This is a genomic window from Denitrobacterium sp. (genome assembly GCF_056180635.1).
Genome location: NZ_JAZZJS010000083.1, coordinates 1 through 57671 on the forward strand (window position 1 = coordinate 1; position 57671 = coordinate 57671).

A 57671-nucleotide genomic window follows, 5' to 3' on the forward strand; every position below is an offset into this window, starting at 1 on the left:
CCCTCTCTGACTACATTCCCTCATTGAGCACCGAGCAATGCACTCTATTGTTCTGCGTTATCGCGCAGTTCCAGAGGGCGACGGAGCTTGATAGCTCGTCGCTTAGTTCGGCGGAACCAATTACACGATAGCAGATTTTAGAACATTCGTTCGATGCTTTTTTATGCGTAAGATGAATTTGGTTTTGGGTGTAACAGTCTCGTTTGCATTCCTCTTCGAATCTGTTGCAGACGAGTGGCAGGATGGTTTTGAGGCCTCTATTGCATGCGAGGTATTTATTTACTTGTCCATTGAGCATTTGGGGCGTCCAGCGCCTGCCTGCGCCATTGGGTGATGTAACGTCGGATAAAAAGAGCACTCCGCTTGGCTTCAGTAATCCCGTGAATGCCTCGCAAAAGTCTAGGTAGGGCGTTTTGGATACGCCGGCGCTATCAAGCTCGTTGAGCATCTTCGAGCTGATGATGAAATCGAATGAGCGCAAGGTGGTGGGGATGAGTGACTTGACATTCTCAAATGGCTTTGGCGCCGAAAAGACTTGGTCAATTGAGTGTATGGTTAGGTTTAATTCGATATGTGTATTCGCTTGAGCGAGCAGCTCTGCCATGAGTTCGTGAGCAATTTTGTTGCCTTCGATGGATGCGATTTCGACGGTGCCTGCCGAAGGGACATGTTTGCGTAGTGCAAGGATGAGACCGAGGAGGTCCCCGCCCGTGCCTGTCCCCACCGAGCAAATCGTGATGGAGCTTTGTTTGGTGAGTTTGCTTTGCAGCGTTCGGTCTGATAGAAGGCTGTCGAATATAACGAACGACTCGGCGAGGCTTCGTGGAAAATACGTTCCTAGATAGACAAGGACCTGGTCTTTGGTCGAATTGAGATTGCTATTGAAGGTCTCTTTTCGCCCTGCCGGTTGATGCGTTGCACCGAATTGCTCAAAGAGTAGCTTGTTGAGCCATTCGGGAAGTGAAACTCTGATTGCATCGTCCTGGCACGAAACCGTTGGGAATAGCGAGGAGCTTGAGTTGTGCGTGGTAATCATGCGCCACGTCCGATGCATGACGTCATGCGAAAATACGGGAGAGGCTTGAAGGCGAGTTTTCGGGCCCAGCAAGAGAGCCGGCACTCCCTTAGGCGCATACTGGCTGCAAAAACGGTAAAACTCAGAATGAAGAAGCAGTTCACGCGTCATCGTCTCCCTGAACGATAGGGCAGACGCCACGCGCGCTGGAAACAGAGGAGGACATCCACCCAAGTCGCCAGACAACCTAAAACGCGCAACCACGCATTAGAGGACGGGCAGATGCCCTCCTCTGCTGTGGTTAACGCGAATTAGATATAAGGTTGTCTGGCGTTAGCCAGTATATCACCATCTGCGCAAATGAGCGTAGTGCTATTGAATTGTTTCGGTGGTGTGGGTCGCTTAGCGGTATTGTTTGCTGTCGAATTCGGTGCGGTTTTGATAAGCCCGTATTGACGTAGTGACATCCAAAAGATCGGTTTGCTAGATTCGAATACGTGAAGAGGCGCGAAAGATGGGTAAGTCCCGCTGCGTTCGCAGGGGTCGCCTATGGCGGCTCTTTTGCGTTGGGGGGGTGGCGCGGAGGGTGCATATGCCTGATGGGCAAGATGGGCTTCAACCTGGAAGACGTCGCCTAATTCGCAATCTCGCTCCCAACATGAAAATCCCCGACCGGCTGCAGCGGTCGGGGATTTTCTCTCGTGCCTGCGTCTGCCCGTGCCGCGTTGAGCATGGGCTGCGAATGTAGGAGACCGAGCGATGCGGCGGCGCCTGTAGAGAGGGGGGTGCACGGCGCCGGGGAGGATTGCATCGCTGGCAGCGGCAGGGGCAGAGCGAAGGCTAATGGCACCGCCCCGCGAACCGGAGAAAGAATACGTGGGCCCGCGGGGCGAATAGGGAGGGGGCTTACCTTTCGGCCGAGTTACTTAATCTCGCCCAGGATATAGCGAACGGCGTGACGGCCGAAGGTAACGGTGCGGCAGTTGGCGTTGCCAATGAGCAGTTCGGGGTACGAACCGGCATACAGGCTGCCCGAGCAGTTGCCCACGGCGAACAGGCCTTCGATGGGGTTCTGCTCGGCATCCAGCACGCGCATGTTCTCGTCGATTTTCAGACCGTCGAGCGTGCACAGCACGTGGCCGCCGAAGTAGCAACCGGTGAACGGGGGCGTGGTCAGCGCGAACAGGTCCTTGCTTTCCTTGCCGAAGTCGGTGTCGACGCCGGATTCGCAAATCTTGTTGTAGCGCTCGACCGTGGCCTTCAGGGCATCGGCGGGCATGAGCAGCTTCTCGGCCAGCTCCTCGATGGTGTCGGCCTGCTGGATGATGCCGGCTTCCATGCCAGCCATGATCATGCCGTCGTTAGCCTCGAGGGTCAGGCCCTCGCCGTTCGACTCGCCGTCCAGGCGCGTGGTGGTGGAGGGGATGATACGCGAGCAACCAATGGTGTGGAACGCTTCGATCTGCTCCTTGTAGTTGGCATCCCAGATGGTGGCGATCTTGTTGTTGGGGTGGTACGTTGCCACGTTCAGCGGGTAGTCGTACGGGGAGCTCTCGCAGCACACGCGCTCGCCGCGCATGTTCACGCGCAGGAACGGCTGGTCGCCCATCCAGCAGCTCTGGCCCTGGTAGGGGTAGCCCAGCGATGCGTCGGGGGCAACGGCCGCGCGAGAGAAGGTCATGAGCGTGGGGTACTCGTCCATCACGCCGCCAGCCCACAGGCCCGCCTTGATGCCCGTGCCGATGTTACCGGCCTGGGCCATGGAAACGCCGCCGATGCTCGCGGCCTTCGGGTTCAGCTTCGCCAGCAGCTCGGGGTCGGCTTCGTAGCCGCCCGTGGCCAGGATGACGCCCTTGGAGGCGGTGATCTTGATGTAGCCGTCGCTGTTCTTCGCGATGGCGCCGGTCACCTTGCCGGAGGAGTCCTGCGTCAGCTGTACGAGCTCGGTCATGTAGCGAATTTCGGCGCCCCACTTCTCGGCGGCGTCGGCCAGGTAGTCGCTCACGCCGGGCAGTGCGCTCATCTTGGCGGAGGGGTCAGAGGTCTTGGCAGCCTTTTCCTCGGCCTTTGCCAGCTCTTCCTCGGTGTACTTGCAGTTGAAGCCGTGCTGGATGGGCGGAACGGGCCAGATGCCGTGGAAGTCGCCGCCCGTGTCGGTCTCGAAGAACGGCACGGCGTTGTAGTCGGCCACCACGTCGGTGATCCAGTCGAAGGTCTCGCCGCTTTCCTCGATCCACGTGCGGGCAACGCGCGGGTTGCACCAGCCGTTGGTGTAGCGCGTGAGCTCGTTCATGACTTCCATCTTGTCGACGTGCACGCCGTACTTCTCGTCGTCGCGCGAACCCACAACGCCGAAGTAGGTCTTCAGCGTGCCGTGCGACTGGCCCTTCTCGATGGTGAGAACCTTCGCGCCGGCCTGCGCTGCCACGGCGGTGGCTACGATGCCGCCCGAGCCGAAGCCGCATACCAGGATTTCGCAGCTGGCTTCCTCGGCGATGGTGAACGAGGACTCGTCAGCCGGCGAGCCGTACCAATTCTCGGTGGCGGCTTCGGCGGTTGCCTCCTTGTCCTTGCTCTTGGAAGACGCCGGCGCGCAGCCCGCTACGGCTCCCAGCGTGGCGATGGCGCCCGATGCCAGGCCTCCCTTGATGAATGATCTGCGGTCCAAATTCATAATCTACCCTTCCTCTCTCTCCTTGCGTCAGAGTGAACATGTCGCGGAATTAACTGCGTGACTCTGCGGTCTCGCGACCTCCCTCCGCGTTGACCTAAAGGTATTCGCCGCTCGCGAAAATCGGTATCGCTAAAAGGCGCCAAACATGTCACCAAAAAGTAGTAAAATCACTATTCACGAAGCGAAACGAGGGGTTTTCGCGGTATCGTTCTTCTTTGTTATTCGGCAATGGGCGTAGGGAAGGGACCACGGTCGAATTCATGGCATGGAGCCGCTTCAAAGAGTTTCTCGGTCAGAAAATGGTCTTGCTGGCTAGCTTTGCGCTTGCCGGCCCCCTTGCCTTCCTGCAAACGCTTCTATTCCGTCCTAAAATGCTCACTCCGTATCTGTCGGGGGCCGAAGGCGTCATGCCCGTCGAGCTGCAGACCATCGCCACGGTGGTGGTGTTCGCGCTGTCGTGCATCGCTTGCCGCGCGCTGGGCCGTAGGCTCAACCGCGCCGCGGTTGTTCTTGCGGGCGTCGTGGCGCCGCTCGCGTGCGCCTTCGTGGTCGCGCTCGTGCGCGATGTGTCGGTGGCGCCGGTTGTTTCCGCCGTGCTCGCCATGTCATGCGGCGTCATTCTGTATGACGTGCTCGATTCCGACCCGTTCAGCTTCACGGGCGAGCTTTCCTGGTACGCTTCAAGCGCGGTTATCAGCATCGGCGTTTCGGCGGTGCTTTCGCACGTGTGCTACGCGGCGTTTCCCACCGACGCCGATGCCACGGTGGCCCTGTGCGCCGTGGTTGCCACCGCGGGTGCCGTGGGGCTGTTCTTGCGTACGTCGCCGAGCGATGCCGAAGGCGAAAAGCCAGCTGAGCCCGTGCGTGCCGAAGCCAATACGAATGTGGCGAAAGTCGTGTTCGACGTGGTGCTTCCCATCGTTCCCGCCGTGTGCATCTGCTCGTTCAGCCTGGGCAGCGCGCTGAACGAGGAGTTCATCGAAACCACCATGCGCATGTGGGTCCCGTTCCTGGTGGGCTTGCTGGCAACGCTCGTGGTGCTGGTAGGGCTCGTCATTCGCTGGAGCCGCAGCGCCGACGAGCGCGGCACGGAAATCGCCTTGTTTGCCAGCGTGCCCTGCGCGCTGGGCATCGTGGCGGTGTTCTCGTCGGGGGTCGTTCTTCCCGAAGACGCGTTTCCGCTGCTCATCTGCTCGAACCTGCTTTTCATTGCGCTCGTGTGGATTGACGTCATCTACCTCACGGGTCGTAGCGTGTTTTCGTCGCCCACGGCGCCCATCGTGTCACTCGCGATGCTTCTGCTGGTGTTCTGCATCGGCGTGTATGCTGGCTCGAGCCTTCCACGCATTGTGCTGCTCAATATCGTCCTCGTCGCCATGGTGGCCTACATGGTCTACCTCACGTTCTATGCGCAGCGTTCGAATCCCACGCGCGCCATCGAGGAAGCCGTGCGATCGTCGCATAGCGAGCCCAAACTGTCCTTCGACGAGATGCGCGAGGAAGCTTGCGCGCGCATGGCAGCCGATTTCGGGCTGTCCTCGAAGGAGTCCGAAATCCTTCCGCTGCTGGTCACGGGCATTTCCGCATCGGCCATCGGGCGCAAGATGTACATTTCGTACGAGACGGTGAAGACGCACAAGTACCGCATCTACCGCAAGTTGGGCGTGCATAACTTCGAAGAGGTGCTCGAGTTGTTCGAGGAGTACGTTCGTTCCGCAGCGCGTCAGTAGCGCTGGTTTCCCTTACCCAAACGCTCCGCGCGTGCTTGCGATGGCGGCGCGAATGTCGGCGGGCGTGCGCAGCCTGCGTGCCGGCGGGATGCCGCATGCCTCTTCCACTAGGTCGGTTACGGGCGTGCGGTAGTTGAACAGGTACCAGTTCTGCTGTAGGTGCATCCCCTCCATGTGCAGGAGCGCGTCGGCCATGTTCGCGGCGTTGTATTGCCAGTTCGTGCGCCAGCGCAGGAGTCGCAGCGCCATGAATGCCGCGTAGCAGATGAGGAAGTGCGCGCGTACGTGGTCGTCGTGCGCGACGGGGTAGGGCATGGGGCTGAAGTCGGCTTCCATGACCTGGAAGGGCTCGGTGAGACGCCAGAGCTCGCGGAACAGGTTGAATATGCGCGCCGCCCCCAGCTTTGTTTCGCTCGTGATGGCGCACGCGTAGCCGCGGCTGCGCAGCACCACTTCTTTCACGTCGAGCGTGGCTGGCGTGTTTGAGTCGCTCTCGCACACTTCCAGCTCGATCGTGCGCGTGCGCGACTTCACCTGATACGTGCCCTTTTCGCTGCGGACGTAGCCGCGTGTGGCGCTTGCCCAGGTGGCGAGTTCGCTTTGCGCGGGGATGGGCTCGTAGAACACGAAGCCGTCGCCTTGCTGGGAAAGCGAGTTCATCGCCGCCGGTAGGTTCGAAAGGCGCCCGGCGATAACTACGGCGCGTTCCATGCGATGCTCCTGCCGTGCCCAGTGGGCCAGCTCGGCGAGTTCGCGTGCGCTCGGTTCGCCCGGCAGCAGGCGATAGTCGAGCGGAATGCCCTCGGCATCGGCGAGCATGCACATCCAGTGCGTTTCCCGCGTTGGCTCGCGCTGTTCGTTTTCGGGGCCTTCGCCTGCGCTTGCCTGCGCGCTGCCGTGCGGGTCGACGTCATTCGTGGGTGCGAACGAGAAGGGCGCGCACACCAGGTAGCCGCACGAGCGGTCGTAGGGGCGCACGGCTTCGCAGGCGTTGCGCATGGCACGCACGAGCTTTTCGTCGTTCTTCGCGAAGCACACTAGAGCGGCGTAGACGTTTTCGTACGAGAATGCGCAGGTACGCGGGAAGGCGCCGCGACGTTCCCACGATTCGCGCTTCGAAGCTACGTGCATCATGCGTTCCGTGGCGAGCATCTCGAAGATGCGGCCGGCGGCGTGCGGGAAGTGCTCGTGGCTGCAGCGCGCGTTGAAGAACTGCTTCACGCCCAGCGCGTCCAGGCAGCCCAGGGCCACGGCCGACCCCAGGCGCAGGGCGGGGGCGTCGGTGTCGTCGATTTGCGCATCGCGCCCGAACCGCAGTTCAACGGGCGCATCTTTCTGCGCTTCCCGTTCGTTCAGCTGGGAAACGTAGTCGCGGAAATGCGCGACGGGGTCGTCGTAGTGGTCGAGGTAGGAATCGGCGTAGCCAAGCGTTTCCACCGTTCGCGTTTTGGTGGTTCCCCCTTCGCGGTAGTTCTGCACCACGGAAAGGTACTGGCGCCCCTTGCGCTTCTGGATCTTCAGATGCACGCTTGCTCCTTCGTGTTACCCGCATGATTTCAAAACAATGGTAGCCAATGTGGCAACCCGATACAATCACCACGTTCAATCCCGCGCGGGGTATATGGGGCGCGGGCAAAGGTTGGAGAGGATTGTATGACCTATCGGGAAAAACTACTTCAGGCTAATAGGGAGGCGAAGGCCACGGTCGTCGCGCTCGCTGCCACTATCGTGGTGTGGATCGTGCTCGGGTTCGGGCTTTCGGGGCTCGACGTGCAACTCTTCCATACGCCTATCTGGATTATCGGTGGCACGGTGGGCACGTGGCTGTTTGCCATTGCCGTGGCTGTCGTGCTTGGGAAGAAGGTCTTCGCCGACTTCCCGCTCGACGACGTAGAGGGCGAGGTGCGCAATGACTAACGACGTCTTGGCTGGTCTGCTGCCTATCTCCCTCTTCCTGCTCGTGGCGCTTGCCGCGGCAGTCTATGCGCGTCGCGCGGCACGCGCATCCGCTTCGGGCGGTTTCGTTTCGGAATACTTCATCGGCAACCGTAGCCTGGGTGGCTTCGTGCTCGCCATGACTACCATCGCCACGTACGGCTCGGTAAGCTCCTTCGTGGGTGGCCCGGGTCAGGCCTGGAGCATTGGCTTCGGCTGGGTGTACATGGCGGGCGTGCAGGTAACGACGCTGTTCATCCTCTATGGCATCATGGGCAAGAAGATGGCGCTCATCAGCCGCCGCCTGGGCGCGGTCACGGTGGTCGACGTCATTCGCGAGCGCTATCAGTCGAACGTGCTCGCCGGCATTTCCGCGCTCATCATCGTGGTGTTCTTCGCGGCCACCATGGTTGCCCAGTTCGTGGGCGGCGCGAAGCTATTCGAGGCCGTTACGGGCTATTCGTACAACATTGGCCTGTGCATCTTCGGCATCGCGGTCATCCTGTTCACCACCGTGGGCGGCTTCCGCGGCGTGGCCATCACCGATGCGCTATGCGGCATCGCCATGCTCGTGGGCATCGTGGTGCTTGCGGGCGGCATCCTTTCCGCTGGCGGCGGCTACGAGAACATCATGGATGCCATCGCATCGAACCATCCCGAGATGCTGGAGCCCACGTCGGGTGGCAACATGCCCATCTCGCTGTACTTCACGCAGTGGCTGCTGGTGGGCATCTTCACGTTCTGCCTGCCGCAGTCGGTGGTGCGCTGCATGGGCTTCAAGGACACGAAGTCGCTGCGTCGCGCAATGATTCTTGGCACGGTAATCATCGGTGCCATGATGATTGGCGTCACCGCGCTTGGCGTGCTGGCTGCTGGCATTCTGCCTGGTAGCCTGGCCGATTACGGCGGAAGCGTCGACAACATCATTCCGCAGGCCATCGTCGACAGCCTGCCGCCCTGGCTTGCGGGCATCGCCATCGTAGGCCCCATCGCGGCTAGCATTTCCACGGTATCGAGCCTGCTCATCGCCAGCTCGTCGGCTATCGTGAAAGACTTGTGGCTCCATCGTGGCGCCCGCTCGGGCAAGCAGCTTGGCGACCGCACGATTGCCCGTGCGAGCCAGGTCGTTACGCTCGCGATAGGCGTGATCGTGTTCGTGCTTTCCATCGTGCCGCCCAGCGTCATCTGGAAGATCAACATGTTCGCGTTCGGTGGCCTGGAAACGGCGTTCTGCTGGGTGTTCGTGGGCGCGTTGTTCTGGAAGCGCGCGAACAAGGCGGGCGCAATCGCCAGTATGGCGGGCGGCACGTTCGCGTACTGCCTCTGCATGGCCATTGGCTTCAAGCCGTTCGGCCTGCATCAAATCGTCATTGGCATCACCGTGGCGTTCCTGCTCATGGTAATTGGTTCCTACCTGGGCAAACCTTCCGATGGCAAGCGTCTGCGGGCGTTCTTCCCGGAAGCCTAGATTGCGGCTTGGTGGCGGTACGGTAGCGTGCCGCCACCTTCTGGTATCCTTCTACCGAAACACGTAACGAAGGAGCATACATGGCCGAAACCCGGGCGAATCCGCCCTTTCATAGCTTTACTTTCACGATGGTGCAGGCGGGCCGGGGGCGTTCCCTGTTCCGCATGACGCGCACCGAAGCCGGCACGTACGAACTGCAGGTTGAGCAGGGCGTTGGCAATCCGCCTGCCGTGCGCTTCACGCGCGAGATGCCGCAGGAGTCGGCTCAGCAATTCAAGGACGAGCTCGATGCAGCCGGCGTGTTTGGCTGGGACGAGGAATATGCCGACAGTTCCATCGACTACGGCATGAAGTGGAACCTGTCGGTCGTCTTCAAGGAAGGCGTGTTCAGCATGCGTTCGCGCGGCGGCTCCATTACGCCTCCGCACTTCGATGACCTGCTGGAATCCATGTACAAGCTCGATTTGCCGCGTCCGCAGCAAGAAGAGCGGCCCGCCCAGGCGGATGCGTCCGATTTGTCCGCTCTGCTGGGTGGCGGCGGCATGCCCGAAGGTGGATTCGATCCCGAAGCGCTTCGCCAGGTGCAGGAAATGATGTACGATGCCCAGGCGAACCCTGCTGAATTCCAGCGCAACATGCAGCGCGAATTCCGTTCGCTCCCCGCCGATCAGCAGAATCAGCTGCTCGATATGTTGGGGAATTTCGGTATGGCATCCCGTTCGTGGTGGGAAAACTTCCTGCGCGGAGGAATGTAGGAGAGGTTATGGCTATCAACTACCAGCTCGCTAAGTTTGTCACGTCGAACGCGAAGGCAAGTCAGGTCGCGCCGTCAGTGCGTCCCGAAATCTCGTTCGTGGGTCGTTCCAACGTGGGCAAGAGCTCTCTCATGAACAAGATCTTCCGCAGGAAAGACCTGGTGAAAGTGGGCGGTACGCCTGGCAAGACGCGCCAGATCAACTTCTTCAACGTGGGCGACGTCGACTTTGTCGACCTGCCAGGCTATGGCTACGCGAAGGTCTCGAAAGCCGAAATGGATGCATGGCGCCCGCTCATCGAGGGGTACTTCACGCAGGATCGCAAGTACGCCCTCTGCGTGCTGCTGGTGGACATCCGCCACGATGCGAGCCCGCTCGACGTGCAGATGATCGAATTCCTGCAGGCGCACGAGATCCCGTTTATGATTGCCTTCACGAAGGCCGACAAGCTGGGCACGAACAAGAAGCGCCAGCAGGTTGCGTCGTTGTGCCGTCAGCTGGCCGTGGCGGGTGATGTGGTGGTTGTGCCGTGCAGCTCGCATTCGGGCGAGGGTGTCGACGACATCCGCACGCTCATCGAGGACGCGGTGCAGCAGGCGCTGTAGCCTGCGCTGCGCGCTGCCCTAGGAAAGCTTCTTGCCAATCTTTTCGCCCAGGTCGATGAGTTCCTGGCGACTATGAACCCCCGTTTTGCCGTAGATGCGCCGCAGGTGCGTGTCTACGGTGCTTTTTGATATGCCCAGTTCGCTGGCGATGCGCTCGCTTGTGCGCCCGTGCAGCGCGTAGGGCAGGATTTCCGCTTCGCGCTTCGAGAGCTTTGACTGGTCGGTGATGTAAGTGCACACGAGGTCGAACTCGTCGCGGTCGGTAACGATTTCCGAGAGGTCGGAAAAGTCGCGTTCGCCGAATAGGAACACATACGATAGAAGCACCAGGGTACCTGCGATGACGATGACGACGTAGGGCGTGGATTCCGTGTTCCATGCAGCGTCGATGCCGTTCGCCAGCAGCACGCCTGCAAGCTCGCCCGTGAACAGAGCGGTGAAGCCCACCGAAAACGACGCGAATGCGTCGATGCCCGCGATGCTTGCCATGACTAGGAACAACGAGATGAGAACGGCCTCGAGGCCCAGGTAGCCTGCCAGCACCACGGCGTCGCCCGGGAGGGGCATGGCGCCCGATTCCGCTAGCGGCATCATGAGCGTGCCGAAGAGCATGACGAATACCGCCAGGCGGTACGTCTTGTTCAGCGCTGCGCCCTTGCCGAAGCCATCGGAGGTGAGCAGCGAGATGGAGCCGATGAGGAAGGCGCCGAACAGCACCATAGAAAGCTGGTAGTTGGGGCTTGCGGCCGAGCCGGGGTTGGTGCCGAACGTTTCCATGAGGCCTGCAGCCATGCCGAAGAGCAGCGTGCCGCTGAGAATCTTCAGAGTGAGGTTGCCCGCCTGCTCGCGCACCGATTCGGTGGCGGCGAGGGGTGCGCGATCGCCTGGGTCGGACGCATAGATGTACAGCGCGCTGATGATGGGCAGCAGGCGGATGGCGATGAGCATTTCGCTCGTTTCCACGAACGAGAAGACCACGCACAGGAACGCTCCCAGAAGCGAACCGGTGAATACCTCGGGGACCGACGTGCGCGTGGAAACGCGCCCGAATGAGCGGCCCCATCCGGTAAGGAGCAGCGAATTGGGTATGCCAATGAGGGCGCCTTCGGCGATGACGAGCGCCTGGGGCGCGTCGGGGAAGAACGTGGGTAGAAGCGAAGCGAGTGCCATGATGGCCGCGTACACGAACATGAAGGGCCGTGCGAGTACGGTTTCGCGTGCCTTTGCGGGCAGCGAACGCGGTACGCCGAAGCCCACCACCATGAAGAGAAGGATGAACGCCAAATCGGCGCGCTCGAGCGAAAACGCCCCGAAATCGAGGGCGCGATTCATGCCCATATAGAAAAGGAAGAAGACGAATCCTTGGTTGCATGCGAAGCCGACGATGCGGCGCGAAGAGAGCTCGTTTGCGGGCTTTTGCGTTTGAGCCATAGCCGTGATCCTCTCTTCTCCTAGGGTGCTGCGCGGGCGCGCGCGGCGCTTCGTTCCATTTCCTTGGCTCCGATGATACCAGATGCGCGATTCGGGCGAAAATCAGGCCGCTACTCACTTTGCATGACAAGAAAATGACCCATTTTCCGAATTTCCTTATTTTGCATGATAGATAAACATGCAGGTCATGGGGCATACTGCTAAACGTGCCGAGCGCAGAGGGCGGCAAGCCCCAAAATCGGCGCATGACAGCGAAATCGACCGTCATGCGTAGTAGATCGCCGGTGCGGGCCCTGTTTTCGGGCCATGAACAGAGAAGCAATGCATGGCTGCATGCGAAGAAGAAGCCATAGGAGGCACTCATGAAATTTGGCGGTATTGGCGTTCCCGAGCTCGTTATCATCCTCGTTGTCGTTCTGCTCATCTTTGGGCCCAAGAACCTTCCAAAGCTCGGTAGCTCCATTGGTCGTACCATCAAGAACCTGCGTTCCGGCATGAAGGAAGGCGAGGAGGAGACCGAGACCGAGGCAGTAGAGGCTGAGGAAGAGTCCGAGCCCGAGAAGATCGAGGCCGAAGCTCCCAAGAAGAAGGTCGTTAAGAAGAAGGTTGTGAAGAAGGAAAGCGCCGCCGAAGAGGCGTAAGCCATCCATCTTCTGAAGTCGCCCGCCGGCCCCTCCCTCCCACAGCTGGTGTGTGCATGTATCGGGCCAGATGCGTACCGCGCATCTGGCCCGTTTTGTTTTTCCCGACGGAAAGGTTTCAATCGGAAAACTGTCTGAAGTGGATGACGTGAATCGTGCTCGGGTGCGTATAATGCTGCAAGACGAGAATGCCCGCCCGTTCGGGCCCCTTGCCCGCGGCTCGCGCTGCGGCGCATGACGAGGAGAAGCTATGCCCAATATCGCAGATACCGTCGAACTCCTTCAGAAGCTTGAGGGTTCGGCTATTCGCGTTCACGAGCGCAAGTGCGCGGTAGTGCGTAATCGCAACGTGCGTTGCCGCAGGTGCGCCGAGGTGTGCACGACAGGTGCCATCTCCGTCGACCCCAACACGAACAGCCTCTCGGTGGAGCCCAGTGCCTGCATCGGGTGCGGAACGTGCGCCACGGCATGCCCCACGGGCGCGCTCGAGCCGCGCGATCCCTCCGATGCCGAGTTCCTGCAGAAGTGCGCAGCTGCCATGGCTGCAGTCGATGCGGAAGCGGAATCCGCCGGCGAAGAGGCGCCCCATCTGGCGATTATTGCCTGCGAGCGCATGCTCAAGAAGGCCGAGGGCCTGTTCGACCCCGCGAAGGTTGTGGCGGTTCCCTGCGTGGGCCATGTGGACGAAAGCGCCGTGCTGGCACTGTCTGCCGCGGGCGCGCATCGCGTGCGCGTGGTGCATGGCGAGTGCGAGGAGTGCCCGCATCGAACGGGCTTCCTGATGGCGCAGGCCGTCGAGGCGAATGCGAATCTGCTGCTCGAAACCTGGAAGAGCGATGCGCGCATGAAGCTTTCCGCGAAGCTGCCGCGTGCCGCCCGCAAGGGCGCCGATGCCGAGTTCGACGCTGCTCGCCGCGATTTCTTCCGCGGTATGCGTGGAAGCGCGCGAGAGGCCGCCGTAGTTACCGCCGACTTCGCGCTCGAGAGCACGCTGGGCGTGAAGCCCCCCGAAGAACCGAAGTACAGCCGCGTTACGGAAGACGGCACCCTGCCGCATAGCGTGCCCGCACGCCGCGAGCGCCTGCTGGGTGCCTTGGCCGATATGGGCGAACCGGAAGACTATCTCATTGAGTCACGCCTGTTCGGCCAGGTGGTTATCGACAAAGATGCGTGCAATGGCTGCCGCATGTGCGCGGTGTTCTGCCCCACGGGCGCCATTCGCATGTGGAATGGCGATAGCGAGGACGACGAGCGTTTTGGCATCGAGCATTACCCCGGGTATTGCGTGCAGTGCCGCACTTGCGAAGATGTGTGCCTGCGTCATGCGCTTACGCTTTCCACCGAGGTGTTTGCCGAAGACGTGGCGTCGGGGCGCACCGAGCGTACTGAAATGGAGCTTCCCGAGTTGGAAAACAACTTCGGCCTCAATAATTACCGACGCGCCATGAGGTTCCAGAAGAATAAGAAGTAAGCGCAAGTCAATCAGTCAAATCCGGTTGCAAATGCCGAGGGTCGTCATAGCCGCCATGGCTATAATGGCGAATTGTGCTATGCATGTGGGAGGTAGCGATGGATTCAACACGTATGATGCTTCAGAGCCCGGCGATTGCCATCGTCGGACGCCATAACTCCGGCAAGACCACGCTGGTAGAGCGCGTCATTGCCCAGCTCACCGAGCGCGGCTTGGACGTGGGCAGCGTGAAGCATCATGGCCATCGCGGCTTCGAAATCGACATTCCCGGGAAGGATTCCTGGCGCCATCGCCAGGCGGGCGCCACGGAAGTGGTCATTTCCGCCCCAGGGCAGATCGCGACCATCCGCACGTTCGATGGCGAAGCGGAATGCGACGAAATCGTGGGGCGCATGCCTGGTCACGACTTGGTAGTGGTAGAGGGGTACCGCAAGAGCGGCCTGTCCACCATCGAGGTCATGCGCTCGGGCAATCCGCACGACGAGCAGGTGGCAGAAGCGTTCCTGGCCGCAGCGCGCGCCGGGGAGCCCCTCACGGAAGACTTCATCCAGGCCGCACGCGCCGCACGCATGGCCGCCCCCGAAGAGGCACCCGCCCCCGGTACTGCGGTCGAAGCGGGGAAGATGCCCACGAGCGCGACCGTTGCCGTGGCCACCGATATTCCCGCTGCACGCGAAGCAGCCGATCTGTACGGCGTTCCCGCCTTCGGCCTCGACGATATCGAGCCTATCTGCGACTTCCTGCAGGAACGTTTCACGCGTCACCGCGTGAGCGTCGTCATTCAGGCCGGTGGCGAGAGCCGTCGCATGGGACGCAGCAAGGCGACCGTGCCCTTCTGCGGGCGCCCGCTCATCATGCGCCTTGTCGAGCGTCTATCGCCCGTGGCCGACGAGCTCATCATCACCACGAACGAGCCCGAAAACCTCTCGTTCCTGCATAGCGTGTACCCGGAACGCGACATTCGCCTGGTGCGTGACGTACGCGACGAGCGAGGCGCGCTTCCCGGCATGCTCACCGCCTTCAAGGCCGCGAAGTTCCCGTTCGTGGCAGTTGTCGCGTGCGACATGGTGTTTGCGTCTCCGCGCCTGGTGAGCGCCGAGGCATTCGAGCTTTGCCAGACGCGCGCCGACGTGGTGGTGCCCGTGAACAAGCATGGTTTCGAGCCCATGCACGCCGTGTACCGCCGCAAGACCTGCCTTGAGGCCGTCGAGCGCATGCTTGATGCGGGCGAAAAGCGCGTGCAGAGCTTCTATCCGCTGGTGAAAGTGCAGGAATTTCCCCAGAAGCGCGTACTCGACGCAGAGCCGCGTGGCCGCTGCTTCGTGAACGTGAATACGCCCGAGGAATTGCGTGCCATGGAGCATGCGATTATGTACGGCACCGACGACTAATCGCCCGAATCACGCGCTTCTGCACCCTAAAAATCGCCCTCTACCACGGCGTATGTTCGTCTGCCGTATCGATGCTTGCGCAAGCTGTTTGTATGTTAGAATATTCGGGTGCTTTAGCGTGCTAAAGTGAAGTTTGTGCGTATACATGACAGGAACCGAAGGGTGCTTCGAGCCCGGGGAGGGGACTCATGAACAAAAGGATCGCGGCCATCGCCGCATGCGCTCTGGCTGCTTGCGTGGCCGTATTTGGCCTGGTAGGGTGTTCGAATTCCAATTCGAGCGACGGCAAGACGCTCGTGGTTGGCTTCGATAGCGCCTACCCGCCGTACGGCTTCATCGCCGACGATGGCAGCTACACGGGCTTCGACCTCGACCTTGCCAAGGAAGTGTGCAATCGCAACGGCTGGACGTTCCAGGCCGAGCCTATCGATTGGAACGCGAAAGACGCCCTGCTTGGCAGCGGCGCCATCAACTGCATCTGGAACGGCTTCACCGTGGAAGGCCGCGAGGGCAACTACGCGTTCAGCGATTCCTATATGCTGAACGAGCAGGTCATCGTCGTGCGCTCCGATAGCGGCATCAACAGCCTGTCCGACCTGGCCGGCAAGACGGTCCTCACGCAGGTCGACTCCGCTGCGCTCGACGTGCTCGAGGGCGATCAGGCCGAGCTGGCCGCTACCTTCAAGGGCGGCGCCCCGCAAACCATCGGCGATTACAACAACGCCTTCCTGCAGCTCGAGTCCGGTGCGGTCGACGCCGTGGCATGCGACCTGTCCATCGCGCAGTACCAGATGGCTGCCAAGTCTAATGTATATACCCAGCTCAGCGAGTCTCTTTCCAGCGAGCACTATGCCGTTGGCTTCGCTGTGGGCGACGAGGAAACCGCTGCTCAGGTAACGGCTACCCTCAAGGCCATGTACGAAGACGGCACCGTGAAGACGCTGTGCGAGAAATATGCGGAATATGGCCTGGACTATTCCAACTGGATTTTGAAATAGGCGATAATCTGGAACCCGTCTGCCGTGGCAGGCGGGTTCTTTGCGTTTACGCGTGGTTATCCCCAATGGCTTTCGGAATGCTGAACGCCGGAAGATGCGCACCTGCTGGCGCCCATCTTCCGTTGCTCAGACGAGTTCAATAAGAGGTGTGTAATGGATTTTTCAACGATGATGGGTCTGCTCGGCAGTGGCTTGCTGCTCACGGGGCAGATTTTCCTCGTCACGCTGGTGGGCGCCCTTCCGCTGGGCGTGCTGGTGGCACTTGCGCGCATGAGTCGCTTCAAGCCGCTGGCCTGGCTCGCGCGCTTCTATATCTCCATCCTGCGCGGCACGCCGCTCATGCTGCAGCTCATGGCGCTCATGTTCGGCCCGTATTACCTGTTCGGCCTGCAGATGGGTGGCGACTGGAAGTTCTGGGCCTGCGACATCGGCTTCATCCTGAACTATGCCGCCTACTTCGCGGAAATCTACCGCAGTGGCATCCAGTCCATTCCGCGCGGCCAGTACGAGGCCGCCGAGGTCTTGGGCTATTCGCGCACGCAGACCTTCATGAAGATCGTCTTCCCGCAGGTCATTAAGCGCATTCTGCCTGCCATGGGCAACGAGATCATCACCCTGGTGAAAGACACGTCGCTAGCGTTCGTGCTGGGTCTCATGGAAATGTTCACGCGCGCTCAGGCCATCGCGGCGAGCCAGGTGTCCATGATGCCCTACCTCATCGCGGCGCTCATTTACTGGGCATGCTGCCTCATCATCGAATTCCTCATGAATCGAGCCGAAAAGAAGCTCGACTACTACCACGACTAGAAAGGACGCGCGATGAAAACGAATACCGATACGGTCGTGCGCCTTTCGCACGTGCGCAAGAGCTTCGGCTCCAATGAAGTACTGAAGGACATTTCCCTCGACGTGCGCAATGGCCATGTCGTGAGCATCATTGGCCCTTCCGGCAGTGGCAAGTCGACGCTCCTGCGTTGCGCCACGCTGCTGGAGCGCTTCGACGACGGCTGCCTGTCGTTCGGCGACCTGCAGGTTGCCCATAGCGAAAACGGCTCCGCCGTGTATGCGAGCAAGGAGCGCCTGCACGAGGCGCGCCAGCATTTCGGCCTGGTGTTCCAGAACTTCAACCTGTTCCCGCACTACACGGTGCTGAAGAACATCATGGACGCGCCCATCTGCGTGCAGAAGCGCGACCCGGAGGAAGTGGAAGAGGAAGCGCGCGAGCTCATCAAGCGCATGGGCCTGGCGGGCAACGAGAACAAGGTTCCCTGCGAGCTTTCCGGCGGCCAGCAGCAGCGCGTGGGCATTGCGCGTGCGCTGTGCATGAATCCCGAAGTGCTCTTTTTCGACGAGCCCACCAGCGCGCTCGACCCCGAACTCACGCAGGAAGTGCTGCGCGTCATTCGCGACCTTGCGGCGCGTCACATGACGATGGTCATCGTCACGCACGAGATGGGTTTCGCGCGCGACGTAGCCGACCATATTGTCTTCATGGACGGCGGCGTAATCGTGGAACAGGGCCGTCCCGAAGAGGTTATCGAGAATCCCCAGCACAATCGCACGAAGGCGTTTCTCAGCAAGATTGCGGACTAGCCTTCGGGCGTGCGACGCGGTAAAAGGTCGCTTTCCCGTTACTTGTCTGGGTGCGGGGGAGCGGTATAATTCAGCGGAACATGCGGCAATAGGGAGGAACGCGTGTCTCTGCAACGAGCAGGAAAACTCATACGTGGTATGAGCTGGTATCACCTTGGCTTTGCATTCTTCTGGGCGATCTATTCCACAGGTCCCTTCGGCAATGCGGCTGTAGCCTTCGCGGCAGCCGAAACGTTTGGTCAGGCGGATCCGGCTTCTATATTTATATGTAACATGCTTCAGCAGGCATGTCTTATCGTCGTGCTCATCGTGCTGGCCATTTTGGGCCGGCATCGCGAGAAGACAGACAGGCGCCTGGTGTGGGCGCTTGGCATTGCCATGTGCTTGGGCCTGGTGCTTCGCTGGGTTGCCCCGTACACGGGCACTGCGCAGTTCACCGTGGCCATCATTGGCGCATGCATGCTCGGCTGCGCGTCGGGCGTGTTCATGGTGGCATGGCAGGAATTCTTCGCGAACGCGGGAACGGCACGTGCCGTGGTGTGCATCCCCCTTTCCGCGGCTCTTTCCGTAGTGCTTTCGGAAGTAATTCTCGTCTTGCCCGCGCTGGCTGCGGTAGTGGCCCTGGCGCTCGTACTTCCTCTGGCTGCTTCGGCGTCCCTGGCGCTGTGTCTTCGCGAAACCGAACCGTATCAGGCGGAACCGCTTACGCCGTCTCGTGCGCGCATCCTTGCGTCCGATATGGTACGGCCCGTCATCTGCGTATGCGTGGTTGGGTTCGTGTGGAAGGCCGTGAGCCATCTGAATGCCAGCGCAGCCGAGGCAAGCGCGGCGGCCGCCACCGTTGGCATGGTGTTCGCCGCCCTGCTGGTTGCCGGGCTCGAGCTGTTCTGGGGCCGGGGCTTCGACATCATGCGCCTTTACCAGTTCATCTTCCCCGTGGTTACGGGCGTGCTTTTGCTGCCCGTGCTGCTGGGCATCGAATGGCTGCCGTTCATCTCGGGCTTCCTGATGTTCGGCTTCGAAATACTCAATCTCATGCTCATCATCACGTGCGCGGCCTATGCGGGGAAGAACCGCCTGAAACCCGTGCAAGTATATGTGCCATGCGTGGGCCTATCGCTCGTTGCGCTTATCGCCGGCGATCTGGTGGGATACGCGGCTGAAGCGCATGCGCTGTACGACATGACCATTCTTGCGGGCGCCCTGTTCGTGTGTGCGTACCTTCTTTCGGTGGCCATGTCGCTCGTCACGTTCTCGCCTAGCAAGCGCGCCCGTGCCGCTGCCGCGGCAGAAGCCGCACTGGTTGCCGGCGGTCCCGTTCAGGGCGTCGCTCAGTCAATGGATGCGACTGAAGGCGCAACTCCTGATGCCGCGGAAGCCGCCTCGGCCGATTCTTTGTCGGCTGCCGAAGCGGCTGAATCCGAAGAGCCCGCGCCCAGCGAACGCGAATTGCTGGAAAGCGCCATCGCGCAATTGGCTCCCGCCGAAGCGGTGAGCAAGCGCGAGATCGACGTGCTGGAGCTGTATCTGCATGGCTGCAATGTGCCCACCGCCGCGCAGAAGCTCTATATCTCGGAAAACACGGTGCGCAGTCATACGAAGAGCCTGTACAGGAAATTCGGCGTGCATAGCCGTCAAGAACTCATCGGGCTCTTTTCCTCATAAATCCAAGCTTTCTACCTGGGGTTATGTTAATTCACCTAGTTTGAGGGGTGCAGGTTACCCTCGCTAAACCTATCTTTTCTGCAGGCGGCGTCCGTGGGAGGGACGCCAGAATCCTGTAGGAGGGAACATGACTGAAATGAATATTTCTCGTCGCAGCCTGCTCCGCGGAGCGGGTCTTTCCGCTGCCGGCGTGGCAGCTCTGGGCATGTTCGGTTGCTCGAGCCCCAGCAGCGCTTCTTCCAAGAAGGCTGACACCGCGGTGGCCGACGGCCAGCACACCTGGGAGGTCAAGCCCGATCCCATCACCGATATCGCCAAGACCGTCGACACCGAGGTCCTGGTTATCGGTGGCGGTTACTCCGGCACCTGCTGCGCTCTTTCCGCTGCGGAAAACGGCGCCAAGGTCATCCTGGTCGAAAAGGATGCCATGCTGAACGGCCATGGCGTTGGCGGCACCGGTGCCGTGGGCTCCAAGGTTCTCGACCAGATGGGCATCAGCTTCGACAAGCCCGTCGAGATGGAGCGCTGGGTTTCCACGTGCGGCAACCGCTGCCGCGAGTCCCTGGTTGGCAAGTGGTTCCGCGAGTCCGAGCGCTGCATGAACTGGTTCCTCGACCTGGCCGAGAAGAACGGCGCCAAGTGCATGGTCACCGTTGGCTCCCGCAGCGAGGTTCACCCCGAGATTGACTGCTACCACATGATCATGGGCGGCCCCATCTTCGAGCAGCACACCATGGCCGACTTCGTCGAGTACATGTTCGAGAGCGAAGCTCTTGCCACTGGCAACTGCGAGTTCGTGTACGAAAGCCCCGCCGTCCAGCTGGTGCAGGACGACTCCGGCAAGGTAACGGGCGCCATCTGCAAGACCAAGGAAGGCTACATCCAGTACAACGCCAGCGAAGGCGTGGTTCTGGCAACGGGCGACGTGAGCTACAACGACGAGTACCTCGACGAATTCGCTCCCATCGCCAAGAAGGTCATGACGCGCCTCTGCTCCGACAAGGGCAACGTGGGCGATGGCCACAACATGGCTGCTTGGGCTGGCGGCGCATTCCAGGACGGCCCCTGGCCTCTGATGATGCATCCCCAGGCTGCTGCCATGTACTCCGGCCCCTTCCTGTTCGTGAACCCCAAGGGCAAGCGCTTCATGAACGAGGCCACCTGGGTTCAGGGCAAGTGCGTTGGCACCATGGTCAATGGTGGCGACGACCACTGCTGGTCCATCTTCGACAGCAACTTCGAGGCCGACAACACCGATTCGCTGCAGTACGGCGGCGGCATGTTCTGGGATAGCTTCCGCGCGGTGGGCACCACCTACGCCGACGCTTCCGCCAAGAACGCCGAGACGGTGAAGAATGGCGTTACGCAGACGCCCGACTACTACAAGATGGCCGACACCATCGACGAGCTGCTCGCTCAGCTCGACGTAGACGCTGCCGAGGCCAAGAAGACCATCGAGCGCTACAACAAGATGTGCGAAGCCGGTGCCGACACCGACTTCTACAAGGAATCTCACTTCCTGTATCCCATCAAGCAGGGCCCCTTCTACGCCACCAAGCTGGGCGTTGGCCTGCTGGCCGTTGTTGGCGGTATCCACATCTCCGACGACTTCGAGGTTCTGAACTCCGACGACGAGCCCATCCCCGGTCTGTACGCCATCGGCAACTGCGCAGGCGACATCTACGCCTACGACTACCCGATCAACGTGCAGGGCAACAGCCACGGCCGCTGCCTGGTCGAGGGCAAGTGCCTTGGCGAGCAGCTCGCCGGCGTGTACGATTCGGTGAAGGCGTAATCGCTAGCTGAACGTGGGGAGGCGGGGTTTGCGCCCCGCCTCCCTTTTCTTTTGCCTGCGGAAGGAGTTAATGCATGGAAGAATCCGATGCGGTGTTTGCCCATCTTGAAGAGCTGATGGGCCAGATTTCCGTCATGGAGGCGCTCGGGGCGCGCTTGGACGCTGCCCGCGCTGCGCAGGCGGTGCTTGATGCCGACGCGCACCTTGCGGGGCAGGTGAACCAGGAAGCCCAGGTGAAGTCCTACGTCGATGGCTATATGGCCGATCGCGATGACGCGCTTGCCCGGGGCGATGCGGAAGCCGAGCTCGCCGCGCGCGAGGCGGCGCTGCAGTGCGGCAATATGCTTGCCATTTGCAAGGGGGCGCGCGAAGATGCCGAGCGCAAGCTCGCTTCGGCGCTTGAAGCCGGTGGGTTCGCATCTGTCGAGGCTGCGCGCGAGGCGATCCTTCCCGCAGAGGAGCTCGAGCGCTCAACGGAGCGCTTGCGCACGTTCCAGAAAGACTATGCGGAAACGTATCAGCGCGCCCGCGAACTGGAGCCTGATCCCGAATAGCGTTTCATTGAGAAGTTGGCGTATAGGGCCGCGAGCATGCGCACGCAGGAATGCGCGCATGCTCGCGGCTCTTTTCGTATGTAACGTTGGCGTACGGGGTAGTCGGTCCCTTCGTTGTAGAAACGACGCGGGATTTCGCGGCTGTCTTTCCTCGGACTTCGTCCGCTTGAGTGGCGTGCGTCTTCGCGGCACTTGAGCGCGTGAGCGTGACCAGGCATAAGTGTAGTCTCAAACTGTCCTGGAAAATGAGTCGCGAAGTGTCCCTTTAGGTTAAATTTTCCCCTCGATACAATCGAGTCAAATTGCAGTATGAGGGGAAGGTTAGGCTATGAAACCTGACGTGAAGAACGTCACGGCGCCCGCAGAAGGCGCCGAAGCGCACGAGACCGCGAAGCCCACGGCCGAAGGTCAGGTTGAAGAGGCTGCGGTACCTTGCAGCAAGCGCAGAAGAAGCAAGAAGGCCACGATCGTGGCCGTAGTCATTATTGCCGTACTCGCCTTGAGCGGTGGGTTTTGGCTCTGGCACGAAACGCCTGAGTTCTGCGTTTCCGTATGCCATACGCCGATGGATGACAGGTATCTCCAAACGCTCTATGCGAATCCATACGAACCCGCGGTCGACAAGTGGGGCAACGAGGTGTCCAAGGCCGATGCCATGCTTGCGAGCAAGCATGGCGCCATGGGCAAGCGCTGCATGTCGTGTCATGTTCCCTCGCTGCAGGAACAGGTAACCGAGGGCTTGGAGTGGGTGAGCGGCAACTACTACAATCCGCTCTCCGAACGTGACTTCGCGCGCCTCGTGTACTATCGCGGCGCCGGCGAGACCGAGCTCTGCCTGAATTCGAACTGCCACGATATCTTGAAGTCCGACCTTACCAACGAAACCGCCAACATGGCGCGCAATCCGCATTCGTGGCATCACGAGGAGTATGCGTGCGGCGACTGCCATAAGGGCCATCGTGCATCGATCATGGTGTGCACGCAGTGCCACGAAGACTCCGAAGTGCCCGATGGGTGGCTGACGTACGAGGAATCCAAGAATCTCGAAACGCAGTACATGTCCTGGAACGACGAGCAGTTCCTCTACGGGCATTCGAACGGATAACCAGGTAGATGGCCGATTTTGCAAGGCGTGAATCGAGTTCGGAAGGTCCTATGGGAGCGGGGAAGATCATAGCGGGCTTTGCTGCCGCCGCAGTTGCAGCAGAGGGAGTCGCGGCCGTTGGAGCCGGCTCGGGCTCGAAGCTGCTCAGACCTCCGGGAATCCAGAGCGAGCGGGACTTCATGGCGCGCTGCGTTAAATGCGGCAAATGCATCGAGGCCTGCCCCTACGCGGCACTGCATGTGGCCGATGCGTTGCAGGGCTCTGCTGCGGGAACGCCGTGTATCGACGCCCGCGAGCAGGCGTGCCGGTTGTGCGCCGATTTCCCGTGCGTGGAAGCGTGTCCTACGGGGGCGTTGCGAGACGTCGCCGAGAAGCACGACCCGCATATGGGGTATGCGCGCATCGAGGAAAGTGCGTGCATAGCCTTCAAGGGCTACCGCTGCGAAGTGTGCTATCGCGTCTGCCCGCTTATTGACGAGGCCATCACCATCGATTTTCAGAGTCGCGAAAACGATGCGATTCACGCGAAGTTCATCCCGGTTGTGCACAAGGACGTTTGCACGGGTTGCGGGCTATGCGTCGAGCGTTGCGCCGTAAGCGAACCGTATGTGCCCATACGCATCGTGACGCGCGCCGAGGACGACGCGTAGCTGACGCGAAAGCGTTGAGCCGTTGAAATGGCTAGGCGCCAACAGGACGAATTCAATTTACGGGGTTAAACCAAGGACGGGGAATAGAGGAGAACGAGAATGGATTTCACCAGGCGAAATTTTGTGAAGAGTACCGCCATCGCCATGGCGACTGCTGTCGCAGCTGGAGTGACTGGCTGTGCGCCCAAGGTCAACGAGCCTATTGGCGATAGCTCCGTAACGCGGACGCTTGCGGTGTGCCGCTTCTGCGGCTGTGGCTGCGGCGTAATCGTCGAGGTGCGCAACGGTAAGGTCATCAGCGTGTATGGTGACCCCGAGAACGATTCGAACCGCGGCTTGAACTGCGTGAAGGGCTATTACCTTAGCAAGATTCTGTATGCCGACGACCGCCTGACCAAGCCGCTCATTCGCGAGGACAACTCGAAGAAGGGCGCCATGGATGGCTTCCGCGAGGCCACGTGGGAAGAGGCACTCGACCTGGTGGCTGAAAAGCTCCGCGTCACGTGGAAAGCCGATAAGAGCCGCCTGGCATTCTGGGGTTCGGGCCAGCAGCCCATCGTCGAGGGGTACGCCCAGGCGAAATTCTGGAAGGCCGGCCTGCGCTCGAACAATATCGACCCAAATGCCCGCCTGTGCATGGCAAGCGCCGTTGTGGGCTTCATGAACGTGTTCCAGACCGACGAGCCCGCTGGCTGCTATGCCGACATCGACCACGCGGACGTGTTCATCACGTGGGGTGCGAACATGGCGGAAGCCCACCCGATGCTCTACTCGCGCATCGTGGCGCGCCGCATTGCGAATCCGCACGTTAGGCACTATGACGTAACCACGCTCGGCACGCGTACGTCAGCCAAGGCCGACAAGGTCATGATGTTCGGGAACAACGGCGACTTGGCCATCACGAACTGCATCGCGCATTACCTCATCGAGAACGGCACGTACAACCACGATTGGGTGCGCGACCACCTGCAGTTCAAGCAGGGTACGGAAAACATCGGCAACGCCGATTACGATGGCTACGACAAGTCGGAAATCGGCAGCAAGGTCGATGCGGTGGAATCGATTTCCTTCGAGGAGTACGCTGCGCGCCTCGCGCCCTACACCTGGGAATACACGAGCGAAATCTCCGGCGTGCCGGTGGAGGACCTGCAGGAGCTCTACGGCCTGTTCGCCGATCCGAACATCAAGATCACGTCGTTCTGGACGATGGGCGTGAACCAGCACAACCGTGGCACGTGGATGAACCACAACCTGCACAACATTCATCTGCTGTCGGGCCACTACTGCAAGCCCGGCGACGGCGGCTTCAGCCTCACGGGGCAGCCGTCGGCATGCGGCACGGCGCGCGAGGTGGGCACGTTCTGCCATCGTCTGCCTGCCGACCTCGTGGTGGCAAACGAATCGCATCGTCGCTTCTCCGAAGCGGTGTGGAACCTTCCCGAGGGGTATCTCGACGAAATCAAGACCCCTGGGTTCCATACCACAAAGATGTTCCGCGAGCTTTCGAATGGCAACATCGACTTCCTCTGGACGGCGCACAACAACTGGGCGCAGTCGATGACCAACCTCACGCGCTTCCTTGGCCGCGGCGCGGAAGACAAGCGGGGCATTTTCGACTCGTTCATCGTGGTGAGCGAGGTGTACCCCACCATTTCGGCGAAGTACGCGAATGTGGTGCTGCCCGCCGCCATGTGGGTCGAGCGCGAGGGTGCGTTTGGCAACGGCGAGCGCCGCACTGCCGTGTTCGAGAAGGCCGTTAACCCTCCCGGAGACGCGCGCTGGGACCTGTGGATGCTCATGGAAATCGCCAAGCGCGTGCTCGAAGGCGAAAAAATCGACGGCGAAGATGCGTTCGATAGGCTGTTCGGCCAGTGGTACGACAAGGACGCCGCGGACTTCAAATTCGCGACGCAGCGCGAAGTGTGCGCGAGCATGTGGGAAGAGTATCGTACGTTCAGCAACCCCTCCCTCAACCCGCGCGCTCAGGCGATTAACGAGTCGGCCAAGCTGAAGATGGAGGGCAAGCAGCTCGCGCCCTACGAGGAGTACATCCATAACCACGGTATGACCTGGCCTGTTCGCGAAGTTAATGGCGAATGGCTCCCGACGAAATGGCGCTTCTCCTATGGAGCGCAGGAAGAGGGATACGACCAGGTGGGCATCGAGCGGTACGGCGATTTGGGTCTGGCGAGCGACGTGAGCTTCTACAAGTCGGCGGATCACAAGCCCTCGGTCGTCTTTCGCCCGTGGGAGCCGCCCGCGGAGGTTCCCGATAGCGAGTACCCGTTCGTGTTCTGCACGGGCCGCCTGCTCGAGCATTGGCACACCGGCTCGATGACTCGTCGCGTGCCCGCGCTCGACAACGCGCTGCCCGAGGCCCTGCTCGACATGAATCCGTCTGACATGGAAGAGCTGGGCGTGAAGGACGGCGATCGCGTGAAGGTCGTTAGTCGCTGGGGCGAGGTGGAAATCACCGTCTCGAGTGCTGGTCGCACTCAGCCTCCCCAAAAGTACCTGTTCGCGCCCTTCTTTGCCGAAGAGACGCTGATCAACCTCGTTCAGCAGGAGATGTACTGCCCGCTGTCGAAGGAGCCGGACTTCAAGAAGACGTGCGTGCGCGTCGAGAAGATCTAGCCGCATAGCCGTGCGTGCGGCCCAACATGCGCGTTGGGCCGCCTGATTCCGAAGGATGAATGCTCGTGGTCATTTCGAGTCTGATTGTCGAGACCGTGCCCGATAGCACGCAGGCGGTGGCGGAGCAGCTGCCGAGCTATGCGGGCGTGGAGGTGCATGGCATCGAGGAATACAAGGTCGTCATCACGATCGAGGCCGAAACGGTCGACGCATCTCATGATATAGCGTCTGAACTGGCCCTGCTCGACGGGGTTTTGAATGTGAACCTGGTCTACGTGAACTTCGAGGACGACAAGACGATCTATCCCGATGGCGTATAGGTCGCCCGAAGGCTTTGCTTGGCATATGAGGAGAGACGTGAACAAACAGAGGGAAAGAAGGGGCTCGTTCCCGTTTACGGCCGTGCGTCGCACGGTTCAGGTCGTCATGCTGCTCGTGTTCTTGGCTCCGCTCTTCGTGGCTGGCTGGGGCTTGTTCGGCGGCATGGTGGGCGGCGATGAATCCATCGCAACGCCGGCGAGCAGCTTCCCGCTATACGGAACGCTCTCGTCGAGCGAGGTCTTTGGCGTGAGCTTGCTCGATCCCTTTGCCGCGCTTCAGGTGATGGTAGCCGCGAAAGCGGTTCCCCTAAGCGCGTTAGCAGGCGTTCTGCTTCCCCTGGCGGTGTACGCCCTCATCCGCGGCCGCGCGTTCTGCGGGTGGGTGTGCCCGGTTAACCTCGTTCTCGAAGGCGTGGATTGGCTGCGCGCGAAGCTGCACCTCACGGTGGAGGAGCGCGTGCTGCCTCGTCATGCGAAGCTCTATGTCGCGCTTGGCGTGCTCGTGCTGTCGGCGATTCTAGGCTTTCCCGTATTCGAAGCGCTATCTCCCATTAGCTTCATCAACAAGGGGCTCGTGCTCGGCAGCATGGTTGGCGGCGTAACGCTGGTGGCCATCATCGTCGTCGAGCTCTTTTGGGGCCATCGCGTCTGGTGCCGCGCGCTGTGCCCGCTTGGGGGCTTTTACGAGGCGCTGGGCAAGGTCGGCATCGTGAACGTGCATATCAATCACGAAGCCTGCATCCAGTGCGACGCGTGCAAGCATGCCTGCCTGTGCGATCCTGCGATTCTCGACGCAGCAGTGGCGGGGGAGAGCTCGATGGTACGTGCTGGCGACTGCATGGCATGCGGGAAGTGCGTCGAGGCGTGTCCCACGGGAGCCCTCGCTCTGAAACCCGGTCGCAGCGGTCGAGATAAGGCCCAATGAGCCTTCGCCGTCTATGCTGCGCCGCCACTCGCTATCGATGCGCATAGAATACGCTTCTACCTCGATAAACGCATCCATCTCTTCAAGGCCGTCGTACGCGTTATTTCAGGCGAACTGCGATAGAATAAACGTACTGAAACGGTTTTCCGGAGAGAGGGGTTGCCATGGGAATCGAGCAGGCTAATTGCATGAGGCGCTTCGTGCGTATGTGCGACGACGGCTGGGTGGAAGGCTGGCACGAAAGCAATGGCGGCAACCTTTCCTATCGCCTCGACGAGGAAGACGTCCGCGTCGTCATGCCGTACCTGAACATCTCGGGCGAAGGCCACGATTGGGTGGGCCTGGGGCGCAAGGAACCCGAACTCGCCAACGCGTTCTTCCTGGTTACTGCTGCGGGCTCCCCGATGCGCAAGGTCAGCATCGACCCCACCATCAATTGCGGCATCGTGGAAATCGATCCGTCTGGTTCTGCCTGGCGCAGGGTGTGGGGCTTGCGCGGCACGCGTCCCACGAGCGAGTTCCTGGGGCATCTTCTCGTGCATGCCGCGCTCATGCGCGACAACGATGGCGACAGCCGCGTGGTCTATCACGCGCATTGTCAGAACGTCATCGCCCTCAGCCTCATCCTGAACGCCAGCGAGGCGGAATGGAATCGCGCGCTGTGGGGTTCCATGACGGAAGTCGTCATGCTCACGCCGCAGGGCGTGGGCGTGCTTCCGTGGATGCTCCCCGGAAGCATCGAGCTGGGCGAGCAGAGTGCGCAGAAGGTTGCGAAGCATTCCGCGGTGGTATGGACGCAGCATGGCCTTCTTGCCACGGGTCCCGATTTCGACGAGACGTTCGGCCTGGCGCATACCATCGAAAAGGCCGCGAGCATTTACCTGAAGGCCCGCGCCGCCAACGGCGGGGTGGCTCCCGCGCATCTTGTCACGCCCGAGCAGCTGCAGGCCGTCTGCGACAATTTGGGGGCCGGTTTCAACGCCGAAATCCTTCGGTAAGGGCCGCGAAAGCACCCGTCGCAGCGCGCTTTGGACGCTGCAAATGGCTCTTAAGCCAAAAGCCGCGCTGGATTCCGCATCCGGCGCGGCTTTGCTATAACCCACGATTTAGCTGCGTAAACGCGGTTTTCACCAATAGTTGGTGAGTGGATTCTCACCAAGAAAAACCCGTTGGTGATTGCGCATTTCACGAACAATTGAAGTTGTTGCCCTTCCAGGCGCTCCCATATCTTCATATGCGTTCGCTGACGGCAGAGGAGGCCGTCTCGACGTGAATTTGGAGGAGCAATGGATAACCAGGACCAGACTATGGCCCCGGCCGAGAGCGTGCTGCGCGAAGAGCGCGATGCCGCCATGGAGGCTGCGGGATATGACGTGGAAAGCACGCAGGCTTCGGCAGAGGATGCCGAGCGGACGTTCGAGGGCATTTGCGCCCATCTTTCCCTGAATCGCTCTAACACGTTGCCCATGTGCGCGTGCCTGAAGGCGTGCTGCACGCCCGTTTCCCGCCGCGCTGTGGAAGAGCGGCTGGCCGGTGAGGCCGTGATGGGCATGAGCATGCAGGAGCCTCACACGCTGATTTCCATTCTCATCGACGCGGGCGCCATCGGCGCGATTCCGCTGTACGACGACGTTACCGAGGGCGCTGACGAAGAGCGCCCGTTCGACTACGAGCTCGAAACGACCGGCCTTGGCCGTCGCGCGCTCGATATGTACGAGCCGCGCATGCGTTTCGCGCAGATGCTCGAGGAAGAGCCCGAAGGCTATGCCGACGCCTATCGCATCGTGCTCGACGCGTGCCGCGATTCCGCGGGCCTTCCGGCAATCGAAAAATCCCTCGCGGGGCATCCGGCCCTGCATACCCCCAAGACCGTCTACGCCGGCTACTTCGTCTCGAAGCTCGAAACGGTGGGCGGCATCGTGTGGGATGGCGCTTGGCGCACCACCGAAGAGGGTGCCAAAATGGCCGATTCCATCCCGGTATGCGCATAGGCGCGACCTGGGATTGATGAGGAAAGTCAGTACTTAGGGAGAAGGAAGGAATATGGGAGAAACCAAAATCACCCGTCGGGGATTCTGCAAATCCGCCGCCGCGCTTGGCGCCGTGGCTGGTTTGGGAATCAGCCTGAAGGACAGCCTGGTTGAAGCCGATCCCGCCAAAGCTGCGACGAGCTCGGAGGAGAAGATCTACAAGACTTCTTGCCGTGCTTGCATCGCTTCCTGCGCGGTCCTCGCGCATGTGCGCGACGGGCGCGTGGTGCGTATCGAGGGAAACCCCGAGAGCCCCATGAGCCAGGGCGGCGTATGCGCCAAGGGTATGGCTGGCATTCAGGCCCTGTACCATCCGAATCGCAACAAGTACCCGATGCGTCGTGTGGGCGAGCGCGGGAAGAATACTTGGGAGCGTATTTCGTGGGACGAAGCCCTCACCGAGGTAGCCACGAAGATCAACGAGGTTTCCGATAAGTATGGTAGCGAAGCTATCAGCGTTTCCACCGGCGGTGGCGGAAATCCGCACTTTTCGAATATCAAGCGTTTCGGCGAAGCCATCAACACGCCGAACGTTTGGGAGCCCGGCTGCTCGCAGTGCTACCTGCCCCGCATGGGTGCATCGCTTCTGGCCTATGGCGCTGGCAAGCCGAACAACCTGTCGTTCTCCGACTCGAATGGCTGGGACTACTACTTCACCGACAGCAAGGTGACGTCGCTGGTCCTGTGGGGCACCGACCCCAGCAACTCCTCGGCCGCCACGGGTGGTCGCGCTCTCGCCGAGCTGCGCAACCGCCCCGAGGGCCTGAAGACGGTCGTCGTCGACCCCCGTTACACGCTCGACGCCGCCAAGGCCGACGTGTGGCTGCCCATCCGCCCCGGCACGGACATCGCCCTGTTCCTGGCCTGGACGCGCTGGATTCTGGAGAACGAGAAGTTCGACGCTGAATTCTGCCGCACCTGGACCAACATGCCCTACCTCATCAACCCGAACACGCGCCTCACGCTGAAGGCGAGCGAAGCGGGCCTTGCGGGCAGCGACAAGGACTACGTCATCTGGAACCCGGCCACCAACGCACCCGAAGTCGTGCAGTTCCCCATGGCCGAAGGCGTGGAGCCCGCGCTGTTCGGCACCTACGAGGTGAACGGCATGAAGTGCAGCACCGCTGGCCAGCTCCTGAAGGAGAACTGCGACGAGTGGACGCTCGAGAAGGCTGCCGAGATCTGCTGGCTTGACGCTGACCAGATCGAGAAGGCCCTGAAGATCTACACCGATCCGAACGGCCAGTCGAGCATGATGCAGGGCGTGTACGCCGACCAGACCGGCCAGACCCAGGCGAACGCCCTGGCTGCCCTGACGCTGGAATTCCTGATGGGCAACGTCGAGAAGCCTGGCACCATGCTCCAGAAGTTCCCCAACGCTCCCGTGAAGGATCAGCTTGGCAACACCCCGCGCCTGCTTTCGCAGGAAAAGGTCATGAAGCGCTGCGGCTACACCGAGTACAAGGGCCTCATCTGCTGGGACATGGCTCACATTCCCTCGGTCTTCAAGGCCATGAAGGATGGCGACCCCTACCAGATCCATATGTGGATCGAGCGTTCGGGCAACAAGCACGTCGTGCTGGGCAACTCCACGTGCCTCGACGACATCGTGCCGAACCTGGACTACATCGTTCACGTGTACATGTATCCCACTGCGTTCTCCGTGCTGTGCGCCGACCTCATTCTGCCCTGCACCGAATGGCTCGAGACGAACCTCCCCATTCCGCAGCTGAACACGGTCGTCATGCGCCAGGCCGTCACGCACCTGTACGAGACGGTGGAAGAGGGCATCATCTGGACGCAGATCGTCCAGAAGTGCGCCGAACTGGGCAACACGCACTGCGCCAAGGCCTTCGATGCCAACGAGTGCATGACCACGCCGTTCTACAAGAACGAGTACGAGAAGCAGAAGCAGCACCTCTTCAAGCTGGCTGACAAGATGACCTGGGAAGAGGCTTGCGAAAAGGGCGTTTTCGAGTGGTGCTCCGAGCAGGAATACCGCACGTACAACACCTACCTGAAGATTGACGACACCACCGGCAAGCCCAAGGGCTTCGGCACGCCGTCGAAGAAGCTGGAAGTGTACTGCGAGTCGAACACCATCCTGGGCCGCACGGGCTTCCCCTGGGCGCACTGCAAGGAGTACGAGCACCTGGAGCTTCCCGCGGCTTCCGCCGACTACGAGCCCATGCCCGTCTACCACGAGCCCGCTGAGTCGCCGCTCACGGACAACGAGTACCCGCTGGTGCTCACCGAGGGCCGTCTGCCCATGTACCACCATGGCACGCTGCGCAACATTCCGTACCTGCGCGAGATCTATCCCGTCCCCGAGATGTGGATCAACCCCGCGGATGCGGAAAAATACGGCATCACCGACAACGAATGGGTGAACATCGAGAGCCGCCGCGGCAAGACCCACGGCAAGGCCCGCGTTACCACCGCCATCCCCGAGGGCGTTATCTACCAGGAGCGTTTCTGGCTTCCCGAGCTGCTCGACTCCGACGATCCCGCTCAGGCGTATCGCGCGTGCAACATCAACGTGCTCACGAAGAACGATCCGCCGTACGACCCCGTATATGGTTCGTATATTCTGCGCGGCTTCCAGGTGAAGGTTTCGCCCAGCAACGACGAGATTCTGAAATCCATTTGGACCGAACCCGAGCAGTTCGAGCCGTGGATGCCCGAGCCCACCGAAGCTACCGAGGATGTGTTTGACTATGGCGCATAACTGCATTGTTGTTAACCTTGACCGTTGCACGGGCTGCTTCAGCTGCGAAATGGCCTGCAAGATGGAGAATGGCGTAGCCCTGGGCGAGCGCTGGTCGCGCGTGCTCACCGTGGGCCCCGTTGGCGAGTATCCCAACATGACCCGCTACGCTCTGCCCACCATGTGCCAGCAGTGCGAAGACGCCCCCTGCGTGAACGTGTGCCCCACGGGCGCAAGCTACCGCGACCCCAAGACGAACGTCGTGCTGGTAAACAAAGAGCAGTGCATCGGCTGCAAGTACTGCATGATGGCCTGCCCCTACGGCGTGCGCGCTTGGAACGTCGAAGAGAAGTGCGTCGAGAAGTGCACCCTGTGCGGCCAGCTCACCAGCCAGGGCGAACTGCCCGCGTGCGTGAAGAGCTGCGCGGCTGGCGCTCGCTTCTACGGCGATCTGGACGACCCGAATTCCGATGTCTCCAAGGAGCTCGCGAAGTACTCCGAGGACCAGATCCACACGCTGCAGGACGTGGGCAACCATCCTGCCACCCATTACATCATGACCGACATGCTCGGCACGTGGTATCCGCGCATCAAGGCGCCCGAGTACCCGCGCACCGACGCATACCCGGTAGACGGCGAATAAAGGAAGGAGAGCGCAATGGAAATCCAATGGTCCCTCGTTCTGTTCACCGCCATCGCTGGTGCCGGTTCTTGGCTTTTGGGCTGCGCGTGCGTTGACGAGTTCAAGGGCCTGGCGAAGAAGACCGACTCCCTCGCCGCCATCGTCGCGATCGTGCTCCTGGTGGTAGGTGGCATCGCCTCCGCAACCCACCTGTCTCATGTCGATAGGATCTTCGGCGTACTGGCCCATCCCGCGCCCGGCATCTTCCTCGAGGCTCTGCTTCTGGGCATCGATGCGGTCATCGGCCTGATCCTGTTGCTGCTGTGGAAGCGCGAGGCTTCCGCTTCCGCCCGCAAGCTGTTTGCCGGCCTGGGCATCGTCATGGCTCCCGTGTTCTCGTTCTCGTGCGGCTTCTCTTACATGATGTCCTCCCAGCTCGCATGGAACAACATCGGCCTGCCCCTGGGTTACCTGGGCACGGCTGCCGCAGCAGGCTGCGCTCTCTGGGCTCTGCTTTGCGCTAACTGCGGCGAATCGGAAGAGGCCCTGACCTTCGCCGGTTGGGAAACCGTTCTGGGCGGTGCGCTCGCCGCGGTGTGCGCGCTGGTATTCGGCATGGCTTCCGGCGTTGCCGGTGGCGCCCAGGCCCCGCTGTTCTGGGGTGCGGTCGTGCTGGTTGGCGGCGTTGCCCCGCTGGCGGCTGGCGTTGCCATCACCCGCAAGCCTGCCCAGGCTATGGGCATGGCCGCCCTGGCCCTGGCATGCGGCTGCGTGGGCGCCATCGCCTTCCGCTGCCTCATGTGGCTTGGCAGCGATGTGCTCATGGCCCTGTTCGGCGTGACGCTCTAAGCGATTTGTCGGAGCCCGTGGGTTTCCCTCCCTCCTCCCGCGGGCTCATGTGTTGAAGGCTTCGGACGCCGAACGGCGGCCCGTTCGTTCGGCGTCCGAGGATGCCGCCGCGCAGAGCGCGACGCGCAGCGAGTTTTTTACGCAGCGGGTGTTCCCGTTTCTGCAAGATGAGGAGATTGCAATGGATGTAAATGATGCGAAGCAGCTTATCGAGGCGTGCCAGACGCGTGCCGAGTTCTGTGGCTTCCTGGCGAGCGTGTACTTCAAGGAGCTCACCGAAGAGCAGATCGAAAACCTTTCCCGCATCGAATTCGAGCGTGATGACTCGCTGATTTCCCGTGGGTATGCTCGTATTTCCGAGTATCTGAAGTATCGCGATTCGGGCACACGGCTCGATCTTGCCGTCGACTACGCTAGGGTGTTTTTGGGCGCTGGCAACTACGACAAGATCACGGCTCCGCCGTATGAGTCCGTGTTCACGAGTGGCGATGGGCTCCTGATGCAGGATGCCCGCGACAAGGCACTTTCGTACTACCGCACGTTCGGCTACGACCTGCCCGAGGGAAACACCATCCCCGAAGACCACATCAGCTTCGAGCTTCAGCTCGTCGCTCTGATGGCCGAAGAGTCCGCCCGCGTGCTGGAGGCTGGCGACGAGCAGCGTTTCGTCGAGCTCATCGAGCTGCAGCGCGGTTTCTTCCGCTATCACCAGAACAACTGGATTCCCCGCTTCTGCGATGCGATTGAGAAGCATTCCCAGACGGAGTTCTACCGCGGCATCGCCACGCTCACGCGTGGCTACCTGGAAGAGGAAGCGGCCTTCATGGAAGGTGCCGCCGAGCTTACGGGCGATGCAGGCGATCCCGGCGACCTTCATCCTGCGTGGATGGACGAAGAGCGCCCCTGCGCTATGGCGGTGTAGGTCGTGGCTGTTTCCAGAAGGGCGTTCGCGGGCTTCCTGGGGGCTACCGTCGCGATGGGCGCGATGGGCGGTGCGGCCCGCGCATTCGCGGGTGACGGTTCCCTGCTGCGCCCGCCCGGAGCGCAGGACGAAGCCCAATTCATTGCGCGCTGCATCAAGTGCGACCGCTGCCGCAGCGTGTGCCATACCGGCGCCATCACGCTCGCGAAGGTGGAAGACGGGTTCCTGAACGCCCGCACGCCAACCCTCGATTTCCACCGAGGCATCTGCGATTTCTGCGACGACTGCGCCCGGGTGTGCGCTGCGGGGGCCATCGTGCCCTTCGACGAGGAAACCGAGAAGATCGGCATCGCGGTCGTGCAGCCCGATAGGTGCCTGTCATATACGCAGTCGTGCGGCGATTGCCTCGAGGCGTGCCCCTATGGCGCGCTCTCGTTCGACGCGGGCCGTCATCCCGTTGTGGATGCGAGCCTGTGCAATGGCTGCGGCATCTGCGAAAACGTCTGTCCGGCCTTGGTGTACGGGCAGTTTGCCGGTGGCACGCGCCGCGGTATCGTGGTGCGCCCGGTATCTGAAGTGGAGGGGTATGGCCGATGAGGAAGAGCTCGTTGCTTCGCACGCTCGCCGTTTTGTTCGTGATGCTCGTGGTGTGCGTGGGCCTCGCGTTTCATACGGGTGTGGGCACGCCCTCGCAGTGGGGCCTGCTCGATATTACGGCGATCTGCCCGCTCGGTGCGCTTGAGACGCTCATCGCGTCGAAGACCATCGTGCCTCCCGCGCTCATTGCGCTCGCAATCACCGTGGTGGTTACCATCCTGCTGGGCAGGGCGTTTTGCGCCTGGGGGTGCCCCGTTCCGCTGCTGAAGCGCGTGTTCGGCACCAAGAAGAAGCGCGAGAGCGCGCCTTCGAAGATTCTTCCCGAGCCCGAAAAGCGCGGCGGCCTGGATGACACGCGCAATTGGGTGCTGGGCGGCACGCTGCTGAGCACGGCGGTCTTCGGGTTCCCCGTGTTCTGCCTCATTTGCCCGGTGGGCCTGACGTTCGCCACCATCGTCGCCCTGTGGCGTCTGCTACAGTTGAACGAGATGACGCTGTCCCTCATCGTCTTTCCCGCTATCATCGTGGTCGAGCTGGTGCTTCTGCGCTCGTGGTGCCATAGGTTCTGCCCGTTGGGGGCGCTCCTCTCGCTGGTATCGCGCCTGAACCGCACCTTCCGCCCGAAGAGCGACGAGACGGTGTGCCTGAAGGCTTCGAAGGGCCAGAGCTGCGATGCTTGCGCCCAGGTCTGCCCCGAGGGAATCGATCTTCATGATGCAGTGAAATCGCAGCCCCTGCACGAGTGCACGAAGTGCCGCAAGTGCGTGGATGCGTGTCCCGTGCATGCGATTTCGTTCCCCTTGAGGGACTTGAAGGGTGAAAAGTCAAGAATAGACAAGTAGGGGCCGAAGTCTATCCTAGTGGAGGGGATGCGCTGACGGGGGTGCGCTTCCCTTGGAGGAGAGAACGGTATGCAGACGGAGAGTCGGGCCCGCGAGTCGCGCGGCATAGCTGAGCTTGCGCGCGAAATCGAAGATCAGTGGCCCAGTTTGAAGTATTTGTCCCTAGGCTGTTACTACGCATGGATCTTCCTGTGCTACAACAGCGAGGTATTGGAAGCTTGGGCGGGGGTTACGTCCCCTACGCCCAAGTTTTCCATGTACGTCTTATCTACGGTTGCCCTGGCCGTGGCGCTTGCGCTTGCGGCCATATTCCACCAGCGATTCGAAGGCTGGTTGTCGCGTCGTGGCTTCACGCTGGTGGGCGCTATCGTGGCGTCCGTTGCCACGGCGGGGCTGGCGTTCGCCATGCAAATCGACCCTAATGGTCCGTTGTACCAGGCCTGCTGCGTACTTACGGGCGTGGGCACGGCGCTCATCGCGCTGCGCATAGGCTTGGTGTACGGCAGCCTTTCCGCCCGCAAGGCGCTCATGCTCACGGCAGCATCATTCGTGTTCGCCGTGATGATCTATTTCGTGTGCATCGGTGTTCCCGCGCTTTTGGGGCTCGTCATCCTTTCCGCGCTGCCTGTCATTGCCGCGGTCTTCACCGTTTCCTTCGTGAACCGTCCGCGCGTGAGCGTTGCCGGTGGGGAAGGGGGCGGCCATGTGCTGCCTCGCGGCTTCCTGGTTCGTCTCGTGCTCGCCGTTTTCGTGTTCTCGCTCACGGCCAGCTTCGCCAGTGGCGGCGCGCATTTCGCGGTGGGCCTGGCAGCGGTTACCGATGACGGTTCGCTTGCCATGTTCATCATCGGCTTCATCGCCACCGCGGTCTGCGTCATTGCCGGCGTCATGTCCACGCGCTTCGATTTGGTGAAGCTGTACTACCCGCTTATCCTGCTGGCCAGTATCAGCATTCTCGTCATTCCGGCCACTGGCGGACACCTGGAAGGACATGGCCTTCTGCCCACGGTGGTTTACGACGTGTTCATCATGTTCATCTGGGTGCTTCTGTCCCACGTGTCCGACCGTACGCAGCTTTCCGCCGTACTCGTATTCGGCTGGGGCCGTGGCGCCTCGGCGCTGGGTTCCACGGTGGGCAACGTGCTGGCCATGGAAATCCAAACGGCCAGTGGCGACCCCACGAACATGATGGTGGTCACCTCGGTCGCCTTGCTGTTCGCCCTGGCTGCCACGGCTATGGTGGTGCTGAAGGAGGGTACGCTCGACGATATGTTCTCGCGTACGGGCGGCGATAGCGAACGCGGCTTTTCCGCCACGCTCGACCCGTTGGCGCAGGATGCCGCCAACTTGGGCAAGGGCGCGTGGATGCGCAGCTGCGAGGCGCTTGCCGACGAGGCGAAGCTCTCTAAGCGCGAGCGCGAGGTGTTCGTGCTTCTCTCGAAGGGCCGCACCATCGAATTCATCGCCGATGACCTGGGGATTTCGTTCAATACCTCGAAATCGCACGTGCGCCACGTGTACGAGAAGACGGGCGTGCACACGCGCCAGGAACTACTCTCGCTCATCGAGACGCGCCGTAACTCCTTACGCTGCTAGCTTTCCGTTCCACGCGCATAATCGAGCATAGAAGAAGGGCCTGTTCCAAGCGGAACAGGCCCTTTCGGTTCGCTATGCGCGAGCGCTAGATCTGCTTCAGCAGGCCGTAGCCGCCGTTGTCGCGGCGATACAGGATGCGGAAGGTGTCGGTGTCGCGGTCGATGTAGCCGAAGAAGTCGTGGCCCAGCAGGTCGATCTGCACGAGCGCTTCCTCTTCCGTGAGAGGCAGGAACTCCACGTCCTTCTCGCGCACGACGGCGTCGTCGGCAAGCTCTTCCATCAGCGCGTCGAAGTCGGTTTCCCCGGCGGTGGTGCGAATGGTTTCGGCCTTGGTGCGGGTCTTGTGCTCGACTACGCGCGTCTTGAACTTGCGCAGCTGACGGAGCACCTTCGCGGCGGCAACGTCGATTGCCGCGTACATGTCTTCCTCGCGCTCTTCCACGCGGATGATGTGTCCCTTCGCGGTCATCGTAACCTCGCATACGGCGGGGCTGGAGATAGCGGGATTCTGCTCCATGTGAAGCACGATTTCCGCGATCAACGGGTCGATGTCCATTACCTTCATGGAATTGCCGATTTTCTCTTCCGCATAGGACTTGAGAGCGTCGGTGATGGGCATCTTGCGGCCGGTGACGGTAATCTCCATGAAAATCACCTCTCAAACTAGGGAATATTAAAAAACAGCTTGGACGGGCGGCAGGCACAGGGTTGAAACGTGTGCGGCGACTCCTTTCCGAGCTGGTATATCCAGTATACCGCTTTATTGGAGTTTTCTAGGAAAATAGCCCACAAGGTTGCACGCCCGGGGCAGTGGTACGTAGCACGTGTGGCGCGCGGGGTTGGCATGTTGCGGGCGCCCCGCGAGAGGCGATTCTGCGCAATTCGGCAAGTCATACGTATAATCTTCACAAAGATGTGGAGCTTGGGAAACGCGTTAGGTAACGGAATGATACCGTTCTACTTCCGAACGACCACAATATCTAGTTGATAAGGCGATTTTGGGCCCTATGAATCTAGTGGATGTATGGGAATTGTGGCAAAACAGCCGTCCGAACAGCCACTATTTCAGTTCGCTCGTCTCCACATTAGTTGCCTTTTGTCCCTACTCAACCTAAAATGGCTGAAGCCGAAGTACTACCGACTAAAGTAGGCAGGGAATACATGAACACTAAAATCACCTCGTTCCCTCGACGTTCGTTCATTGCGGGAGCAGCCGCCCTTGGCGCTATGACGCTTGCGAATCCCTCGTTTGCGCTTGCCGATGAAATCACCGACAAGCAGGCGGAGGCCGATTCCGCGCTTGCTTCCCTCAAAGCTATGCAGGCAAGCCTCGACCAGGCTTCCGACAATTACACCACTGCTCTCCAGGAGCAGGAGGACGCCGAGACGAAGCGCGACGAAGCGCAAGTCAAAATCGACGAGGAAAACGAAAAGATCTCCGCTCTTCAGGAGCGTCTGGGTACGCGTGCGCGTTCCATGTACCGCAACGGTTCCAGCACCTTCCTGGAAGTGCTCACGGGCGCGGCCACGTTCGCCGATTTCGCGACGGGCCTCGACCTCCTCTCCGAAATGAACGAAGAGGACGCTCAGCTCGTTGAAGATGTGAAAGCCGAGCGCCAGGCTCTGCAGGAAGCGAAGGATGAATACTCCGCTCAGGCAGAAACCGCTCGTCAGAAGGCCGAAGAGGCCGCTCAGGTTCAGGCCGAGGCCGAGCAGACGGTTGCCGAGATGCAGGCGTACTACGACAGCCTCAGCGCCGAAGTCGCCGAACTCGTTTCGCAGAAGCGCGCCGCCGAGGAAGCCGCAGCAGCCGCTGCCGCCGCATCGGTCGTCGAAGCATCCGCAGCGGAAGGCGCAGCCGCCGAATCCGCGAGCAGCTCCTCCTCCAACGGTGGTGGCGGTTCCAGCTCGTCGGGTGGCAGCAGCAGTAGCAGCAGTGGCGGTAACAGCGGTGGCGTGTACGAAGGCGGCTCCGACGCGGTCAGCCGTGCGTACTCTTGCCTGGGTGCTCCCTACGTGTGGGGCGCCGTTGGCCCCAGCAGCTACGACTGCTCTGGCCTGGTAAGCTACTGCATCACTGGTCGCCATGCGCGCGTGTTCACCTCCAGCAGCCTGATGGGCTACTCCGCGGTGAGCAACCCCAGCCCCGGTGACGTTGCGGTAAAGTCCGGCCACTGTGGCATCTATATTGGCGGCGGCCAGATGATCCATGCAGCCGACTACGGCATTGGCGTTATCGTCGGTTCCGTGCAGAGCGGCATGAAAATCGTTCGCCCGTAACAATCAACGCATAAGAAAAGCCCGCTTCGGCGGGCTTTTTTGCGTTTGGGGGCGGGGCGAGCGCAACGCTTTCGCCCCGTCTTCCTATTGCGTTATCGGTAGAAGCGCGGGATTTCCACCTGCAGCTGCAGCTCGTTCTGCATGCCCGCAAGCGTGGCTGCCGTAAGCTTGGCAAGGGCGCGGTAGAAGGGATGCGTCGTTTCGCCCTCCATGAGCTCCAGGAAATGCGGTGCCCAGGTGAGCAGGTGCTCCTGGAGGTATTCGCCCATGAGCTCGGGGTGGTTGCGGGCAATCCAGGCGGCGAGGATGAGCATGAGGCCGATGTGGTCCTCGGGTTCGCGCTGCTCCTTCACGATGGATTCGATGCCGTGCTCGCCCATCCAGTCGCGCAGGTCGAGGCAGGTCTTGCCGAAGATTACGCTCTCGCGGTCGGTGTATACCGAACCCCAGGGGGCAGCGGCCTTGCGCGCCGGGCCCACGAAGAGGCGGCGGAATTCAACCGAGAGCTCCTCCTTCGCGCCCTGAGCCTGCAGGGCGTCGTGGATTTCCCCAAGGGCTGCAGCAGCGTCGTTTTCGCTGGCGAACGGCCAGGCGGCAGCGGCTTCGGCTACGTCGAGCGCTGCGAGTGCCTGAAGCAGCTCGTCGGTGGTGCCGCGCGCGGGGTCGTTGTAGAACAGCGGGCCCAGCGTGTCGCCCGTGAAGGCGATCGCCCCCAGCTGCTCTTCGGTGATGGCTTCTTGCGTCATGGAATACCTTCTTCCGTCGTGAATTTCATGCGTATTGTACGGCATTCAATTGCACGCCGCACGTTAATTGCGGGATTCCAAAATAATCATCTCATAATGGAACTATCCGTGTGTCATTTTGCGTAAACCTTGCTACACTTAAACAACGCGGAAAGGGGTACCGCGAGTTAGTTGGTCTGCATGAAGAAGCCGCATTCCAAAGGCATTTTTCACGTCCGTCGTGCACGAATGGGGAGAACGCTTGGCGTCTCCTGCGCTTTGTTGTGCCTGCTCATTTGGGGTGTATTCTGCTTTTTCCCTGCTCAGCAGCCCGCCATGATTCAAGGTGCGGTCGATGTTGCCGACCGGGCGTCTGAAGCTGGCGCGGAAGGATCGCCCGCTGTACCTACGCCTTCGCGCGAACCCTCGCAATCCGATGCTCTCGATGGCGATTTGCAGCTTCTCGAGCCCACTTCCGAACCCTCGATGGAAGAGGCCGCGGCGTCCAATATCGTCGTGAGCGTTCCCGGCGAGGTGCTTGTTTCCGTGGGAGAGGAGGCAACCGTCGAAAGCGTGAATGCGTTACTTGCCTCCTTTGATTTCATCGCCACGCGCGACGTTTCGGGGCAAGATCTTTCCCTGGGGTTCGTACAGGTGGCTCTCGTTGACGGCGTCACGCCCGAAGAGGCGGCGAAGCGGTTGGCCGATTCTGGTTCCGAAGCGCAGCCGAATTACGTGTATTGCCTGATGGACGATGATGTTGCAACGCAGTCGCACGAGGTCGTGCAGGGTGCGGGTTTGCTGGAGCAGGGTGCGGAAGAGGCTACGACGGGGCTTTCGGCGCAGTCGGTGAGCGTGAATGACCCCCAGGCATCGTGGATGCTCGAATCCGTGAAGGCCGGTAACGCGTGGGAGCTTGCTGGCGTTATCGATGCCTCAAGCGGCTTCTCACCCGTAACGGTGGCCGTAATCGACTCGGGCTGCAAGGTGGATCACGTCGATCTGGCTGGCGCTATCGTGGGAGCGTATGACGTGACCACGGGCAATGCCGGCAAAGCCTCTATGACCGACACGAACGGGCATGGCACGCACGTTGCCGGCATCGTGGGCGCTGTCGCGAACAACGCCGAAGGCGTGGCGGGCGTGTCGTACAACGCGAAGGTGTATCCCGTGAAGGTCATGAGCGGACGTTCGACCGATTCCGTCAAGCTCGCGAAGGCGTACAAGCACATCCTCGATAACGCGAGCGCGTATAACATCCGCGTTATCAATCTGAGCATCGGTGGCGCGCAAACCTCGACCGATGCCGATGACCGCCAGCTGGTCAGCTATATCAATCGCGCATATCAGAATGGCATTCTCACGGTATGTGCTGCGGGCAATTTTTCCAGCTCTACGACGAAGCCCTATACCTGCTTTCCCTGCGATTACGTCGATAGCGTCATTGGCGTGATAAGCCTCGAGCAGAGCGGCGACATCGTTGCGCGCACGTCGACGTCGAACTACAACCTGCCAGGGCAGCGCACGAAGGATATTTCCGCACCGGGCAAGGATATCGTTAGCACTTGGTGCGATGGCGCATACTATTCCGAGTCGGGAACATCGATGGCCGCGCCGTGCGTGGCCGGCATTGCCGCGCTGATGTTCGGCGTGAACGCGAACCTTACGCCGTACGGCGCGACGCTCATTCTGCAGAAGACGGCCACCGACCTGAACGCGCAGAACAGCTCCGCTGAAACGTCCGATGGCTGGGATGCGTACACGGGCTACGGCGAGGTGAACGCCTACGAGGCCGTGAAATACGAAATGCAGTACATCGCCAGCGGGAGCTCGCTGCTTGTGGGTGACGCGCTTACGTTGAGCGCGCGCATGAGTGGCGGGTCGGGCTATGCGTGGGCCGTGGAGCCCCAGGGCGTGGTTACGCTCGACGCGTCGGGTTCCTCGTGCGTTGTGACGGGCATTGCCCCTGGGGAAACGCAGGTCACGGCAACGTATACGATCCAGTTGGGGCCGATTGGGCCGTATACCGTTACCGACAGCGCAACCATTATCGTATATGACGCGTCGATAAGCGGCGCGCAGACCGTATCGTTCGGCGACTCCACAGCCTATAGCGTCGCGTGTAACCCCAGTGCGACGTGGCTGTGGAGCTCGTCCGACGAACGCGTGGCTACGGTGGACGAAACCGACGGCACGGTTACCGCCGTAGGCGTTGGAGCTGCCACGATACAAGCCACGCTACTAACGAACAGCGGCATTACGCTTTCGCGGGAAGTTACGGTTGTTCCGGTTAGCATCGCGAACGCGTCTATCCAGGGCGTGTCCTCTCAGGAATACAACGGCTCTGCCGTGAAGCCCAAGCCCACGGTTACGCTTGGTGGGAAGACGCTGAGCGAGGGCGTCGATTACACGCTGTCGTACGCGAACAACAATGCGGTGGGAACTGCCACGATAACGGTTACGGGCAAGGGCAACTACACGGGTTCGAAGAGCGCGCAATTCGAGATCACGCAGGGCGCGCAAAATATGTTCCGCTTGTACAACCCCAATTCCGGAGAGCATTTCTACACAGCGAACGCGTCCGAGCGCGACAATCTGCGCCGGGTTGGCTGGCGCTACGAGGGCATCGGCTGGCTCGCGCCAAGTTCGGGTGCGGAAGTGTACCGCCTCTATAACCCGAATGCCGGCGATCATCACTACACCATGAGCACCAGCGAGCGCGACCATTTGAAGCGCGTGGGCTGGCGCTACGAGGGCGTGGGCTGGTATTCCGATTCCCAGACGATGGCCACGCCGCTCTATCGCCAGTACAACCCCAACGCCACGTCGGGGTCGCATAACTATACCACCAGCAGGGCCGAGAATGACTCCCTCGTGCGCGTCGGGTGGCGCTACGAGGGCATCGGCTGGTATGGGTTGTGATGACGATGGAGCGGTGGAGCACAATGGGAAGTCGTTCGAAGCGTGCCATTATCGCGCTCCTCTTCGCGGCGTGCCTGGGCGCGCTCATTGGGCTTGCGCTCACGGCGAGCGACCCGCGCTTCGACGTGCTGCCTGATGGCGTGGATGACGAGGCTGTCGAGGCCGTTGACGCGCCGGTGGGCGATTCGACGGAATACGAATTGCATGATCCGCCACCCAAGCAAGCGACTATTGATGAATCTGGTGCTAATGCGGGTGCCGCGGCCAGCAAGGCGGCGGAGCCCGAAATGTACGTGCCCGATCAGCTGCTCTTGCTGCTCGACGGCGATGACACGGTGCGGAGCGTCGAGACGTTCCTGGCGAATCTGGATGCGTCTGCCACGAAGAGCGTGAGCGACGAGGATATCAAGCAGGGGTTCGTGCTGCTCGAGCTTGCGGATGGTGCGGATATCGCCGATGCGCAAACGGCCATTGCCGACGCAGGGCGCTCTTCGCAGCCGAATTTCGTCTACACGCTCATGGACGAGGGGCCAACGAGCGAAGATGAGCTGGCTGCCCGCGAAAACCTTGCGGAGCTGGCTGCGTCTTCGCCGCTGGCGGACGCTTATGTCATCAACGATAACTACTATACGAAGACGACGCTTCTTTCCCGGGGATACCTCTGGGGCATCGATTCGGTGAATGTGCGCGAGGCGTGGAGCATCGTGCGTTGCCTCGACGATGGGGCCGCCCCGTCGTCTTCCACGATCACCATTGCCACGATGGACACGGGGTGCAACGTCAATCACGAGGACCTGAAGGATCGCGTGGTCCACTCGTACGACGCGGTACGCTCGACCGACGTGAACGTCGAATCGGTGTCGGGGCATGGAACGCACGTGGCGGGCATCGCAGCGGCCACCGCGAATAACGCGAAGGGCGTTGCGGGCTACTCGTACAATGCGAATCTTCTGCCCATCACCGTATTCAAGAACGTGAACGGTTCGGCTACGGCGTATTCCGCCGACATCGCCCGCGCGTACCAGTACGTTCTCGACAACAAGAACGCCTATGGGTCTATTCGCGTGGTGAATCTGAGCGTGGGCATGACGTATTCCCAAGAACAAATCGACCGCCTTGCCACTAACGCGACCAGTTACGATAAGGTTCTCGTGAATCGCATTGCGCAGGCGCGCAACGAGGGGATTCTCACCGTGTGCGCCGCAGGCAACAACGCCGATGTCACGGGGCCGTACGTGTGCTACCCGGGCGATGTATCAGAGTCGCTGAACGTGATTAACGTGCGTTGCGATTCGAACAAGCAGAACATTACGCGTGCTCCCTCCTCGAATTACAACACGGCTGCTCAGGTGCAGGGGGCAACGACAAAGAACCTCAGTGCGCCGGGAACGAGCATTTCGAGCACGTGGGATTCGTCCTTCCTGCTCGAAGGCCAGTCGACGCAATACGCCTCCATGGATGGCACGTCGATGGCGGCTCCTTGCGTGTCGGGCATTGCCGCCTTGCTGTTCGCGTACGACCCCTCGCTTACTCCCTCCCAGGTAGAGCAGATTCTGTATGCCACCGCGACCGACCTGGTGTATGAGAACGAGAGCGAGAGCGCCGGCGAAGGCTGGGATGCGTATACGGGATATGGCGAGGTGAATGCCTACCATGCGCTGCAGTTGCTGCAGATCATGCGTGGCGATGCCGGGTTCGAGGAGCGCAGCGATGCGACGTTCGGGCGGTCGACTGCGGCCGACGGTTCGACGCACACCTACGTCGCGGCCGAGGTGGGCGACACGTTCACGTTGGCGCTGCCGTACGATGGCGAGCGCCAGTTCACGTTCGAATCCGACAATCCGCATATTGCGACGATTGACGAAAACGGTGTGGTGACGACGCATGCGTCGGGTTCCACCGTCATCACGGCCCGAATGGGCGCGCCGCTGGAAGAGGACGCCACGTGTTCCATCGAAATCAAGGTGGCGCCCCTCAATATCGGCAAGGCCGCCATCGGCTACATCGAGTCGCAGATCTACACGGGCGCCCCCATTCGCACGGGCATCGTGGCCGCCGCGGAGTCTTTTGGCCGTCCGCTGGTGGAAGGCGAGGATTACACCTTGACGTACGCGAATAACGAGAATGTGGGAACGGCCACCGTCACGGTGGAGGGCAAGGGCGAATGCTACGGCACGACGACTCGCACCTTCAACATCATGCATGCCGACATTGCCAATGCCGACATTTCGATTCCCAGCGTCGCGTATACGGGCAAGGAGCTGAAGCCCGAGGTGACGGTGACGTACAACGGCAAGAGACTTGCCGAGGGCGTGGATTACACGCTGCAGTACTCGAATAACGTGAACCCGGGTACGGGCTCGGTGCGCGTAAAGGCCATATCGGGCGGCAACTTCACGGGGGTAACTTCGGCGTCGTTCACGATCACGCGTGGCTCCCAATCGATGTATCGCCTGTACAACCCCAATTCCGGCGAGCATTTCTACACCGCGAACGCGCAGGAGCGCGACAGCTTGAAGCGCGCGGGATGGCGCTACGAGGGCATAGGCTGGACGGCCCCCACCACGGGTGCGGAAGTGCATCGCCTGTATAACCCGAACGCCGGCGACCATCACTACACCACGAGCACCAGCGAGCGCGACAGCTTGAAGCGCGCGGGATGGCGCTACGAGGGCGTGGGCTGGTATTCCGATTCGCAAACGAAGGCTACGCCGCTCTATCGCCAGTACAACCCCAACGCCACGTCGGGGTCGCATAACTATACCACCAGCAAAGCCGAAAACAATAACCTCGTGAAGGCTGGTTGGCGTGCCGAGGGGATTGGCTGGTACGGGTTGTAGCCATGAAGCGCATGCGGGAACATACCACTACGCGAAAGCGCTGGCTCGTTGCGACGGGCGCTCTTGCGCTGGTCATGGGTGTGTTCGCACTTGCCTTCGCCATGCGTGGCGCGACGCCTGACCCGCTGGCTCCCGCCGCGCCCGAGGCGAACGACCGGGTGCAGGGTGCTGTATCAATGCCCCTCATCGACCCCGAGGATAACGGCGTCATGAGTGATGGCGGCGGAGTCTCGAGCTCCCATGAGCTTGCAAGCTCCAACGTGCAAGACGACACGGTTCCGTATGCGGCGGGCGAGGTTCTGCTTCTGCTCGACGAATCCGCCACGCCTGAGTCGATGGGCGCGTTTCTTTCCTCGCTCGATTTCGTTACTACCAGGGAAGTCTCTCAGAGCGATATCGACTTGGGATTCGTGGAGCTAGAGCTGTCCGACGGCGTGACGGTGGATGATGCCGTGAGCTGGCTGGAAGAGGCGGGGTGCCAAGCCCAGCCCGACTTCTACTATCAGCTTGCCGAGGATGCACGGGAATGGCCCGCCGCTGATAGCGGGCTCGTGCCGCTTGCAAGCTCGATACTGCCACATGCCACGTCGATCGACGACGCATATCGCTCGTATCTGTGGGGACTTGGCTCCATGCAGGCATATGACGCGTGGGATATCCAGCGCTCGGAAGGCGCCGTGGTCGTTGCCGTTCTGGATAGCGGCTGCCGGCTTTCGCACGACGACCTGGAGGCGAATGTCGTCGACTCGTATGTTGCGGTAGCGGCCGCAGACCATGAAGATGCGGACTACGCGTACGACGTCGACGAATCGAGCTTCGCGGACGTGAGCGACATTCTGGGGCATGGCACGCATGTGGCGGGCATCGTTTCGGGCGTTGCGAACAACGGGAAGGGCATTGCGGGCGTTTCGTACAATGCGGGCATCCTTCCCATCAAGGTGTTCTATACCATGACGTACACGAAGAAGGATACGGGGATCTCGAAGACCGAAACCGTGGCGGAAACGAGCGATGTCTTGCGCGCGTATGCGTATATCGCCAGCTACAACGACGAGCACCCCGATGCTCCCGTGCGCGTGGTGAACATGAGCCTAGGCGGGACGATGGATAAGGTCACGGCCTCGTCCGACAAGGCCCTCATCAAGGCAGTCAACGACGCGACGGGCAGGGGCGTGCTCACCCTCGCCTCGGCGGGCAACGACGGTGCCAACGGCCCCGACGTGAATTACCCCAGCGATTACGGTAGCTGCCTGGGCGTGATCAGCCTTTCGCGCAATGCCTCCACGGGCGTGGTCACGCGCGCCTCGTCGTCTAATTACAATACGTCCAGCCAGACGAAGGGGAATACCAACAAGAACATTTCCGCCCCGGGCTCGAGCATCTACAGCACGCTGCATACGTCGAATTCTGCGTATGGGTACAAGAGCGGCACGTCGATGGCCTGCCCGTACGCGGCGGGCGTTGCCTCGCTTCTGTATTCCTACGACAAGAACCTTACCGTCGACCAGGTTAAATCCATTTTGTACGCATCCGCGACCGACTTGGCGTACGTGAGCGGAACCGAGGATGCCACGGTGGGCTGGGACCCGTATACGGGGTATGGCGAAGTCAATGCGTATCATGCGCTGCAGCTTCTTCGGATCGTCGAGGGGGATGCAACGCTGGGCAGCTCCTCTGTGGTGAAGGGCGGCCACGTGGACTTGTCGGTGCCCTACGGCGGCGAAGGCGTCTGGGCGTGGAGCTCTTCCAATCCCTCTATCGCCGGCGTAACGTCGGACGGGCGCGTGACGGGGTTCAATACCGGCACGGCAACCATAACAGCCACGCTTTCGAATGAGTTCGGCCTGGTGGCAACGGTAACGGGAACGGTGGAAGTACGTGCGTATACGCTGGACGGCGCGTCAATCGACGCTATCCCCAATCAGACGTTCACCGGTTCCGAAGTGCAGCCGTCCATCACCGTGCGCAAGGGTTCGATCGTGCTCACTCCCGGAGTCGATTACACGCTTTCCTATTCCAACAACGTGAATGCGGGCACGGCAACGGTTACAGCTGTGGGGAACGGGCAGTACGCGGGCAGCGTTTCCGCGTCGTTCGCCATCGATCCGAAGAGCCTCTCGACGGCGTTCGTGTACGCTCCCGGTTGCACGTACACGGGTTCGGCGCAGCAGCCCGCCGTGCGCGTGACGCTCGATGATGTCCCCTTGAACGCGGCCGACGATTATACGGTGTCCTACAGCGGAAACGTGAACGCGGGAACGGCGACCGCTACCGTTACGGGCAAGGGGAACTACGCGGGTACGGCATCGGGATCGTTCCAAATCGCGAAGGCATCCATTTCCGGCGCTTCGGTTGCCGCTTCTGCGCAGGCATATGCGGGCACCCCGCTTACGCCCGCGCCCGCCGTTCGCTGGAATGGCTTCGACTTGCAGGCCAATGTCGACTTTGCGGTTGCCTCGTATGCCGACAACATGCGCCCTGGCCTGGTTCGAGTGTACGTGACGGGCAAGGGGAACTTCGAGGGCGAAGCCTCGGGGTATTTCCTGGTGCTTGGGCTCATGAACACCTCGTATGTGCAGGTCGCGGCCCTTTGGCCTGCGGAATATACGGGATATGCCATCGAACCCGATCCCATTGTGGGCTTTGCGGGCGTGGGGCTTACGCGCGGAGTGGAATACGAGCTTTCCTACGCGAACAACGTGAATGCCGGGTCTGCGACCATTACCATCACGGGCCTAGGCCCCTATTACGCCAACGCCAAGGACGTGACGTTTTCTATCGGGCCTGCGGCGCTTTCCGTGCGGGCCGACGATCTTACGTTGCCATATGGCCAGACGGGGGAGGCCACGTTTGCGTACGAGGCCACGGGGCTGGTTGGCGGCGATACGTGTCAGATTGCCGTGAGCCTGTGCTATGCCGATGGCACGACGGCCGTCGTGGAAGACCTTGCCAGCCTTCCTGTGGGCACGTATACGCTCGTTCCTTCCGTGAATCTGGGCGATAAGCGTGATAACTATAACGTGACCTGCACAAATGGAACTTTCACCGTGGAAGCGCTCTCGCTTTCCGACGCGCAGGTAACGCTGCCTACCGATACGTATGGCTATACGGGGTCGTCCATCGAGCCCGTGCCGGAGGTAACGCTGAACGGCGATACGCTTGCCCCAGGCGTGGATTACTCCGTTTCGTACGCGGGCAACAGCCTCCCCGGCGTGGCGCAGGTGGTCGTTACGGGAATGAGCAATTACCAGGGCGAAGCGTCCGCGTCGTTCGAGATTCAGGGTGGTGATATGGCGGATGCAACCGTGCAGGTGGGCGAAGCCACGTATACGGGCGCCGCGGTAACGCCTGGGGTAGCGGTGTCGTTCCATGGGAAGGAGCTTGTGGAAGGCGCCGACTACGAGCTTTCGTACGCGAACAACGTCGCGGTGGGAACGGCGAGCGTTACGGTAACGGGCAAGGGCTTGTTCCGGGGTTCGCGCACGGCAACGTTTTCGATTGAGCGCGCCGACATTTCAACGGCAAGCGTTTCCGCAGATAGCTGCACGTATACGGGTGCGGCGCTCACGCCCGATCCGGTGGTCGTCTGGAATGGGCAAACGCTTTCCAAGGGCAACGACTATACCGTTTCCTACGCCAACAACGTGGCGGTGGGGACGGCTACCGTGAAGGTTACGGGCAAGGGCAATTTCGCGGGCTCGGCTACGGGCGCGTTCGCCATCTCGAAGAAGCCCTCAACGGGAATGTATCGCCTGTACAATCCCAATTCCGGTGAGCATTTCTACACGGCGAATGCCTCCGAGCGCGACAACCTGCGGCGCGTGGGCTGGCGCTATGAGGGCATTGGCTGGAATGCGCCCACTACGGGTGCCGAGGTGTATCGCCTCTACAATCCGAACGCGGGCGATCACCATTACACGATGAGCGTGCAGGAACGTGACAACCTGCGGCGCGTGGGCTGGCGCTACGAGGGCGTGGGCTGGTATTCCGACACGTCCAAGAGCGTTCCGCTCTACCGCCAGTACAATCCGAACGCCGTTTCGGGCTCCCATAACTACACCACCAGCAAGGCCGAGAACGATTCCCTGGTGCGCGTGGGCTGGCGCGCCGAGGGCATTGGCTGGTATGGCGTGTAGCGTCCATCTCTCATACTTGGTGTCGAATGTGTGCACGTAGTTGCCAATACGGGCGAGCGTGCTAGAATGACGAAGTTTCTTATTACACATGCGTGCCGGACTCGTGCCCGCTAGTGGCCACCGAAAAAGGCTGCGGACCGGGGTTGAACGCGCGCAGAGGATTAACGAATGGAGTAAACATGGAGAAGGTCTCTATCCAGACCCTGCTCGACGCAGGTGCGCATTTCGGTCATCAGACCCGCCGCTGGAACCCCAAAATGAAGCCGTACATCTTCGGCAACCGCGGTGACATCTACATCCTCGACCTGAAGAAGACCCTCGTGGGCATGGACCAGGCGTACACCTTCGTGCGCAACCTGGCTGCCAACGGTGGCACCATCCTCTTCGTGGGCACCAAGAAGCAGGCCCAGGAAAGCGTTGCCGAAGCTGCTAACAGCTGCGGCATGCCCTACGTGAACGCCCGCTGGCTCGGCGGTATGCTCACCAACTTCGTAACCATCCGCTCCCGCGTTGCTCGCATGGAAGAGCTCGAGGCCATGGACGCCGACGGCCGCATGGAGCTGCTGCCCAAGAAGGAGCAGATGCTGCTGCACAAGGAACTCACCAAGCTGCAGACGAACCTCAACGGTATCCGCAGCATGAAGAAGGCCCCCGACGCCATTTTCGTGGTCGACACCAACCGCGAGCTCATCGCCATCCACGAGGCTCAGCGCCTGCACATCCCCGTTGTCGGCACCATCGACACCAACTGCGATCCCGACGACGTCGACTTCGGCATCCCCGCTAACGACGACGCCATCCGTTCCGTCAAGCTCTTCTGCAAGTTCATCGCTGCCGCTGTCATCGACGGCATTGGTGCTCCTGTCACGCTTGAGGAAATGGCTGCCGAAGGCGAAGCCGCTGCCCCCGAGGCCGCTGCTGAAGCCGAAGCTCCCGCTGCCGAATAGCATTCGTACTGAATGGGGCGGCTTCACGCCGCCCCTCTTTCCATAGAGAGAGGAAACCCACATGGCTCAGATTACCGCCGCAATGGTTAAGGAACTCCGCGAGATGACGGGCGCCGGCATGATGGAGTGCAAGAAGGCCCTCACCGAGGCCGACGGCGACATGGACGGTGCCGTAGACGTACTGCGCACCCGTGGTCTGGCCGCTGCCGCCAAGAAGGCTGGCCGCGCCACCAACGAAGGCCGCGTCGTGGCTCTCGTTTGCGAGAAGAACCCCACCGTTGGCTCCGTGTGCCAGGTCAACTGCGAAACCGACTTCGTGGCCCTCACCGATAAGTTCCAGGAGTACGCCGAGAACTTCACGAAGGCCGTTACCATGAACAACCCCGCTTCCGTCGAAGAGCTCCTCGAGAGCGAATTCGAAGGCGAGAAGGTTCAGGACGCCCTCACCGAGGCCATTCACGTAATCGGCGAGAACATGCAGATCGCCAACTTCAAGCGTCTCGAGGTTTCCGGCACCGGCGCTCTGGTTCCCTACATCCACATGAACGGCAAGATCGGCGTTCTGGTTGCCTTCAACTTCAACAACGAGGCCACCGCTCAGGCCGACGCCTTCGCTCAGATGGGCAAGGATGTCGCCATGCAGATCGCCGCTACCTCTCCCGTGTCCCTCGACGAGACCAGCGTTCCCGCTGAAATCCGCGAGCACGAGATGGCCATCTACAAGGCTCAGGCTGCCGAGTCCGGCAAGCCCGAGGCCATCCAGGAGAAGATCGCTTCTGGCCGCATGCAGAAGTTCTACAAGGAAAACTGCCTGGTCGACCAGGACTTCGTGAAGGATCCCGACCAGACGGTCGCTTCCTACATCGCTGGCGTTTCCAAGGAACTCGGCGACGAGATCAAGGTTGTCGACTTCGCTCGCATCGCCCTGGGCGACTAACGGCGAAACAACCATTTCGTTTCGGGAGGATGCCTCGTGCATCCTCCTTTTTTATGCTGTCGAAATTTAGTCGTTTCGGCGGTGCCCATCCTCTGCGCATTCTGTAACGGGTGGGTTGCATGAGGGGCAATCTCGCTATAATCACTCAGACGAGAGAATAAAGAAACATGCGAAGGAACGGTGTATGTCGGAAGAAGTAATCATCGTTCGCGAAAGCGAAAATCTTACGGGTACGGTTCGCGTTTCGGGCGCGAAGAATTCGGCGCTCAAGCTCATCGCGGCATCGCTGCTGGGCCAGGGCGAAAGCACGATTCACAATGTCCCGCTTATTTCGGATATCGTCATCATGAGCGAGGTGCTGGAAACGCTGGGTGCTTCCGTACATCGCGAAGGGCATGTCCTCACCATAGATACCTCCACGGTCGATTCGTATGAAACGCCGTATGAACTTGTAAGCAAGATGCGCGCGAGCATTTCCGTCCTCGGGCCGCTCATCGGCCGTTTCGGTCGTGCCCACGTGGCCATGCCGGGCGGCTGCCAGATTGGCGCGCGCAAGATCGATATGCACCTCGTGGGCCTCGAGCAGCTGGGCGTGCATTTCGAAGTCGAGCATGGCTATCTGGTTGCCACTACGCCCAATGGCCTGCATGGCGGCAGCATCGTGCTCGATTTCCCCAGCGTGGGCGCAACGGAAAACGCCATGATGGCCGCTGTCGTGGCCGAAGGCGATACCGTAATCGATAACGCTGCCTGCGAGCCCGAAATCGAAGACCTCGCGAACATGCTCAACGCCATGGGTGCCAAGGTCAGCGGAGCGGGCACCTCGGTCATCACCATCGAGGGCGTGCCTCTTTCCAGCATGCATCCCTGCGAGCACACCACGGTGGGCGACCGCATCGAGGCCGGTACGTTCTTGGTGGGCGGTGCGCTCATGGGCGGTCCCCTCACGGTCGAGGGCATCGACCCGTCGTTCTTGCGCATGGCCCTCATGAAGCTGCGCGCGATGGGCTGCACGGTGGAAACCACGCAGGATTCCATTACCATCAGCCGCACGCAGCCCCTGCGTGCCGTCGACATTCAAACGCTGCCGCATCCCGGCTTCCCAACCGACCTGCAGGCGCAGTTCATGCTGCTTGCCTCACTGGCCGAGGGCAATTCCGTCATCACGGAAAACGTGTTCGAGAACCGCTTCATGTTTGCCTCGGAGCTGTCGCGCATGGGTGCCGATGTCGTCATCGACGATCATCACGCGCTCGTGCATGGCGTCGATGCGCTGCAGGGCGCTCCGGTTGTTTCCACCGACCTGCGCGCTGGTGGCGCGCTCGTCCTGGCGGGCCTCATCGCCGAGGGCGAAACCATCGTGCGCAAGATTTCCCATATCGACCGCGGTTACGAAGACTACGTGGGCAAGCTGTCTAGCCTGGGCGCGCGCGTCGAGCGCACGACCATCGAGGAATTGTAGGGCCCATGAGCCGCGAGCAGAAACGACTGCGCAAGCGCGCACGCGCGGTGAACAATTCCGTCATCGGCACGCATGCCGCCGCAAACTCGCGGCGCGCCGCACGCACGAACGTCAATTTCGGCAACCAGCGCGGCGCCCAGCGTGCCGTGCGTGGCGAGATTAGCCACGTGGTGCCCCATACGCGCACGAGCGAGTCGCATCGCGATTATTCCCGCAGGTCGCATAGGCGCGACTACGTGGAAGCGGGCATGCGCCGCAGGCGCCGCAGGAGCGTGTTCGCGTTCGTGGCCGTGGCGGCCCTTGCCGTGTTCGCGGTCATTACCGTCTCGCGTTTCGTATACGCTTCGTCCATCGATGGCCAGATGCGCATCTCCGATAGCGCCACGCTTGGCGCGCTCACGGCCGTGCAGAGCGATACCGACGCGTATTACACGCTCATCGCGGGCGAGTTCGCGAAGCCGGGCGAGGAATCCGATTCCTCCGACCTGCTCATGCTCATGCGCGTCGACCCGCAGAGCAACGTGGTCACGTTCGTGTCCATTCCCGCAAACATCACGGCGTCCATGTCCGATGGCAATACGCATATGCTTTCGGAAGCGGCGAGCGTTGGTGGCGATGCCGAGCTCATCAGCCAGGTCTCGTCGCTCATGGGCGTGAAGATCGCTCACTTTGCGAAGATAGGTGCAAGCTCCTTCGAGACGCTCGTGAACGAGCTGGGTGGCATCACGGTCGACCTTCCCGAGGAGGTGGATGACCCGCGCGCCGGAACGTTGTGGCTTCCCGCGGGGCAGACCACGCTCGATGGCGAAAAGGCACTCTTCGTGTGCCGTGCGCGCAACTACTCGCATCCCGAGAGTGTTCAGGCCCAGGTGCAGCAGGATGTCTTCGAGGCGCTTCTGCAGAAGGCGCTGGGTGGCACGAGCCTCGATTCCGTGCTCACGCTCGACACCATCGCGTCCGACTTCCAGACCGATCTTTCCTTTGGCGACCTTTCCTCGCTGGCCAAGGCCGTGTCGCTTGATGCCGTAACGGTGTACGGCGGCTGCGTGCCGGGTTCCGCTTCTACCGACGGAACGACGTACGCGGTTTCCAATAGCTCGCTTTCCGCGCTCATGGAAACGGTTGAAGCCGGTGGCGACCCGAACGCCGAGGAAGAGCTGGTCGACGTCGATCCTACGGGCGTCACGGTGAGCGTGCGCAATGGCGCGGGCATTACGGGTGCCGCTACCACCACCGCAAACGAGGTTACGGCTGCGGGCTATACCGTCACGGAAACGGGCAATACCGACACGTACGTATACGACGAGACGCTTATCATCTACGCGTCCGACGATATGGCCGACGCTGCGAAGAACCTCGTGAGCGTGTTGGGCTGCGGTCGCGTTTCCTCTGCCAGCGTGTACTATTCGTTCAGCAGCGATATCCTGGTGGTTATCGGCAAAGACTGGGTGGCTAACTAGGCAACCCATCGCGCCTTCACACCAACGTTCACTATCCGTTTATTGTGCTTCTATCCTGCTATGGTAGAATGCGCCTAGCATAATGAGATTACAGAAGGAGTTATCCCATGCCTAATCGTGAAGATGTAGCTGCAGTGCTCGAACTCATCCGTCCTAGCCTCCAGGCCGACGGTGGCGACGTTCGCCTGGTCGACGTCATGGAAGACGGCACCGTTTCCGTGGAACTGCAGGGTGCCTGCCATGGTTGCCCCATGTCCCAGATGACGCTCGCCAACGGCATCGAGCGCATCCTGAAGGATCGCGTTCCCGGCGTCGTGAAGGTTGTTCCCGCTGAATAACCCATCGCCTTTGCGAACCTAAAGCCGCTGGCACCGCCGGCGGCTTTTTTGTTGCCCGTTTTCACGCTCGGGAACGTTTGCTACTCGGGTTCAGGTTGTAACTCGTCGCGGGGTCGGGTCGGGATTGCCCCTTGGGGCACCCGCTCCGCTGCTCGCGTGGTTTCGGCCCCGCACGGGCCGAAACCAACGCTCGTGCGCTCGCTGCTTCATGCTTTTAAATGGTTGCTTGGCTAAGCCAAGCAACTTCTTATTTTGATTTCAGAGTGCCCCAAGGGGCAATTCCGACCCGGCCTTGGATGGGCGATCGGGTTGCACCCTGGTGCGGTCCTGACGATTCCCGATCGGGAGAACGGTTTGCAAAAAGAATCGACGGGCATTTGCTGCCAGGCTGGTCATATGGTTCCCGACTGGCGCCGCCTGGGTCGTCCGCGAGAGGGTAACCTTGCCGAGCCGGTGTCCGCTGCAAGCCGTAAAACCATGTGACAGTTGGTTCCTGCTGCGAACGACGTGCCTACGTCGGCCTGCATGTGCTTCTTGGGGCACTCTGAAAGCCTTCTAATAAAGCGCTAAGTTCGGGGTTCGGCGCGGAGAGCGGGAAGCGGAGCTTCACGCAAATCCGCGCCGAACCCCGAACAGCGCAAGTAAAAGCATGAAGCAGCGCAGCGCATGAGCAATGGCTTTTGCCCCGTTGAGGGGCAAAAGCCGAGCGAACAGCGGAGCGGTGCCCAAGAGGCACATGCGGGCCGGCGGCCAGTTGCTCCCAACAACGACGCGGCCCTTTTGTTTCGTTGTGGGCCTTGCGCTATCGACTGTCGCGTTTTTAGTGCGGCGTGCGACGAGAGCGCGGTCGTCCGCCACTCACGAACCAGAGTGCATAGGCGAGGACGAGGCAGAATGCGGTGATGATGGCGTACGAGATGGGCAGGGCCACGGTGCCGTTGAGCGTGAAGTTGTACCAGTCGGTACCCGTAAGTCCGAAGCTCAGGCCGTTCAGCAGGATATTCACGGCGTAGAAAACCGCGTAGGCGATAGCGGGGATAAGCCCCAGGGGCGCTTGTGCCGCCGAGACGCTCGTGCCGCTGCGCGCGATGAGCAGCGCCGCGAGCGCGAGGAGCGGGGCTACGAGGTGCAGGAAGAAGTTTCCGCCCGCCATAACCGCCGGGAATCCCATGGCCGGGCCCAGGAACAGCATCACGACCAGGAACGTGAGCATGATCGCGTTGGTGCCAATCAGGCGCAGTAGGTGCAGGCGTGGCGAGATGCGCGTGCTTGCGCCCGTCAGCATGCGCGCTTCCTGCGCGGCGCAAGCAATGCAGCAGGCGGCCATGAGCAGGTTCGAAAGCACGGTGAAATAGCGAAGGCTGCCCAGGCCGGAAAACGACAGGGCGCCGCCGTCGATGCCGGCTATCATGGAAATCCAGGCAAGGATGCTGGTTAATGCGGTAAGCACGTCGAGCGTGATTAGGGTGCGCAAGCGCGCGGGGGAGTAGGTGGTTCCAATCGCTGGGGTATCGGGCGCGTTGTCGCGAACTTGCTGCGGCATGCGTGCAGTCATGGGGCCTCGTTTCTCTTCGATTTTGTCTAGGCAATGGTATCCCATAGCCTCCTGTTCGTAGGTAACCCTTCGTATACGCTGCGGCGCGGTTGCGGAAACCCCAGGTGCGCCGCATGCTCCATTGGGCGGGCTCTTCGTCAGCGCCGAGGTTGCCGCGGTATGTTCTGCTACAATCGAAGTGAACGTAGAACCAAGGGTTTCAAACGTGCGGGGATCGGGGGGTTCCATGGCAACGGTAGTTACATGCGAAACGTGCGGATCGACCGACTTCGACCTGCATGACTATTGTTCTGTGATGGTGCTCAGCCCCGAGCGCGCGCTCTTCACTCTGAAGTGCGCGAAGTGCGGAACGAAAGTTACCACGCTCTCGCCCATACCCGAAGATATGCGTTCAAGAATCGCTGCCGCCGCGCGCGAGATGAATGCGGGCATGGGCGGTTGCGAAACGTCAAATCGATAGACGTGGCCGGCGGGTCGCGTTGCGTCCGCGGGAAAAATTATGCTCAACGAAATCTATCACATGCTCGACCCCGTAGCCTTCACGCTGGG

At 61.0% G+C, this 57671-nt stretch carries 46 protein-coding genes (1 of these 46 running past the window's edge); 39 read left to right on the forward strand and 7 right to left on the reverse strand.

Translation table 11 applies throughout. The annotated features are described in order from the left end of the window. Positions 1–10 precede the first annotated feature (10 nt). Both AC04P6_RS08055 and AC04P6_RS08060 read right to left on the reverse strand, forming a co-directional pair. A complete protein-coding gene (locus AC04P6_RS08055; protein ID WP_475566104.1) occupies positions 11–1186 on the reverse strand; it encodes a hypothetical protein in 1176 nt (391 codons plus the stop codon). A gap of 751 nt (positions 1187–1937) precedes the next feature. Then, positions 1938–3689 (reverse strand): FAD-binding protein, encoded by a 1752-nt coding sequence (locus AC04P6_RS08060; RefSeq protein ID WP_475566105.1) that lies wholly within the window; start codon positions 3687–3689, stop codon positions 1938–1940. A 260-nt stretch (positions 3690–3949) separates the two neighbouring features. On the opposite strand from AC04P6_RS08060, the gene AC04P6_RS08065 reads away from it, so the two are divergent. Continuing rightward, positions 3950–5419: a helix-turn-helix transcriptional regulator gene (locus AC04P6_RS08065; RefSeq protein WP_475566106.1), complete on the forward strand. Its 1470-nt coding sequence runs from the start codon at positions 3950–3952 to the stop codon at positions 5417–5419. 12 nt (positions 5420–5431) lie between these two features. Here AC04P6_RS08065 and AC04P6_RS08070 read toward each other — a convergent pair whose 3' ends face one another. Further along, a complete protein-coding gene (locus AC04P6_RS08070) occupies positions 5432–6946 on the reverse strand; it encodes a transposase (protein ID WP_475566107.1) in 1515 nt (504 codons plus the stop codon). Positions 6947–7072: 126 nt separating this feature from the next. Here AC04P6_RS08070 and AC04P6_RS08075 point away from each other — a divergent pair, with 126 nt between their 5' ends. The 4 genes from AC04P6_RS08075 to yihA all read left to right on the forward strand — a co-directional run bounded on the left by AC04P6_RS08075 (position 7073) and on the right by yihA (position 10182). Further along, entirely contained in the window at positions 7073–7336 is a 264-nt protein-coding gene (locus AC04P6_RS08075) for a YhdT family protein (RefSeq protein ID WP_475566108.1), read from the forward strand. After that, entirely contained in the window at positions 7329–8822 is a 1494-nt protein-coding gene (gene panF / locus AC04P6_RS08080) for a sodium/pantothenate symporter (protein WP_475566109.1), read from the forward strand. Before AC04P6_RS08075 ends, panF begins: the two co-directional genes overlap by 8 nt. Positions 8823–8902: 80 nt before the next feature. Further along, positions 8903–9577, forward strand: coding sequence for a hypothetical protein (locus AC04P6_RS08085; protein ID WP_475566110.1), 675 nt, complete (start codon positions 8903–8905; stop codon positions 9575–9577). Positions 9578–9585: 8 nt separating this feature from the next. Then, positions 9586–10182, forward strand: a complete 597-nt coding sequence (gene yihA / locus AC04P6_RS08090; protein ID WP_475566111.1) for a ribosome biogenesis GTP-binding protein YihA/YsxC — start codon at positions 9586–9588, stop codon at positions 10180–10182. Positions 10183–10200: 18 nt separating this feature from the next. Here the strand turns inward: yihA and AC04P6_RS08095 are convergent, their stop codons facing one another. Next, complete coding sequence (locus AC04P6_RS08095) at positions 10201–11613, reverse strand: helix-turn-helix transcriptional regulator (RefSeq protein ID WP_475566112.1); 1413 nt, start codon at positions 11611–11613, stop codon at positions 10201–10203. A gap of 362 nt (positions 11614–11975) precedes the next feature. Here AC04P6_RS08095 and tatA point away from each other — a divergent pair, with 362 nt between their 5' ends. From tatA to AC04P6_RS08210, 23 genes are all read left to right on the forward strand, one after another. After that, positions 11976–12254, forward strand: coding sequence for a twin-arginine translocase TatA/TatE family subunit (gene tatA, locus AC04P6_RS08100; protein ID WP_475566113.1), 279 nt, complete (start codon positions 11976–11978; stop codon positions 12252–12254). Between the two features lie 250 nt (positions 12255–12504). Then, positions 12505–13725, forward strand: a complete 1221-nt coding sequence (locus AC04P6_RS08105; RefSeq protein ID WP_475566114.1) for a 4Fe-4S binding protein — start codon at positions 12505–12507, stop codon at positions 13723–13725. Between the two features lie 98 nt (positions 13726–13823). Beyond that, complete coding sequence (mobB, locus tag AC04P6_RS08110; protein ID WP_475566115.1) at positions 13824–15116, forward strand: molybdopterin-guanine dinucleotide biosynthesis protein B; 1293 nt, start codon at positions 13824–13826, stop codon at positions 15114–15116. A gap of 188 nt (positions 15117–15304) precedes the next feature. Further along, a complete protein-coding gene (locus AC04P6_RS08115; RefSeq protein ID WP_475566116.1) occupies positions 15305–16114 on the forward strand; it encodes a transporter substrate-binding domain-containing protein in 810 nt (269 codons plus the stop codon). Positions 16115–16267: 153 nt separating this feature from the next. After that, a complete protein-coding gene (locus AC04P6_RS08120; protein ID WP_475566117.1) occupies positions 16268–16921 on the forward strand; it encodes an amino acid ABC transporter permease in 654 nt (217 codons plus the stop codon). Between the two features lie 12 nt (positions 16922–16933). Then, on the forward strand, positions 16934–17707 hold the full coding sequence (locus tag AC04P6_RS08125) for an amino acid ABC transporter ATP-binding protein (RefSeq protein WP_475566118.1): 774 nt from the start codon (positions 16934–16936) through the stop codon (positions 17705–17707). A 273-nt stretch (positions 17708–17980) separates the two neighbouring features. After that, entirely contained in the window at positions 17981–19372 is a 1392-nt protein-coding gene (locus tag AC04P6_RS08130) for a helix-turn-helix transcriptional regulator (protein WP_475566119.1), read from the forward strand. A gap of 127 nt (positions 19373–19499) precedes the next feature. Beyond that, on the forward strand, positions 19500–21167 hold the full coding sequence (locus tag AC04P6_RS08135) for an FAD-dependent oxidoreductase (protein WP_475566120.1): 1668 nt from the start codon (positions 19500–19502) through the stop codon (positions 21165–21167). A 74-nt stretch (positions 21168–21241) separates the two neighbouring features. Continuing rightward, positions 21242–21721: a hypothetical protein gene (locus AC04P6_RS08140; protein WP_475566121.1), complete on the forward strand. Its 480-nt coding sequence runs from the start codon at positions 21242–21244 to the stop codon at positions 21719–21721. Positions 21722–22049: 328 nt separating this feature from the next. After that, positions 22050–22826, forward strand: coding sequence for a cytochrome c3 family protein (locus tag AC04P6_RS08145; RefSeq protein WP_475566122.1), 777 nt, complete (start codon positions 22050–22052; stop codon positions 22824–22826). Between the two features lie 50 nt (positions 22827–22876). Next, entirely contained in the window at positions 22877–23476 is a 600-nt protein-coding gene (locus tag AC04P6_RS08150) for a 4Fe-4S dicluster domain-containing protein (protein WP_475566123.1), read from the forward strand. A 168-nt stretch (positions 23477–23644) separates the two neighbouring features. Further along, positions 23645–26110, forward strand: coding sequence for a molybdopterin-dependent oxidoreductase (locus AC04P6_RS08155; RefSeq protein WP_475566124.1), 2466 nt, complete (start codon positions 23645–23647; stop codon positions 26108–26110). Between the two features lie 65 nt (positions 26111–26175). Next, on the forward strand, positions 26176–26430 hold the full coding sequence (locus AC04P6_RS08160; RefSeq protein WP_475566125.1) for a chaperone NapD: 255 nt from the start codon (positions 26176–26178) through the stop codon (positions 26428–26430). A gap of 37 nt (positions 26431–26467) precedes the next feature. Then, positions 26468–27355, forward strand: a complete 888-nt coding sequence (locus tag AC04P6_RS08165; protein ID WP_475566126.1) for a 4Fe-4S binding protein — start codon at positions 26468–26470, stop codon at positions 27353–27355. Between the two features lie 164 nt (positions 27356–27519). Further along, positions 27520–28353, forward strand: coding sequence for a rhamnulose-1-phosphate aldolase (gene rhaD, locus AC04P6_RS08170; RefSeq protein WP_475566127.1), 834 nt, complete (start codon positions 27520–27522; stop codon positions 28351–28353). A gap of 288 nt (positions 28354–28641) precedes the next feature. Next, positions 28642–29346 (forward strand): hypothetical protein, encoded by a 705-nt coding sequence (locus AC04P6_RS08175; protein WP_475566128.1) that lies wholly within the window; start codon positions 28642–28644, stop codon positions 29344–29346. Between the two features lie 52 nt (positions 29347–29398). Beyond that, positions 29399–32113, forward strand: coding sequence for a molybdopterin-containing oxidoreductase family protein (locus AC04P6_RS08180; protein ID WP_475566129.1), 2715 nt, complete (start codon positions 29399–29401; stop codon positions 32111–32113). After that, positions 32103–32735, forward strand: a complete 633-nt coding sequence (locus AC04P6_RS08185; RefSeq protein WP_475566154.1) for a 4Fe-4S dicluster domain-containing protein — start codon at positions 32103–32105, stop codon at positions 32733–32735. Before AC04P6_RS08180 ends, AC04P6_RS08185 begins: the two co-directional genes overlap by 11 nt. A 15-nt stretch (positions 32736–32750) precedes the next feature. After that, positions 32751–33563 carry a DmsC/YnfH family molybdoenzyme membrane anchor subunit gene (locus tag AC04P6_RS08190; RefSeq protein WP_475566130.1) on the forward strand — a complete coding sequence of 271 codons (813 nt, stop codon included), beginning with the start codon at positions 32751–32753 and terminating at the stop codon, positions 33561–33563. Between the two features lie 181 nt (positions 33564–33744). Continuing rightward, the gene (locus AC04P6_RS08195) at positions 33745–34485 is read left to right on the forward strand and encodes a TorD/DmsD family molecular chaperone (protein WP_475566132.1); all 741 of its coding nucleotides are present in this window, start codon (positions 33745–33747) and stop codon (positions 34483–34485) included. Positions 34486–34488: 3 nt separating this feature from the next. Continuing rightward, on the forward strand, positions 34489–35082 hold the full coding sequence (locus tag AC04P6_RS08200) for a 4Fe-4S dicluster domain-containing protein (RefSeq protein WP_475566133.1): 594 nt from the start codon (positions 34489–34491) through the stop codon (positions 35080–35082). After that, positions 35079–35924: a 4Fe-4S binding protein gene (locus AC04P6_RS08205; protein ID WP_475566134.1), complete on the forward strand. Its 846-nt coding sequence runs from the start codon at positions 35079–35081 to the stop codon at positions 35922–35924. Before AC04P6_RS08200 ends, AC04P6_RS08205 begins: the two co-directional genes overlap by 4 nt. Before the next feature lie 255 nt (positions 35925–36179). Beyond that, the gene (locus tag AC04P6_RS08210) at positions 36180–37520 is read left to right on the forward strand and encodes a LuxR C-terminal-related transcriptional regulator (protein ID WP_475566135.1); all 1341 of its coding nucleotides are present in this window, start codon (positions 36180–36182) and stop codon (positions 37518–37520) included. 85 nt (positions 37521–37605) lie between these two features. Here the strand turns inward: AC04P6_RS08210 and hpf are convergent, their stop codons facing one another. Next, positions 37606–38166 (reverse strand): ribosome hibernation-promoting factor, HPF/YfiA family, encoded by a 561-nt coding sequence (hpf, locus tag AC04P6_RS08215; protein ID WP_475566136.1) that lies wholly within the window; start codon positions 38164–38166, stop codon positions 37606–37608. Between the two features lie 515 nt (positions 38167–38681). Between hpf and AC04P6_RS08220 the strand changes: the two genes are divergently transcribed. Then, positions 38682–39800: a coiled-coil domain-containing protein gene (locus AC04P6_RS08220; RefSeq protein ID WP_475566137.1), complete on the forward strand. Its 1119-nt coding sequence runs from the start codon at positions 38682–38684 to the stop codon at positions 39798–39800. A 92-nt stretch (positions 39801–39892) separates the two neighbouring features. Here the strand turns inward: AC04P6_RS08220 and dmsD are convergent, their stop codons facing one another. Further along, complete coding sequence (dmsD, locus tag AC04P6_RS08225) at positions 39893–40546, reverse strand: Tat proofreading chaperone DmsD (RefSeq protein WP_475566138.1); 654 nt, start codon at positions 40544–40546, stop codon at positions 39893–39895. Between the two features lie 315 nt (positions 40547–40861). Here dmsD and AC04P6_RS08230 point away from each other — a divergent pair, with 315 nt between their 5' ends. From AC04P6_RS08230 to AC04P6_RS08265, 8 genes are all read left to right on the forward strand, one after another. Further along, positions 40862–43447 (forward strand): S8 family serine peptidase, encoded by a 2586-nt coding sequence (locus AC04P6_RS08230; RefSeq protein ID WP_475566139.1) that lies wholly within the window; start codon positions 40862–40864, stop codon positions 43445–43447. 23 nt (positions 43448–43470) lie between these two features. Then, positions 43471–46287 (forward strand): S8 family serine peptidase, encoded by a 2817-nt coding sequence (locus tag AC04P6_RS08235; protein ID WP_475566140.1) that lies wholly within the window; start codon positions 43471–43473, stop codon positions 46285–46287. 11 nt (positions 46288–46298) lie between these two features. Further along, positions 46299–50423: a S8 family serine peptidase gene (locus AC04P6_RS08240; protein ID WP_475566141.1), complete on the forward strand. Its 4125-nt coding sequence runs from the start codon at positions 46299–46301 to the stop codon at positions 50421–50423. A 179-nt stretch (positions 50424–50602) separates the two neighbouring features. Then, complete coding sequence (rpsB, locus tag AC04P6_RS08245; protein ID WP_475566142.1) at positions 50603–51370, forward strand: 30S ribosomal protein S2; 768 nt, start codon at positions 50603–50605, stop codon at positions 51368–51370. Between the two features lie 61 nt (positions 51371–51431). Next, positions 51432–52307 (forward strand): translation elongation factor Ts, encoded by an 876-nt coding sequence (gene tsf / locus AC04P6_RS08250; RefSeq protein ID WP_475566143.1) that lies wholly within the window; start codon positions 51432–51434, stop codon positions 52305–52307. A 184-nt stretch (positions 52308–52491) separates the two neighbouring features. Next, positions 52492–53769 (forward strand): UDP-N-acetylglucosamine 1-carboxyvinyltransferase, encoded by a 1278-nt coding sequence (murA, locus tag AC04P6_RS08255; protein ID WP_475566144.1) that lies wholly within the window; start codon positions 52492–52494, stop codon positions 53767–53769. A 5-nt stretch (positions 53770–53774) separates the two neighbouring features. Beyond that, positions 53775–55229, forward strand: coding sequence for an LCP family protein (locus AC04P6_RS08260; protein ID WP_475566145.1), 1455 nt, complete (start codon positions 53775–53777; stop codon positions 55227–55229). A 107-nt stretch (positions 55230–55336) separates the two neighbouring features. Then, complete coding sequence (locus tag AC04P6_RS08265; RefSeq protein ID WP_475566146.1) at positions 55337–55567, forward strand: NifU family protein; 231 nt, start codon at positions 55337–55339, stop codon at positions 55565–55567. Between the two features lie 820 nt (positions 55568–56387). Here AC04P6_RS08265 and AC04P6_RS08270 read toward each other — a convergent pair. Then, positions 56388–57122, reverse strand: coding sequence for a hypothetical protein (locus tag AC04P6_RS08270; RefSeq protein ID WP_475566147.1), 735 nt, complete (start codon positions 57120–57122; stop codon positions 56388–56390). A 226-nt stretch (positions 57123–57348) separates the two neighbouring features. Here AC04P6_RS08270 and AC04P6_RS08275 point away from each other — a divergent pair, with 226 nt between their 5' ends. Further along, positions 57349–57582 carry a UDP-N-acetylmuramoylalanyl-D-glutamate--2,6-diaminopimelate ligase gene (locus AC04P6_RS08275; RefSeq protein WP_475566148.1) on the forward strand — a complete coding sequence of 78 codons (234 nt, stop codon included), beginning with the start codon at positions 57349–57351 and terminating at the stop codon, positions 57580–57582. Between the two features lie 39 nt (positions 57583–57621). Further along, positions 57622–57671: the start of a prolipoprotein diacylglyceryl transferase gene (gene lgt / locus AC04P6_RS08280; protein ID WP_475566149.1), read on the forward strand. It continues 802 nt past the right edge of the window; the window shows 50 of its 852 coding nt (coding positions 1–50); it begins with the start codon at positions 57622–57624; its stop codon lies off the right edge, out of view.

What these genes read in the sequence shown, in the direction of transcription:
- AC04P6_RS08055 (WP_475566104.1), bottom strand. Translation starts at nt 1,186, where the DNA reads ATGACGCGTGAACTGCTTCTTCATTCTGAGTTTTACCGTTTTTGCAGC.
- AC04P6_RS08060 (WP_475566105.1), bottom strand. Translation starts at nt 3,689, where the DNA reads ATGAATTTGGACCGCAGATCATTCATCAAGGGAGGCCTGGCATCGGGC.
- AC04P6_RS08065 (WP_475566106.1), top strand. Translation starts at nt 3,950, where the DNA reads ATGGCATGGAGCCGCTTCAAAGAGTTTCTCGGTCAGAAAATGGTCTTG.
- AC04P6_RS08075 (WP_475566108.1), top strand. Translation starts at nt 7,073, where the DNA reads ATGACCTATCGGGAAAAACTACTTCAGGCTAATAGGGAGGCGAAGGCC.
- panF (WP_475566109.1), top strand. Translation starts at nt 7,329, where the DNA reads ATGACTAACGACGTCTTGGCTGGTCTGCTGCCTATCTCCCTCTTCCTG.
- AC04P6_RS08085 (WP_475566110.1), top strand. Translation starts at nt 8,903, where the DNA reads ATGGCCGAAACCCGGGCGAATCCGCCCTTTCATAGCTTTACTTTCACG.
- yihA (WP_475566111.1), top strand. Translation starts at nt 9,586, where the DNA reads ATGGCTATCAACTACCAGCTCGCTAAGTTTGTCACGTCGAACGCGAAG.
- AC04P6_RS08095 (WP_475566112.1), bottom strand. Translation starts at nt 11,613, where the DNA reads ATGGCTCAAACGCAAAAGCCCGCAAACGAGCTCTCTTCGCGCCGCATC.
- tatA (WP_475566113.1), top strand. Translation starts at nt 11,976, where the DNA reads ATGAAATTTGGCGGTATTGGCGTTCCCGAGCTCGTTATCATCCTCGTT.
- AC04P6_RS08105 (WP_475566114.1), top strand. Translation starts at nt 12,505, where the DNA reads ATGCCCAATATCGCAGATACCGTCGAACTCCTTCAGAAGCTTGAGGGT.
- mobB (WP_475566115.1), top strand. Translation starts at nt 13,824, where the DNA reads ATGGATTCAACACGTATGATGCTTCAGAGCCCGGCGATTGCCATCGTC.
- AC04P6_RS08115 (WP_475566116.1), top strand. Translation starts at nt 15,305, where the DNA reads ATGAACAAAAGGATCGCGGCCATCGCCGCATGCGCTCTGGCTGCTTGC.
- AC04P6_RS08120 (WP_475566117.1), top strand. Translation starts at nt 16,268, where the DNA reads ATGGATTTTTCAACGATGATGGGTCTGCTCGGCAGTGGCTTGCTGCTC.
- AC04P6_RS08125 (WP_475566118.1), top strand. Translation starts at nt 16,934, where the DNA reads ATGAAAACGAATACCGATACGGTCGTGCGCCTTTCGCACGTGCGCAAG.
- AC04P6_RS08130 (WP_475566119.1), top strand. Translation starts at nt 17,981, where the DNA reads ATGCTTCAGCAGGCATGTCTTATCGTCGTGCTCATCGTGCTGGCCATT.
- AC04P6_RS08135 (WP_475566120.1), top strand. Translation starts at nt 19,500, where the DNA reads ATGACTGAAATGAATATTTCTCGTCGCAGCCTGCTCCGCGGAGCGGGT.
- AC04P6_RS08140 (WP_475566121.1), top strand. Translation starts at nt 21,242, where the DNA reads ATGGAAGAATCCGATGCGGTGTTTGCCCATCTTGAAGAGCTGATGGGC.
- AC04P6_RS08145 (WP_475566122.1), top strand. Translation starts at nt 22,050, where the DNA reads ATGAAACCTGACGTGAAGAACGTCACGGCGCCCGCAGAAGGCGCCGAA.
- AC04P6_RS08150 (WP_475566123.1), top strand. Translation starts at nt 22,877, where the DNA reads ATGGGAGCGGGGAAGATCATAGCGGGCTTTGCTGCCGCCGCAGTTGCA.
- rhaD (WP_475566127.1), top strand. Translation starts at nt 27,520, where the DNA reads ATGGGAATCGAGCAGGCTAATTGCATGAGGCGCTTCGTGCGTATGTGC.
- AC04P6_RS08175 (WP_475566128.1), top strand. Translation starts at nt 28,642, where the DNA reads ATGGATAACCAGGACCAGACTATGGCCCCGGCCGAGAGCGTGCTGCGC.
- AC04P6_RS08180 (WP_475566129.1), top strand. Translation starts at nt 29,399, where the DNA reads ATGGGAGAAACCAAAATCACCCGTCGGGGATTCTGCAAATCCGCCGCC.
- AC04P6_RS08185 (WP_475566154.1), top strand. Translation starts at nt 32,103, where the DNA reads ATGGCGCATAACTGCATTGTTGTTAACCTTGACCGTTGCACGGGCTGC.
- AC04P6_RS08190 (WP_475566130.1), top strand. Translation starts at nt 32,751, where the DNA reads ATGGAAATCCAATGGTCCCTCGTTCTGTTCACCGCCATCGCTGGTGCC.
- AC04P6_RS08195 (WP_475566132.1), top strand. Translation starts at nt 33,745, where the DNA reads ATGGATGTAAATGATGCGAAGCAGCTTATCGAGGCGTGCCAGACGCGT.
- AC04P6_RS08205 (WP_475566134.1), top strand. Translation starts at nt 35,079, where the DNA reads ATGAGGAAGAGCTCGTTGCTTCGCACGCTCGCCGTTTTGTTCGTGATG.
- AC04P6_RS08210 (WP_475566135.1), top strand. Translation starts at nt 36,180, where the DNA reads ATGTACGTCTTATCTACGGTTGCCCTGGCCGTGGCGCTTGCGCTTGCG.
- hpf (WP_475566136.1), bottom strand. Translation starts at nt 38,166, where the DNA reads ATGGAGATTACCGTCACCGGCCGCAAGATGCCCATCACCGACGCTCTC.
- AC04P6_RS08220 (WP_475566137.1), top strand. Translation starts at nt 38,682, where the DNA reads ATGAACACTAAAATCACCTCGTTCCCTCGACGTTCGTTCATTGCGGGA.
- dmsD (WP_475566138.1), bottom strand. Translation starts at nt 40,546, where the DNA reads ATGACGCAAGAAGCCATCACCGAAGAGCAGCTGGGGGCGATCGCCTTC.
- AC04P6_RS08230 (WP_475566139.1), top strand. Translation starts at nt 40,862, where the DNA reads ATGATTCAAGGTGCGGTCGATGTTGCCGACCGGGCGTCTGAAGCTGGC.
- AC04P6_RS08235 (WP_475566140.1), top strand. Translation starts at nt 43,471, where the DNA reads ATGGGAAGTCGTTCGAAGCGTGCCATTATCGCGCTCCTCTTCGCGGCG.
- AC04P6_RS08240 (WP_475566141.1), top strand. Translation starts at nt 46,299, where the DNA reads ATGCGGGAACATACCACTACGCGAAAGCGCTGGCTCGTTGCGACGGGC.
- rpsB (WP_475566142.1), top strand. Translation starts at nt 50,603, where the DNA reads ATGGAGAAGGTCTCTATCCAGACCCTGCTCGACGCAGGTGCGCATTTC.
- tsf (WP_475566143.1), top strand. Translation starts at nt 51,432, where the DNA reads ATGGCTCAGATTACCGCCGCAATGGTTAAGGAACTCCGCGAGATGACG.
- murA (WP_475566144.1), top strand. Translation starts at nt 52,492, where the DNA reads ATGTCGGAAGAAGTAATCATCGTTCGCGAAAGCGAAAATCTTACGGGT.
- AC04P6_RS08260 (WP_475566145.1), top strand. Translation starts at nt 53,775, where the DNA reads ATGAGCCGCGAGCAGAAACGACTGCGCAAGCGCGCACGCGCGGTGAAC.
- AC04P6_RS08265 (WP_475566146.1), top strand. Translation starts at nt 55,337, where the DNA reads ATGCCTAATCGTGAAGATGTAGCTGCAGTGCTCGAACTCATCCGTCCT.
- AC04P6_RS08270 (WP_475566147.1), bottom strand. Translation starts at nt 57,122, where the DNA reads ATGACTGCACGCATGCCGCAGCAAGTTCGCGACAACGCGCCCGATACC.
- AC04P6_RS08275 (WP_475566148.1), top strand. Translation starts at nt 57,349, where the DNA reads ATGGCAACGGTAGTTACATGCGAAACGTGCGGATCGACCGACTTCGAC.